The organism is Loktanella sp. R86503, assembly GCF_042466455.1.
GTDB lineage: Bacteria > Pseudomonadota > Alphaproteobacteria > Rhodobacterales > Rhodobacteraceae > Loktanella.
The window spans coordinates 1-57,671 of sequence record NZ_JAXHCI010000005.1; the positions used below are offsets into that span (position 1 = coordinate 1).

The 57,671-nt window shown below is 58.1% G+C and carries 49 protein-coding genes (1 of these 49 running past the window's edge); 23 read left to right on the top strand and 26 right to left on the bottom strand.

What is annotated here, in order from left to right; all coding sequences use genetic code 11:
* From SJY10_RS16465 to SJY10_RS16480, 4 genes are all read left to right on the top strand, one after another.
* The coding region (locus SJY10_RS16465; protein WP_386684945.1) for a glycosyl transferase at window positions 1-1,726 on the top strand (1,726 nt) is incomplete at its 5' end.
* A 24-nt stretch (window positions 1,727-1,750) separates the two neighbouring features.
* On the top strand, window positions 1,751-2,293 hold the full coding sequence (locus SJY10_RS16470) for a hypothetical protein (protein ID WP_386684947.1): 543 nt from the start codon (window positions 1,751-1,753) through the stop codon (window positions 2,291-2,293).
* Window positions 2,290-3,351, top strand: coding sequence for a glycosyltransferase family 2 protein (locus tag SJY10_RS16475; RefSeq protein ID WP_386684949.1), 1,062 nt, complete (start codon window positions 2,290-2,292; stop codon window positions 3,349-3,351). Before SJY10_RS16470 ends, SJY10_RS16475 begins: the two co-directional genes overlap by 4 nt.
* Window positions 3,348-4,994 carry a hypothetical protein gene (locus tag SJY10_RS16480; RefSeq protein WP_386684951.1) on the top strand — a complete coding sequence of 549 codons (1,647 nt, stop codon included), beginning with the start codon at window positions 3,348-3,350 and terminating at the stop codon, window positions 4,992-4,994. Before SJY10_RS16475 ends, SJY10_RS16480 begins: the two co-directional genes overlap by 4 nt.
* Window positions 4,995-4,997: 3 nt before the next feature.
* Here the strand turns inward: SJY10_RS16480 and SJY10_RS16485 are convergent, their stop codons facing one another.
* Together SJY10_RS16485 and SJY10_RS16490 are read right to left on the bottom strand one after the other, a co-directional pair.
* Entirely contained in the window at window positions 4,998-6,359 is a 1,362-nt protein-coding gene (locus SJY10_RS16485; RefSeq protein WP_386684953.1) for a phosphomannomutase, read from the bottom strand.
* Window positions 6,360-6,381: 22 nt separating this feature from the next.
* Window positions 6,382-8,262 (bottom strand): polysaccharide biosynthesis protein, encoded by a 1,881-nt coding sequence (locus SJY10_RS16490; RefSeq protein WP_386684955.1) that lies wholly within the window; start codon window positions 8,260-8,262, stop codon window positions 6,382-6,384.
* Window positions 8,263-8,522: 260 nt separating this feature from the next.
* Between SJY10_RS16490 and SJY10_RS16495 the strand changes: the two genes are divergently transcribed.
* Window positions 8,523-12,023: a calcium-binding protein gene (locus tag SJY10_RS16495; RefSeq protein WP_386684956.1), complete on the top strand. Its 3,501-nt coding sequence runs from the start codon at window positions 8,523-8,525 to the stop codon at window positions 12,021-12,023.
* 3 nt (window positions 12,024-12,026) lie between these two features.
* Here the strand turns inward: SJY10_RS16495 and SJY10_RS16500 are convergent, their stop codons facing one another.
* From SJY10_RS16500 to SJY10_RS16515, 4 genes are all read right to left on the bottom strand, one after another.
* Window positions 12,027-12,644: a sugar transferase gene (locus SJY10_RS16500; RefSeq protein WP_386684958.1), complete on the bottom strand. Its 618-nt coding sequence runs from the start codon at window positions 12,642-12,644 to the stop codon at window positions 12,027-12,029.
* Window positions 12,641-13,435, bottom strand: a complete 795-nt coding sequence (locus SJY10_RS16505) for an NAD-dependent epimerase/dehydratase family protein (protein WP_386684960.1) — start codon at window positions 13,433-13,435, stop codon at window positions 12,641-12,643. The genes SJY10_RS16500 and SJY10_RS16505 overlap by 4 nt, the downstream gene beginning before the upstream one ends.
* 49 nt (window positions 13,436-13,484) lie before the next feature.
* Window positions 13,485-15,008, bottom strand: a complete 1,524-nt coding sequence (locus SJY10_RS16510; protein ID WP_386684962.1) for a CAP domain-containing protein — start codon at window positions 15,006-15,008, stop codon at window positions 13,485-13,487.
* Window positions 15,009-15,242: 234 nt separating this feature from the next.
* Window positions 15,243-16,376, bottom strand: a complete 1,134-nt coding sequence (locus SJY10_RS16515; RefSeq protein WP_386684964.1) for a polysaccharide biosynthesis/export family protein — start codon at window positions 16,374-16,376, stop codon at window positions 15,243-15,245.
* 188 nt (window positions 16,377-16,564) lie between these two features.
* Here SJY10_RS16515 and SJY10_RS16520 point away from each other — a divergent pair, with 188 nt between their 5' ends.
* The 4 genes from SJY10_RS16520 to SJY10_RS16535 are packed head-to-tail and all read left to right on the top strand — an operon-like array spanning window position 16,565 to window position 20,753.
* Window positions 16,565-17,713, top strand: a complete 1,149-nt coding sequence (locus SJY10_RS16520) for a UDP-galactopyranose mutase (RefSeq protein WP_386684966.1) — start codon at window positions 16,565-16,567, stop codon at window positions 17,711-17,713.
* Window positions 17,710-18,705: a glycosyltransferase gene (locus tag SJY10_RS16525; RefSeq protein ID WP_386684968.1), complete on the top strand. Its 996-nt coding sequence runs from the start codon at window positions 17,710-17,712 to the stop codon at window positions 18,703-18,705. Before SJY10_RS16520 ends, SJY10_RS16525 begins: the two co-directional genes overlap by 4 nt.
* Before the next feature lie 27 nt (window positions 18,706-18,732).
* A complete protein-coding gene (locus SJY10_RS16530) occupies window positions 18,733-20,073 on the top strand; it encodes a sugar transporter (RefSeq protein ID WP_386684970.1) in 1,341 nt (446 codons plus the stop codon).
* Window positions 20,074-20,084: 11 nt separating this feature from the next.
* Window positions 20,085-20,753 carry an ABC transporter ATP-binding protein gene (locus SJY10_RS16535; protein WP_386684972.1) on the top strand — a complete coding sequence of 223 codons (669 nt, stop codon included), beginning with the start codon at window positions 20,085-20,087 and terminating at the stop codon, window positions 20,751-20,753.
* 239 nt (window positions 20,754-20,992) lie between these two features.
* On the opposite strand, the gene SJY10_RS16540 is transcribed toward SJY10_RS16535, so the two are convergent.
* Together SJY10_RS16540 and SJY10_RS16545 are read right to left on the bottom strand one after the other, a co-directional pair.
* Window positions 20,993-22,039, bottom strand: coding sequence for a ParB/RepB/Spo0J family partition protein (locus tag SJY10_RS16540; protein ID WP_386684974.1), 1,047 nt, complete (start codon window positions 22,037-22,039; stop codon window positions 20,993-20,995).
* Window positions 22,040-22,198: 159 nt separating this feature from the next.
* Entirely contained in the window at window positions 22,199-23,608 is a 1,410-nt protein-coding gene (locus tag SJY10_RS16545) for an AAA family ATPase (protein WP_386684976.1), read from the bottom strand.
* Between the two features lie 446 nt (window positions 23,609-24,054).
* Between SJY10_RS16545 and SJY10_RS16550 the strand changes: the two genes are divergently transcribed.
* On the top strand, window positions 24,055-25,047 hold the full coding sequence (locus tag SJY10_RS16550) for a replication initiator protein A (protein WP_386684978.1): 993 nt from the start codon (window positions 24,055-24,057) through the stop codon (window positions 25,045-25,047).
* A gap of 73 nt (window positions 25,048-25,120) precedes the next feature.
* Here SJY10_RS16550 and SJY10_RS16555 read toward each other — a convergent pair whose 3' ends face one another.
* A complete protein-coding gene (locus SJY10_RS16555; protein ID WP_386684980.1) occupies window positions 25,121-25,888 on the bottom strand; it encodes a DUF2793 domain-containing protein in 768 nt (255 codons plus the stop codon).
* Between the two features lie 307 nt (window positions 25,889-26,195).
* On the opposite strand from SJY10_RS16555, the gene gmd reads away from it, so the two are divergent.
* From gmd to SJY10_RS16590, 7 genes are all read left to right on the top strand, one after another.
* Window positions 26,196-27,317 carry a GDP-mannose 4,6-dehydratase gene (gmd, locus tag SJY10_RS16560; protein ID WP_386684982.1) on the top strand — a complete coding sequence of 374 codons (1,122 nt, stop codon included), beginning with the start codon at window positions 26,196-26,198 and terminating at the stop codon, window positions 27,315-27,317.
* A 4-nt stretch (window positions 27,318-27,321) separates the two neighbouring features.
* Window positions 27,322-28,302, top strand: a complete 981-nt coding sequence (locus SJY10_RS16565) for a GDP-L-fucose synthase family protein (RefSeq protein WP_386684984.1) — start codon at window positions 27,322-27,324, stop codon at window positions 28,300-28,302.
* Window positions 28,303-29,007: 705 nt separating this feature from the next.
* Window positions 29,008-29,268: a CopG family ribbon-helix-helix protein gene (locus tag SJY10_RS16570; RefSeq protein WP_386684986.1), complete on the top strand. Its 261-nt coding sequence runs from the start codon at window positions 29,008-29,010 to the stop codon at window positions 29,266-29,268.
* Window positions 29,265-29,558, top strand: a complete 294-nt coding sequence (locus tag SJY10_RS16575) for a type II toxin-antitoxin system RelE/ParE family toxin (RefSeq protein WP_386684988.1) — start codon at window positions 29,265-29,267, stop codon at window positions 29,556-29,558. Before SJY10_RS16570 ends, SJY10_RS16575 begins: the two co-directional genes overlap by 4 nt.
* Before the next feature lie 172 nt (window positions 29,559-29,730).
* Window positions 29,731-30,303 carry a hypothetical protein gene (locus SJY10_RS16580; protein ID WP_386684990.1) on the top strand — a complete coding sequence of 191 codons (573 nt, stop codon included), beginning with the start codon at window positions 29,731-29,733 and terminating at the stop codon, window positions 30,301-30,303.
* A 141-nt stretch (window positions 30,304-30,444) separates the two neighbouring features.
* Window positions 30,445-31,047: a hypothetical protein gene (locus SJY10_RS16585; RefSeq protein ID WP_386684992.1), complete on the top strand. Its 603-nt coding sequence runs from the start codon at window positions 30,445-30,447 to the stop codon at window positions 31,045-31,047.
* Between the two features lie 38 nt (window positions 31,048-31,085).
* Complete coding sequence (locus SJY10_RS16590) at window positions 31,086-31,319, top strand: HGGxSTG domain-containing protein (RefSeq protein ID WP_386685137.1); 234 nt, start codon at window positions 31,086-31,088, stop codon at window positions 31,317-31,319.
* Window positions 31,320-31,442: 123 nt separating this feature from the next.
* On the opposite strand, the gene SJY10_RS16595 is transcribed toward SJY10_RS16590, so the two are convergent.
* Both SJY10_RS16595 and SJY10_RS16600 read right to left on the bottom strand, forming a co-directional pair.
* Window positions 31,443-31,799: a VanZ family protein gene (locus SJY10_RS16595; RefSeq protein ID WP_386684994.1), complete on the bottom strand. Its 357-nt coding sequence runs from the start codon at window positions 31,797-31,799 to the stop codon at window positions 31,443-31,445.
* A gap of 11 nt (window positions 31,800-31,810) precedes the next feature.
* Window positions 31,811-32,065 carry a multiprotein-bridging factor 1 family protein gene (locus SJY10_RS16600; RefSeq protein WP_386684996.1) on the bottom strand — a complete coding sequence of 85 codons (255 nt, stop codon included), beginning with the start codon at window positions 32,063-32,065 and terminating at the stop codon, window positions 31,811-31,813.
* 34 nt (window positions 32,066-32,099) lie between these two features.
* Between SJY10_RS16600 and SJY10_RS16605 the strand changes: the two genes are divergently transcribed.
* Window positions 32,100-33,011: a tyrosine-type recombinase/integrase gene (locus SJY10_RS16605; protein ID WP_386684998.1), complete on the top strand. Its 912-nt coding sequence runs from the start codon at window positions 32,100-32,102 to the stop codon at window positions 33,009-33,011.
* Window positions 33,012-33,628: 617 nt separating this feature from the next.
* Here the strand turns inward: SJY10_RS16605 and SJY10_RS16610 are convergent.
* The 8 genes from SJY10_RS16610 to SJY10_RS16645 form a co-directional block, all read right to left on the bottom strand.
* On the bottom strand, window positions 33,629-34,387 hold the full coding sequence (locus SJY10_RS16610; protein ID WP_386685000.1) for a WecB/TagA/CpsF family glycosyltransferase: 759 nt from the start codon (window positions 34,385-34,387) through the stop codon (window positions 33,629-33,631).
* Between the two features lie 11 nt (window positions 34,388-34,398).
* A complete protein-coding gene (locus SJY10_RS16615) occupies window positions 34,399-35,589 on the bottom strand; it encodes a glycosyltransferase family 4 protein (protein WP_386685002.1) in 1,191 nt (396 codons plus the stop codon).
* A complete protein-coding gene (locus tag SJY10_RS16620; RefSeq protein ID WP_386685004.1) occupies window positions 35,586-36,878 on the bottom strand; it encodes a glycosyltransferase family 4 protein in 1,293 nt (430 codons plus the stop codon). Before SJY10_RS16620 ends, SJY10_RS16615 begins: the two co-directional genes overlap by 4 nt.
* Window positions 36,875-38,026 carry a hypothetical protein gene (locus tag SJY10_RS16625; RefSeq protein WP_386685006.1) on the bottom strand — a complete coding sequence of 384 codons (1,152 nt, stop codon included), beginning with the start codon at window positions 38,024-38,026 and terminating at the stop codon, window positions 36,875-36,877. Before SJY10_RS16625 ends, SJY10_RS16620 begins: the two co-directional genes overlap by 4 nt.
* The gene (locus tag SJY10_RS16630; protein WP_386685008.1) at window positions 38,023-39,363 is read right to left on the bottom strand and encodes a hypothetical protein; all 1,341 of its coding nucleotides are present in this window, start codon (window positions 39,361-39,363) and stop codon (window positions 38,023-38,025) included. Before SJY10_RS16630 ends, SJY10_RS16625 begins: the two co-directional genes overlap by 4 nt.
* 48 nt (window positions 39,364-39,411) lie before the next feature.
* Complete coding sequence (locus SJY10_RS16635) at window positions 39,412-40,728, bottom strand: O-antigen ligase family protein (protein WP_386685010.1); 1,317 nt, start codon at window positions 40,726-40,728, stop codon at window positions 39,412-39,414.
* On the bottom strand, window positions 40,721-41,932 hold the full coding sequence (locus SJY10_RS16640; RefSeq protein WP_386685139.1) for a lipopolysaccharide biosynthesis protein: 1,212 nt from the start codon (window positions 41,930-41,932) through the stop codon (window positions 40,721-40,723). The genes SJY10_RS16635 and SJY10_RS16640 overlap by 8 nt, the downstream gene beginning before the upstream one ends.
* A 371-nt stretch (window positions 41,933-42,303) precedes the next feature.
* A complete protein-coding gene (locus SJY10_RS16645) occupies window positions 42,304-42,660 on the bottom strand; it encodes a MarR family EPS-associated transcriptional regulator (RefSeq protein WP_386685012.1) in 357 nt (118 codons plus the stop codon).
* Window positions 42,661-42,849: 189 nt separating this feature from the next.
* On the opposite strand from SJY10_RS16645, the gene SJY10_RS16650 reads away from it, so the two are divergent.
* Both SJY10_RS16650 and SJY10_RS16655 read left to right on the top strand, forming a co-directional pair.
* Window positions 42,850-43,365, top strand: a complete 516-nt coding sequence (locus SJY10_RS16650) for a transcription termination/antitermination protein NusG (protein ID WP_386685014.1) — start codon at window positions 42,850-42,852, stop codon at window positions 43,363-43,365.
* A 217-nt stretch (window positions 43,366-43,582) separates the two neighbouring features.
* Window positions 43,583-45,754 carry a GumC family protein gene (locus SJY10_RS16655; protein WP_386685016.1) on the top strand — a complete coding sequence of 724 codons (2,172 nt, stop codon included), beginning with the start codon at window positions 43,583-43,585 and terminating at the stop codon, window positions 45,752-45,754.
* Between the two features lie 51 nt (window positions 45,755-45,805).
* Here the strand turns inward: SJY10_RS16655 and SJY10_RS16660 are convergent, their stop codons facing one another.
* The 4 genes from SJY10_RS16660 to SJY10_RS16675 form a co-directional block, all read right to left on the bottom strand.
* Complete coding sequence (locus SJY10_RS16660; protein WP_386685018.1) at window positions 45,806-47,191, bottom strand: polysaccharide biosynthesis/export family protein; 1,386 nt, start codon at window positions 47,189-47,191, stop codon at window positions 45,806-45,808.
* A 114-nt stretch (window positions 47,192-47,305) separates the two neighbouring features.
* Complete coding sequence (locus SJY10_RS16665) at window positions 47,306-47,920, bottom strand: YjbF family lipoprotein (RefSeq protein ID WP_386685019.1); 615 nt, start codon at window positions 47,918-47,920, stop codon at window positions 47,306-47,308.
* A complete protein-coding gene (locus tag SJY10_RS16670) occupies window positions 47,917-49,986 on the bottom strand; it encodes a YjbH domain-containing protein (protein WP_386685021.1) in 2,070 nt (689 codons plus the stop codon). Before SJY10_RS16670 ends, SJY10_RS16665 begins: the two co-directional genes overlap by 4 nt.
* A 102-nt stretch (window positions 49,987-50,088) precedes the next feature.
* Complete coding sequence (locus SJY10_RS16675) at window positions 50,089-50,757, bottom strand: sugar transferase (RefSeq protein WP_386685023.1); 669 nt, start codon at window positions 50,755-50,757, stop codon at window positions 50,089-50,091.
* A gap of 244 nt (window positions 50,758-51,001) precedes the next feature.
* On the opposite strand from SJY10_RS16675, the gene SJY10_RS16680 reads away from it, so the two are divergent.
* The gene (locus SJY10_RS16680) at window positions 51,002-51,874 is read left to right on the top strand and encodes a metallophosphoesterase (RefSeq protein ID WP_386685025.1); all 873 of its coding nucleotides are present in this window, start codon (window positions 51,002-51,004) and stop codon (window positions 51,872-51,874) included.
* 3 nt (window positions 51,875-51,877) lie between these two features.
* Here the strand turns inward: SJY10_RS16680 and SJY10_RS16685 are convergent, their stop codons facing one another.
* Genes SJY10_RS16685 through SJY10_RS16695 form a run of 3 tightly spaced genes read right to left on the bottom strand, consistent with a single transcriptional unit; the run spans window position 51,878 to window position 55,197 of the window.
* Window positions 51,878-52,699, bottom strand: a complete 822-nt coding sequence (locus SJY10_RS16685) for a CpsD/CapB family tyrosine-protein kinase (protein WP_386685027.1) — start codon at window positions 52,697-52,699, stop codon at window positions 51,878-51,880.
* Window positions 52,700-52,710: 11 nt separating this feature from the next.
* Window positions 52,711-54,312 (bottom strand): GumC family protein, encoded by a 1,602-nt coding sequence (locus SJY10_RS16690; protein ID WP_386685029.1) that lies wholly within the window; start codon window positions 54,310-54,312, stop codon window positions 52,711-52,713.
* Between the two features lie 3 nt (window positions 54,313-54,315).
* Complete coding sequence (locus SJY10_RS16695) at window positions 54,316-55,197, bottom strand: ExeA family protein (protein ID WP_386685031.1); 882 nt, start codon at window positions 55,195-55,197, stop codon at window positions 54,316-54,318.
* 420 nt (window positions 55,198-55,617) lie between these two features.
* Between SJY10_RS16695 and SJY10_RS16700 the strand changes: the two genes are divergently transcribed.
* Window positions 55,618-56,319, top strand: coding sequence for a sugar transferase (locus tag SJY10_RS16700; protein ID WP_386685033.1), 702 nt, complete (start codon window positions 55,618-55,620; stop codon window positions 56,317-56,319).
* Window positions 56,320-56,339: 20 nt separating this feature from the next.
* Window positions 56,340-57,671: the 5' portion of a tetratricopeptide repeat protein gene (locus SJY10_RS16705; protein ID WP_386685035.1), read on the top strand. The gene runs 1,218 nt beyond the window's last position; only the first 1,332 of its 2,550 coding nucleotides appear in the window; its start codon is at window positions 56,340-56,342; its stop codon lies beyond the right edge, outside the window.

Consider the following 57,671-nt stretch of genomic DNA (forward strand, 5'->3'; position numbering starts at 1 on the left):
TCCGGCACTGCCCCATGACGACCGCGTTTTTATGCGCTTGGCCAAAGGCGCAGCACTGGTCCACGGTACCCTGACGCTACCAACCGGTGCGCAGGCCGCATTTGATACCTATGCCAACTTGTTCAATATCGGCAATTGGTCGGCACATGGCCCCTTGGATGCCCTCGCATTACACCTGACGGGCCAAGGCGATGTGACGCTACACCTTTGGCACATCACACAAAACACCCCTGACCAGACCCTGATCCGGGCGGATGTGACCTTGACCGCGACAGGCACCAGCATCGATCTGCCGGAAAACCTGCGCACTGGTCTGCTGGGCTGGTCCGTAACCGCCCGCAGCGATGCCACCCTGACAAACGCCGCCTTCACCGCCGCGCCACTGGGCAATCCGGTCGATTTGGCCATCGTCATTACGACCTTTCAGCGCGAAGACGCGGTCCGCGCCACCTGCGCCCGCATCACCGCCTTTCTTGATGCGGATGCCGCGCAAGGCGGCACGCTGACCGGTGCCCACCTGTTCATCATTGACAATGGCCAAAGCGTCACGCTTCCGGCTCATCCGCGTCTAACCCTGATCCCCAATCGCAACTTGGGCGGCGCAGGCGGCTTTGCCCGCGGCCTTGCCGCCGCGCGGGACGCAGGCACCTTTACGCATGTCCTGTTTATGGACGATGACGCCGCCTGCCCAATGACCAACCTGACCCGCACTGCCGCCTTTTTGCGCCATGCGGCCGACCCCAAAACGGCACTGGCGGGCGCCATGGTCAGCACCGCACGCCCTTGGCACCTGTGGGAAAACAGTGCCGTCTTTGACCAACTGCCCCGCTCGCAGTTTTCTGGCGTTGATCTGCGTGATGCAGATGCCGTCGCCCGGATGGAACTGGCGACCCCCGCACCGCCGCCCTCCGGTGCTTATGGCGCGTGGTGGTATTTTGCCTTTCCCCTCGCCGCTGTCACCCATGACCCCTATCCGTTTTTTGTGCGCGGCGATGATGTCTGGTTCGGCCTGTCGAATGACTTTCGCATCGCCACCCTGAACGGTGTGATGTCCCTGCAGGATGACTTCGCCGCCAAGGCCAGCCCTCAGACCCTATACCTCGACATGCGCTACCTTTTGGTCGTGAACATGGTCCGTTCCGATGCCCCGCTTGGCCTGCTAGGTTGCCTTGCACTGGCGTGGCGGCAAGTGCTGCACAGCATATCACGCATGCATTACGACACTGCGGCCGCCCAGTTGATGGCTTGGGCGGACGTGTTGACGGGACCCGTGCATTTCACCGCCAACATGACGATGGCCCATCGCCGGGCCAAGATCGCGGCCCTGACCAAGACCGAACAGTGGGGGCCCTGCCCTGCGGATCTGCCCCCTTTGCATAGCACCGCCCAAAGCACAGGTTGGCGGCGGTTGATGTACTTCACACTGAACGGCCACCTTCTTCCGGGCTTTACCCGGCTTGGGCAAAGCGTTTGTGTGCCTTTGCAGGATCGCGGCGGGCTTGAAGCGACCTGCGGGGCGCGGCACGCCGTCTTTGTGGATGGCGATAAGGCTTACGCAGTGCGTCACGACAAACGCCAGGCCGCTACGCTTGGCCTGCGCGGCCTTTGGCTCATCTTGCGCACCGGACTTGCTTGGCCGCGCCTGCGCCGCGCCTATCGCCAAAGCTGCATCGACCTGACCCGTCCTGCCTTTTGGCAAGCACAGTTCAGAGCCTTTCAAGACTAACGCAAAGGACGTATCACCGCCGCTATGCCACATTACGCCAGCCAGCCAGACCTTGCCTTACTCAACGCCCCGCTCACCGCCCTGACCGCGCTGAATGGTGCTGCTGGCACGCTGGCAGATGCCTTACCCGTGGCAGGCCTGCATCTGTCCGTCGATCCAGCAGCCCACACAGAAGTGTCGTGGTCCAGTCCGGCAGGGCGGCTGATCGACCTGACCAGTACTGTCACAACACCGGGGCGGTGGTGCGCCCTGCGCCTGACACTTGATCTGCCTGATCTAGGCAAAATTGCAGGGCTTGGCCTGTGGCTGCGCAGCGCCGCAGACCCCGCGCTTGTCACCCGCGCCTGCCTGCGCTCCGGCACCGATGACGGCCATGTGGATTGCTATTTCGAACGCGAAATCCTGTCCCACGCCGCCACCTCGGATCATCATGCGGTGATAATGATGGACCGCACCCCGGATCTGCCAATCAAGGCCCCATGGCGCGAATTCCTGCTGCTGTTGCCGCCCTATCGGTCCGCCAATCTGGCATTGCATGCCATGCGCCTGTTCACGGTGCCAGCATGAGCCGCCTGCGCCGCTATATTCCCCGCCGCGTTATTCGCACGGTACGCAAACTACAACAGCGCGCTCAAGTCCGCGCCATCCGCCGTGCTCATAAACAGGCAAAACTACCAGCCCCAGCCGCCCTTCTGCCCACAGCGCTGGTCATTCCAGTTCATAACGATGCCGTTCGCCTTGCGCGCCTGATTGAAACTGTAGCCACCATGGGATTTGCCCAGATCATCGTGGTAGACGACGGCTCTGACCTGCCTGTCGTGATCGACGCAGACCGCAAGGATGTAACCCTGATCCGGCACGATACGCCCCGCGGCCCCGGTGCCGCCCGCACCACCGGCACAGCCCATGTCACAGCGCCTTATCTGATCTACCTTGATAGCGACGATCTGCCGACCGCTGATCTGCCCCCGCTGCTGGCGGACCTTGCACGCCAGCCCGCCTTTGACGTTTGTATTTACAAGCATATCGACAGCCATATCGCCAACTCTGGTCACTGGGGACAGCCCCCAGCGGACGAGGCGCATTGGTCCGCCGCCGGCGTCGCCATCGGTGCCCTGCAAGAGGCCCCCCGCGCCGTCTGGCCCGAGCTGGCGCAGATCGCCAATTATCCGTGGAACAAGGTCTATCGAACAGCTTTTTTGCGCGAACATGATATCCGCTGCGCCGACACCCCGGTGCATCAGGACATCACCCTGCATTGGCTGACGTTCCTACACGCGCAGCGTTTGCTGACGTCGGACCGTGCCTGCGTCTGGCACATGATCGCCGATGGTGCGAACCGCCTGACCAACCGCACCGGCCCCGAACGCCTGCGCGTGTTCGAGGCCTTGGCCCCCATCGTCGCCGCAAGCCCGCCGGCCGATATGACTGTGGCCCTGACCCGCTTTGTGCTGACATTGTCAGACTGGATCCGTAGTATAATAGACCCGGTCCACCTGCCTGCATTCGAGGTTGCCTTAACCCACTGGCTGCAGGACACGATCGCAGATTGGCACCCCCAGATCGCAGCAGCTGACCCCGCCCTAATGGCCCAGATAGAAACACAGATCACAGGCCGCCCATGATTGCCTTTATCTGCCTGCTGCGCGGTGCGGACCCGCAGTTGCCACGGGACGTGGCAGCCCAGGCACAGCCAGGCGATCAGGTAATTCTTGTCGATGACAGCGGCGCGCCTGATGCCCTGACCCGCCTGCGCCAGTTCCACTGGCCCGCTGGCGTCAACGTCACCCCCATCGTCACCGGCACCGCCGCCCCCGGCGATGGCGGGATTGCCACCAACCTTGCGCTGGATGTCGTGACCACATCCCATGTGCTGATCCTTGAAGGGCGCACGCGCCTGACCAGCCCCCTGCCCCGGACCCTTGATCAGAGCCTGCTGTGCGGTCCTGATCCCATCTTGGCGCAGGTGATTTTCCCCGCCACGCCCCTGCGCCGCGCAGAGGGCACCGCCCGCAGCGATATCGCGTTCCTGTGGGCTCTGCGGCGGGCCCATGGCGCAATCGAACACCCGGATCGCTGGGCCACCACACCGCCCCGCCCCGGCCCCGCCTTGATAGGTGCCGTCACCGCATTGCTAGACGCAGATCCAACCGCTTCAGACTGGCTACAACGCAGCCTGCCCCACTGGCTGACCGATCCTGCCCCCGGTGCGCGGCGGATATTGAACAGCCAGCAAATCCCCTTTGGCCGCCGCCTGACGCCCCCCGCGCCGCCCCGCATCAACGCGGCCCCCCTGCGCATCGCGCTGCGCGGGCCGCATGCCCGGCGTACGCCCCTCGCCTATCCACATCTGGCCCCGCTCTGGGCCAATCATCTGACCCTGGTGGACGCGGATGCCGACCTGACCGTCTATGGGCACCCCCATGACATTATCGCAGATCACCCAAAAACCGTCCTGCTGTCAGAAGAACCGCTGTGGGACAGCCTTTATTCCCCCGCTCCCGTCGATGACGTCATCGCGCTGCCCATGGGGAGCGTCCACCAGCTGAACCACCACACTTCCGCGATCTTTGCCTACGACCGGATCCCCTACTTCGTCCTGACTGATCCGCGCTATATCAGAGCCTATCAAAGGCTTTTTGCCCGTAACGCCGCCCTGTCCCTGGCCGATTGGCAGGCCCGGTTCGCCGCGCGGCAGGTCGATGCCTTTTTCATGGCCGAATACCGCATGACGGGGGTTTATGACCTGACCATTCCCGAAGCCGACATGACCGGCCTGTGTTCCTGGCGTACGCGGCTGGCCTTGGCGGCAACTGGCAAGGTGCAACGCCAGGGTGCGGGTTGGCCCGGCAGCGGCACGCGGTTTGATCTGACCGACTGGCACGGCGATAAGCTGCGCCAGCTCGACAACCACACGCGCATCCTGTCCGCGGTCGAGAATACCCACCAACCGGCCTACCTGTCAGAGAAGTTCTTTGACGCCTTCGCCGTCGGTGCCCGCCCGCTGTATTACGCCAGCCCCGCCCATAGCGTACACACCCTTGGCCTGCCGCCGGGGTCTTGGGTGAACCTGCATGGCCTCACCTCAGATCAGGCCGCAAGCGCCCTACCCGCTAGCGAAGACGCGGATTTCTGCGCCGCCTACGCCGCGGCCCAGACCCTGCTGCGTGACCTGTTCACCGAAGACACCATTGCGGTTGAACGCGCCCGCCTTGGGCGCGCCGTGATCGCAGACTTGCAGCGCCTTGCCGAAAGTGGTGCGGCCTAGAGCCTATTTCAGCGCCGCCGCCAGCCCCGTCAGCCCCAGCGCAAGCGTATCCTGCGCCGCCGCCATGCTGCTTGCTTCGGCATAGAACCGGCATTCCGGCGCATTGCCTGACGGGCGCAGATGCACGATGCGGCCGTCTTCCAGTGTCATACGCAGCCCGTCGGTGCGGTCCACCCCGGCCTCGATCCCGTCGAACTGCGCCAGAAACGCCGCCCGTTTCGCGGGGTCTGCGTCAAACGCCGCAACCAAGGCCTGCGACTTTTCCGTGGGCACATCCTGCAACCGGTCGGCAGCGGTAAAGCGCGGCGGCTGGCTGGCGACCAGCGCAGCAAGGCCATTCGTCGCCGCCGCCAGCGGCGCCACAAAGGGCAGCACCGCATCGCGGGTCATCAGCGGGGCCAGCGGGCCGGCGGGGGCATCCGCGGCAAAGCCCAAAAGGAAGCCGCCGTTCGCCTCATAGCCGACAACGCGGCCGCCCGCCTCTTGCATGCCGGCGATGACAAAGGGCGATCCGATGCGCGTGCGCACCACGCGGCCGAACAGCGCCTCTGCCCCCGTATTCGACGACACCGGAGTCACGGCGGTATCGGCCTTCAGCGCAGCCCCGGTGATCTGCCCCAGAATATCGCCGACGATCACCTCGCCATGCTCGTCCGTCAGCAGGGGGCGGTCGCCGTCCCCGTCGGTGGACACGATGGCATCAAGGCCATGTTCGCGCGCCCAGACCTTCAGCTGCGTGCGGATTGCAGGATCGACGGCTTCGGTATCGACAGGGATAAAGGTAGCAGAGCGGCCCAGTTCCACGACAGTCGCCCCAAGCCCTGCCACGATATCAAGCAGCAGATCGCGCCCCACGGCGGAATGGCTGTAAACGCCAATGGTCTTGCCCTGCAGTGTACCTGCGTAAGCCGCCACATTGCGCGCGACATAATCCGCGCCAGAAGTGGTGTTTTTAGACACTGTTCCAGACAAACCGGCGCTTTTCCGGCCCAGATTGGCCAGGATCGCCGCCTCGTCCGCCTTGCCGATCTCTCCGCCGGGGACATAGAATTTCAGCCCGTTGCGATCGGCGGGAATGTGGCTGCCGGTCACCATGACCGCCGCCGCCCCCGCGCCCATCGACGCCAGCGCCAGCGCCGGTGTCGGCACGTCGCCGCAATCGGTGACATCCAGCCCTTCGCCCCGCGCCGCCGCGATCACCATATCCGCAATATCAGGCGAGGACGGGCGCAGATCCCGCGCCACGAACAGCCCCGTGCCCACCGGGCAGGCAGCGATAAACGCGCGCACATGGTCCGCGACCAGATCAGCGGTCAGTTCCGTCACAAGGCCGCGCAGGCCAGAAGTGCCAAACTTGGGGGGCATCGAAATTTCCTTTGGAATGTAATCAGGCTTTGGGTTTCGCGTCCTGCGTCGTGAAATGCGCGCCGCCTTCGACCCAGCGGGCAACAACTGCGCGCAAGGCCGGCTCATCCGCCGCCTCGATCGCGCGGCGCAGAGATTTAAGCGCGCTTGCAACCTCGATCTGACTCAGGGCTGCCTCGTTCGCTTGCAAAATCTTGGGATGCGGCGTGGTCAACTGGCCTTCACCGATCAGCAGTTCTTCGTGGATCTTTTCGCCGGGGCGCAGGCCGGTGATCTTGATCTCGATATCGCCGTCGGGGTTGGCATCGTCGCGCACGGCGTAACCTGCGGCGCTGATCATCTGCCGCGCCAAATCATAGATCGGAATGGGATCGCCCATATCCAGCACGAAAACATCACCGCCCGACGCGAATGACCCCGCCACCAGCACCAGCTTAGCCGCCTCTGGAATGGTCATAAAGAACCGCGTGACCTCGCGGTGGGTCAGGGTCACGGGGCCGCCCTTGGCGATCTGGTCCTGGAACAGCGGAATGACCGAACCTGACGATCCCATGACATTACCGAACCGCACCATGGTGAACACGGTCCGCCCCTTGCTGCGGCTGGCCAGATCCTGCACCACCAGTTCCGCCATGCGCTTGGACGCGCCCATCATGTTCTGCGGCCGCACCGCCTTGTCAGAGGAGATGAGGATAAACCGTTCCACCCCCGCCGCATCCGCCGCCATTGCCAGCGTCTGGGTGCCCAGCACATTGTTGGACATGCCCACGATGGGGTTCTTTTCCACCAGCGGCACATGTTTGTAGGCCGCCGCATGCAGCACGACCTGGATCTTGTGCTGCGCCATCACGCGGGCCAGCAGGGCCGCATCCGTTATCGACCCTAATACAGGGATAATCTCGATCTTTTGTTTGCGCAGCAAGGCGCGCAATTCCATGTCGATGGTATAAAGCGCCAGTTCGCTGATTTCGAACAGGACAAGCTTTGCCGGGCCCCGCCCCAGCAACTGGCGGCACAGTTCCGACCCGATGGACCCACCCGCGCCGGTGATCAGGATCCGCCGCCCCGCATAGGTCGTGCCGCTGTCGGGCAAGGCCGCGTCCAGCGCCTCGCGCCCCAGAAACCGCCCGGGCACCACGGGCTGCAACTGGTCCACCAGCGGCATGCGCCCGGTCAGCTGGGCAAAGGATGGCACGGCCTGCACCTCGACCCCCATATCCTCCAGCTTGCGTGACAGCTGCGCCTGACGCGGGCGCGGTGCCGATGGCATCGCCAGCAGAACGCGGTCGATCCCGTGGGTCTTGACCAGCGCCGGGATCGCCATGGGACCATAAACGGTCAGGCCCTGAATGATCGTGCCTTGGGTATTGGTATTGTCGTCGACAAAGGCGATGGGAAACACCGTCTCGTCCGTGCGCAGGGCCGCAGCCAGCTGCCGCCCCGTTGCCCCGGCACCATAGATCAGCACACGGGACTGGTCCTGCCCGCGCCGGTAGATCCCCAGCAGCAGCTGCAGCATCCCCATGCGGGCAGATACGGCCAGCAGGAAATACACCAGTGCAAAGTTGATAAAGCTGGCCAGCGGCGTGCCAAAGCGGGCCATATCATCCAGCACCGCAGCACTAAGCCCCAGCAGTACCGCATGCACACCGGTCAGGGCGATCGCGTGGCTTTCATAGGATTTCAGCTGGATCAGCGGCAGGCCCAGCACGCTAGACAGCAGCCCGCCAATCGCCATCAGCAAGGGCAGCGCCAGCCAGTGCCCCAGGATCGTGCCCACCAGATCGGCGCTGCCCTGCAGCAGCATCGCCCCCAGCAGCGCGACCGGAATCAGCAGCACATCGATGCCCAGCAGCATCGCGCGTTTGTAGCGCCGCGACAAAGAGCTGACCCATCTGTACATTATTGTTCCTGCGGTTACGTCACCCATCGTTTTGCGCGCCATAGCCTTGAATTTCAAGCGCCGCCACATCCAAGAGCGGCTTTTGGCGCCCATTGTGTGACTGCCGCGCGCCCCTTGCCTGCGCAGATGGCCACAACTTGATTGAAACCCGATTAAAACCTGCGGCAAGCGTCACGCCCCTGCCCTGATTGCGCCGCCCCGCAACCACCCCGCCCCGGCACGCCTGCGGTCATGACGCAGCGAATAACAGAGGGCGGATCATGGGCGAATTGACACGCGTGGCAAGCGCCGCCCGCGCGCAGGCGGCGGATGTCTCTCACCTTAGCGATCTGGTGATCGTGGACGGCCAGCTTTACGCCACATCCCGTTATGACGGGGCGCTGGAAAGCTGGACCATCAGCAGCAACGGGCTGTCCCTGCGCGACACGCAGGATCACCGCGGCAGCCTGCGCCCCGGCGACATCGGCTGGATCACCGCGCTGGATTTGAACGGCGGCACGCAGCTGCTGACAGGGGGCGGATTGTCCGGCGGGTTGGTGCTGCGCGATCCGGCCAATACCGGTGCCCTGCCCGGCGGCACCGATCTGCCAGATACGATGAACATCTACGGCACCTTGCAGCACACCAGTACCATCGCGCTCAGCAATGGCAATATTGTCGTCTATGGCGGGCTGACCGGTCAGGACGGGCTGGCGCAGATCACCCTGGACGATGCCGGCCATGTGCTGTCCAAACGCCTGGTGCCGGATTTGAACCGCACCTATGCCGCCGATATCAGCGGCACTGCCACCGCCAGCATCGGCGGCAATACCTATCTTTATACCGCCTCTGCCACAGAAAATGGCATCAGCGTCTGGTCCGTCGCCGGCAATGGCAATCTGGTGGCCCGCCATGACATGGGCAATGCCGACGGGCTCTGGGTTTCCAACCCCACAGCCCTGGTCAGCTGCACGACCGGCGGGCGCAGCTTTCTGGTGCTGGCCAGCGCCGGCACCGACAGCCTGTCGGTCCTGCGGGTAGAGGCGGACGGATCGCTGACCATCGTCGATCACCTGCTCGATACCCGCGACACCCGCTTTGGCAGTGTCACCGCGCTAGAGGTCGTGACCCACAACGGCACCGTCTATGTCATCGCCGGCGGCGGCGATGATGGTATCACAGTCTTGCAAATGCTACCCGACGGCCAGCTTGTGACCCGCGCCACCATCGCCGACACCGCCGATATGACCCTCGACAATGTCAGCGCCATCACCGCCCGCGGCAATGGCAACGTGCTTGATATCTTCGTCACCTCCGCATCAGAAGACGGCATCACACGCCTGCGCTATGACATCGGCCCGGGCGGGACTGTCATCACCGCGCATGCCGCCGGCAGTACCCTGATGGGCACTGCGGGCGGCGATGTGCTGACCGGTCTGGGCGGCAATGACCGCCTTGTCGGCAGTTCTGGCGACGACATCTTGCGCGACGGCGCAGGAGTGGACGTGATGCTGGGCGGCGCAGGTGCGGATGTCTTTTTCCTGTCAAACGACGGCCAGCGCGACGTTATTCAGGATTTCGAACTTGGGGTCGACCGCATCGATCTGTCCGGCTGGGATTTCCTGCGCGCGCGCGATCAGCTGATCATGTCGATCACCGCCACCGGTTTCACCATTTCCTATGGCGAAGAGCTTTTGGTCGTCAATTCCGCCAACGGCCAACCCATCGACCACCGCACCATCCCCACCGAAGACCTGATGGGCGGTGCCCGTATCCCCGTCGTGATCCGCCCCGGCTATCCCGGTCTGGTCATGCCCGGCCCGAACCTGCCCGGATCAGAGACTGACACAACAGGTCTGACCGGCGCAGGCACGGTCAGCATCAGCCCTGGCAGCGGTGCCGAGGCCCCCGTCGCAGGCAGCACGCTGATCGGCGGCATCCGTTTTGTGTCGCACCGCCTTGGGGCGACCAACGGCGTCGTACGAACCGGCAGTACCCGGTCTGACACGATTAAAGGAAACAACGACAATGACAGCCTGTCGGGCAGGAGCGGTAACGATGTGATCAGTGCCTACGCCGGGTCCGACCGCATGTATGGCGGCGACGGCAATGATACTCTTGTCGCCGCTAGCGGTGATGATCTGCTCAAAGGCGGCAACGGCGATGATGCGCTTTATGGCGGTAACGAGCAGGATGCACTGAACGGCGATAGCGGCAATGATCGCCTTTATGGTGGCAACGGTGATGACATGATCTGGGGCGGCGCTGGTTTCGATCTGCTAAGCGGCGGCTATGGCAACGACCGGCTTTACGCAGGCAGGCATCGCAGCACTCTGATGGGGGACGCCGGCGATGACTTGCTTGTCGGCGGCGCGAGCGCGGATCGCCTTTACGGCGGCACTGGCAGCGACATGCTGCAAGGCGGCGGCAGCCATGACCTGCTGATGGGCCATAACGGCCGCGACAGGCTCTATGGCGGAGAGGGTAACGACATCCTATCCGGCCAGAACGATGACGACAGCCTGCATGGTGGCGACGGCATGGACCGGCTTTATGGCGGGGACGGCAATGACACGCTGGTCGGCGTGAACGACAATGACCGGGTGTATGGCGGATCGGGCAACGACCGGCTCTATGGGGGCGCGGGCCATGACCTAGTGGTCGGCGGCACCGATGACGATCGGCTTTATGGCGATAGCGGCTCTGACATCTTGTATGGCGGCGACGGACGCGACCTGATGCTGGGCGGAGACGACAACGACCGGCTTTATGGCAACAATGACGGCGACACGGTCTATGGCGGCAACGGCTTTGACTGGCTGCTGGGCCATGACGGCGCGGACCGTCTGTCCGGCGATGGCGGTACTGATCGCCTTTATGGCGGAGAGGGAGTAGACCGCCTTTTTGGCGGCAATGATAACGACCGGCTTTACGGGGGCGGCGACAACGACACGCTTTACGGCGGGGCGGGCAATGATCTGCTGGTCGGCGGCGCAGGCAACGACGCCATGAGCGGCGACAATGGTAATGACTGGTTCTATGGCGGCGATGGCCTCGATCAGATTACGGGCGGCAACGGCAACGACGTACTCAAGGGCGGCAATGACCGCGATACCCTGCTGGGCGGGGCGGGCAACGACTGGATGATTGGCGAAGACGGCAACGATAACCTTGTTGGCAGCAACGGCAATGACCGGCTCGATGGAAACGACGGCAACGACGATCTGTTCGGCGGCAGCGGGATCGATTTTTTTTATGGCGGCAATGGTGATGACAGCATGGACGGTGCCAGCGGCAACGACCGGCTTGATGGCAGTAGCGGCAATGATCTGATCTACGCCGGCAGTGGCAATGATCGCCTGTATGGCGGAGCTGACAATGATTTCCTTGATGGCGGCAATGATAACGACTGGATCGAAGGCGGCAGTGGCAATGATCGGCTGTATGGCGGTAACGGGGCGGACAAGGTATTCGGCGGGGCGGGCGATGACGTGATAAACGGCGGTGCTGGTAGCAATACTCTGACCGGCGGAACTGGTGCCGATACCTTTATCTTTGATGGCGACATTGATCGGATCATGGATTTTGACCCAGATGTGGACCGTCTCAGCCTTGAGACGATGCTTTGGGGCAACGCGCCATTGGTGCCGGGGGATGTGCTTTTTTTGCATGGGCAAACCAACGGCAGCGACACGATCCTCAGCTTTGACGGCGGCCATAGCCTGACCCTGCACGGCGTTACCGACTGGACCGCCCTCGCCGCCCAGATCGACTATATTTAGACCCTATTTCCCACGCTGGAACGGCTTTGCCGCCGTGCGCCCGATCAGCGCCAGATCCCAGCACAGGCTGCGCTTGCGGGCATAGATCAGATCCAGCCGCGCCTTGGCGGGAATGCAGCGGCGGCGGTACACCGCATCGGTCTCTTCGGCTGTGCTGCAGGCGGCCAGCAGGCGTTCCTCATGACCGTGAAACACTAGGCTCGCCAAGCCAGTAATCCCCGGACGGCTTTGCAGCACGGGACCATAGACCTGCGGGTAATCTTCTACATAGCGGCGCAGGGGCGGGCGCGGGCCGACAAGGCTCATATCGCCCCGGATCACGTTCCACAGCTGGGGAATTTCATCGGCGCGGCTGCGGCGCAGCAAACGGTGCATCCGGCTCATCTTGCGCTGCTTGTCGCCGCCGGTGACGCCGCCGACCTTGTCCGCACCGATCGGCATGGTGCGCAGCTTGATCAGGCCAAAGGCACGGGTCGGGCTGCGCATCCGTTCCGAGACATAGAACAATGGCCGTCCTTCGCTGATCGCCAGCACGGCCAGCAGAACCAGCAGAACCGGCAGCAGCATCAGCCCCAGCAGGATCGACAACACCAAATCCAGCAACCGCTTGCCAAAACTCATTTCAGCCCCCCCTGCGCAGCCATATCTGCCGCATCAGCGGCAGGCAGCGGGCAAATCCCCTGCAATAGACCCACATCCAGCCCAAGTTCCGGCAAGGCATTTGGCGGTGCATCCCGCCAGTCAAACGCCACCCCCGCAGCCATCAGCACATCAGCCATCGCCACCAACCCCGGCCGCGCGACGTTCAGCACCGGCGGCCGCGCAGGCGCCGCAAGCAAACCTTGAATGACATGACACAGATCGCGCGGCCCCAGCATCGCCCGCCGCGGCCCCTGCCCGTCTGCAAAGCGGTCCAGCACCACGCCGCCCCGCGCAATTCCCGCCGCCAGCGCATCGCAGCCCGCGACATTGCCGATCCGCAAACAGGTAACATGGGGCGCGGCCACCGCCGCCTCCATCGCGCGTTTGGCACGGCCATAGTCGCTGGCCGGCATCAGGGGCGCATCTTCGCGCAGCAGCCCCGGCTGGGGGCCATAGACGGCCTGAGTCGAGGCGACCAGCACAGGCACCCCTAGCCGCGCGCCAAGCTCTGCGCCCGCCAGCGCCAGATCCGTATTCAAGGCCAGCTCTGCCGCGCTGCCCGCCGTCACCCCCGCCAGCACCACGATACCGCCGATGTCAGGCAATTCAGGCGCAGGCGCATTCAAAATATCCCAGGCCAGCGTGCCCCCCGCCCCGCCGCGCGTCTGCCAGACCGGCGCAGACCCATCCCAGACCCGCGCCAAAGTACGCCCCAAACGGCCAGAGGCCCCCATGATCAGGGGGCCCGTATGCGTGTCAGATAGGGACATACCACTCCTCTGCCAACGCCCGCCAAAGGTGCGGGGCTGCGGGAGTTGGTTAAATGATAACCATGTCGTTGGCCAGAATGCTGAGGTCACTGATGTTGTCGATGGTCAGGACATGCCCGCCACCAAAGTTGAACACCGCATCCCCGTCCACGATATACCCGGCATCCAGTACATCTGCCACGCTCATATCATCCCCGATCACATCAGCGCGCAGATAGATCGTGTCGACGTTATTTGTAAAATCCGTAATCTCATCCTGCGCGCCAGAGAACACGAACCGGTCGCGGCCCGCATCACCGGTCATCACGTCATTGCCGTTGCCGCCGTCAATCAGATCGCTGCCCGCACCGCCAAAAAGCCGGTCGCTACCGTCACCGCCCAGCATCCGGTCATCCCCATCGCCGCCATACAGCCAGTCGCTACCGCCTTGCCCCAGTACCAGATCATCGCCAGCGTCGCCCCAAACCTTGTCGCTGCCAACGCCGCCCTGCATCACATCATCGCCCGCACCGCCATAGATTTTGTCATAACCGCTATAGCCGATGACCACATCGTCACCATCGCCGCCGTAGATCAGATCGTTGTTATAGCCGCCATCGACTATATCATCGCCGTCACCGCCATAAATGGTGTCTTCGCCGCCTTTGCCTTCAATCAGGTTCTCGCCGATGTTGCCTGTCAGCGTGTCGCTTCGGTTGCTGCCGCGCAGATCAAGATCGCCAGACCCCAACAAGGTCACATCCGTAATACCCGACACAACCTTAGTCGAGCCGGACACTTCCAAGGATTGCGAACCATCTGATTGCGTCACAATATCAAGCTTTACGTTGCCAGTGCTGGTATCCATGTCCAACACGGCCAATCGGGTGTTTCCAGTGCCGACAACCACACGGACTTCGTCCTGTTCGGTAACCCCAACCCCGTAGCCCCCGGCCGCGGCAGAGGTTTCCTTGACGCCGTCCGCACGGACCCAGACACCGCTTTGCCCCTCGCCGATAGAATAGAAATTATCCTTGTCCGTGTCGGTATAAACCACGCCTGTAATGAAAACCGTGTTGCCGCTGCTGGCAAAGTTCTCGGTAAGCATGGATGAATTATAGGTCGTGCCATTATAGGTGAATTGCCCCGTTTCCTGTGCCAAGCCCACCTCTTGGACCTGGCTGGCAAAGGTATTCACCCGGTGGCTTTCGCTTAGGAATAAACCTTTATGGTGTTGTTCAATTGCGTCAGCGAGATCAATCGTGCCAGTTGTCCCCACCCAAGCTAGGTTTTCGCGCCAGCTCCAACTGCCAGTCAGGTTGTAGCCATTGTTCTGTATCCGCGCGCCCGCGTTCGATCCTCCATCGCCAGCATGAGAGAACTGGTTTTCTTCCAGCATCCAATTGCTGTGTTCCGACGCTGCAGCTTCTAGTGATGCGCTGGGGGCCAGCACCTGCAAAGCCTCTGTCCCGATCGTTTCGGCATCCAACCCTTCGTTCAAATCAATTCCGTAGCGTTCTGCCTCTGCAGCAGGATCCAGACGTGCCCGGTTAATCAGTTCTAAAAGGTATTGTTCACCCGCAGTAAGCGTCATGGCAGCCTCTTTCGTCGACAACAGACCCGTCAGGCCACCCCCGTGTCATTCCGGGATCGGCAGGGAATAAAAGTTATCGACAACAAAAGGCTGGAAATAGGTCATCGTAGTGGCGCACGACGGCCCATAAAGTGGCAATTGGCGGTTATTTAAAAGATGCAACGTTGCCAATATCGCAACAATCCGCGCCTGCCGTCAGACAGGCGCGAAATACGATACAATGAAACCCGCAGTTCAGATACGCGCGCGCGCCAGTAGCAGATTGCTGAATATACTGATCACAGAATTTGCCGTTCCCAACGGGCTTTCGGTCACATAGACCAAATCACCGGACTGGATCTGAAATTTGCCTGCGCTGAAAAGACCATCCGCATTGGTCAGATCAATCGTAAAGACAATGCGATCCTGTGGCGGCCCATCAGCACGCGGTGTGGCACCAACCTGTGCAACCGGGCGCACAGCACCAGCCGGATATTCGCGCAGAACCAGAATAGCCTGCGGATTTGCCCGCGCTTCAGCCAAACCGCCAACGATGGACATCGCATCCAGCGCTGTTACCTCGGCTTTGGTAAAGGGATGCAAGGCTTCTGTCGCCGCTGCCCCCAAACTCAGGAAATAGCGCTCGTCTTCGGCAATTACGATACGGTCGCCGCCCTGCACAACCGTATCAAGCATAGGATCCTTGAACAGACGGTCGAGCCCGATGCCATAGGCCTTGGACCCTCGGAACAGGCGAACCTGGGGGTTTTCGACCGTTTCCAAGACACCGCCGCCTTGGCCGATCAATGACAACAGGCTGATATTGCGATCCGACAGCGGGAACATGCCCGGGCTGTTCACGCCCGACACCAGTGTAGCGGTATTCCCGCGGCCCGGCTCTACATTCACCTGCACCTGTGCAGATGGCACTGTATTCAGCAACATGTCCTGAATCCGCTCTCTTGCGGTGGCAGGGGACATACCCGAAACTTTCATGTCGCCGACAAAAGGCAAAAAGATGCGTCCGTCCGTACCGACCTGAACATTCTGCAACTGGGCCACACGCTGCCCCGGACTGGTCAGCAAAGAGTTTTCCTCTGCATCCCAGATGCTGATCTGCAGTGTATCGCCGGGACTAATGATCATGCTGGCAGGCTGATCAACATGTTTGATCCAGCTATAGGTTTCGGCCCCGAATGTCGGCCAGCCACTGATCAGGGGCAGACTGTTGCGCGTGACAGAAAACACTGCGAAATCCGCCACAGCTTCATTAGCGGGATTACGCGCCGCCAGTACTTCGCTGCGAAACCCTGCTCCGCGCGGTGCGTTGCAGGCAGACAGGGCAAGGCATAACCCTATCATCGCAATATGGCGAAACGTAAACTGCATCAAAGCCCCCCCGGGATTTGCATCATCGTAAGCGTTACCATGACTGTGTTTCGCATACCCTTTGTGCCCCCCTTGGCGCAAGTGACAACACTTAGCTGTTCCAGCTTTCATCTGTATACCAGCGGCCCTTTGCCCCCAAAGACAATATCCGTTAAGTCACCCGCAACACCGCAAGAAGGATACGCGCCATGAAGGCTAGGCTGATGATGGTAGGCGCAGGGCTGTCCGGGGCCGTTCTGGCGCGGCAATGTGCGCAGGCAGGCTATGATGTCACCGTTGTTGACGCCCGGCCCCATGTGGCGGGCAATTGCCACACCGCCCGCGATGCGGATACCGGCGTCATGGTCCACACCTACGGGCCGCATATCTTTCACACTGACGATGACGGCGTGTGGGACTATGTGCAGCGCTTTGCGACCTTCATGCCGTATAAGAACCAGGTTAAAACCACCGTCGCAGGTAAGGTCTATTCCCTGCCCGTGAACCTGCACACGATCAACCAGTTCTTTGGCACCGCCATGCGCCCGGATGAAGCCCGCGATTTCGTCACGGCGCAGACCGCCGATATCCCCGATCCGCAAACGTTTGAGGATCAGGCCCTCGCCTTTGTCGGCCCCGACCTCTACGTCGCCTTCTTCAAGGGCTATACGGAAAAGCAGTGGGGCACCGCGCCCGCCAATCTGCCCGCGTCGATCCTGAAACGCCTGCCGCTGCGGTTCAACTACGACGACAACTACTTCTTTCACCGCCACCAAGGTATGCCGCGCGACGGCTATACCGCGCTGGTCGCGAAAATCCTCGATCACCCTGGCATCACCGTTAAATTAGAGACTGTTTTCGACCCCGCAGAGGCGGACGAGTGGGATCATGTCTTCTGGTCCGGCCCGCTGGATGGTTTCTTTGACTACAAGCTTGGCCGCCTTGGCTATCGTACGCTGGATTTCGAACTTTTCCGCGCGGATGGCGACTGGCAGGGCTGTGCGGTGATGAACCATCCAGACGCAGATGTCACCCATACGCGCATCAGCGAACACAAGCACTTTGCGCCTTGGGAAAGTCACGAAAAATCAGTGCTTTACCGCGAATTTCCCCGCGCCTGCGGCCCCGATGACATTCCCTATTACCCGATCCGTCTTGCGACCGAAAAATCACTGCTTGCCGATTACGTCACCCTTGCGCAAACCGCGCCCAACGTCACCTTTGTCGGCCGCCTCGGCACCTATCGCTACCTTGATATGGATGTGACGATCCGCGAGGCGCTGGATCTGGCTGACACCTTCCTTGCCGCCCGCGCAAACGGCACCCCTGCCCCGCGCTTTTCCAAGGCCCCCCTATGACCCAGACGCTGTGCGCCATAGTTGTCACCTTCAACCGCCTGCACCAGTTGCAGATCACCCTGCCTGCCCTGCTGGCCGAAGACGTGGATCACATCGTTGTCGTCGATAACGCCAGCACCGATGACACCGGCACATGGCTTGCCGCGCAGGCCAGTGACCGGGTGCGCATCGTGTCCCTTGATACCAATACCGGCGGCGCCGGCGGGTTCGAGGCGGGGATGGATTACGCAAAATCCACATTAGACCCTGACTGGGTCGTCCTGATGGACGACGACGCCCGCCCCCAGCCCGGCGCGCTGGCAAGGTTTCGCAGCGAAACACCCAAGCTCGCGGCGAATTTTCCGAACCTCGGCATTGTCGTTGCCGCGGTTTTTTATCCCAATGGCACCCTGTGCGAAATGAACCGCCCCTCGCGCAATCCGTTCTGGAACCTTAGCCTGTTTGCCAGAACCCTTGTCAAAGGCACTCGTTCCGGCTTTCACCTCAATGACGGCCAATTCGCCCCAGACGCCCCGGCGATCCCGATCGATGTGGCATCCTTTGTCGGCTATTTCGTCCACCGCCGCGCGTGGGAAAAATCCGGCCTGCCCGAAGGCGGCCTTTTCATCTATGGCGACGATGTCCTGTATTCCCTGCGCCTGCGCCGCGCCGGGTTCGCCATGGCCTTTGCCCCGATGATCCGCTTCACCCACGACTGCGGCACCATGGGTGACGGCTTTGTCTACCGCCCGATCTGGAAGATTTTCTACCACTGCCGCAACGGCGTCAGTATCGCCCGCCAAGCCGCCGGTCCGCTGATCTTTCCCCTCGCCCTAGCCTATTACACCATGATCTGGTGGCGCCGCGGGCAAAAGTGTAACGGCACCGAACGCCGGCTTTACTACAAAATGATGCGCATGGGCCTGATCGACGGGCTACTGCGCCGCCGCGGCCGCAAGGCAGCGGTTCACGATCTGGCGCAAGGGCTGGCCCCGGCCCCTGCAAAACAGTAGATTGCGGCAACCTCGACAGGACTGAATATGTCACAAGACGCAGCGACCCCAACCGATGCCGACACCCCGGACGCCGACACCGCGCAGGGCCGCAGTCTGACAGAGCGACAGTTGGAATTCGCCAGGAAAGCCGCGCAAGAAGCACGGTTCGAGACGCGGCGCATCCAGCTGCAGCTGGACGAGGCAAACGCGGCACTGGCAAAGGCTGGCGAAGGTACGGTACGTCCTGTTGCGAACCCTGCCCATATGCGCACACGGCATTATGGCCTGATCGCCAGCTTTGTAATTTGCGTGATGGCCCCTGTCGGTCTCGCTGCGGGATATCTTTACACAAAAGCTGCTGATCAATACGGCTCGACCATGGCCTTTACTGTGCGCAGCGAAGATATCTCTTCCAGCGCCGCTGACCTGCTTGGCGGTATTGCCGGCGGTCTGGCCGGTGCTTCTGGCGGCGCGACCGGCACGGACTCGGATATTCTGTATAAATTCATGCACAGCCCAGACATCGTACGCCGCATCGACGAACGGCTCGACCTGCGTACAATGTTTAGCCAGTACCATGACAGCGACCCCGTCTTTGCATTCGATCCAAGTGGCACCATTGAAGATTTGACAAAATACTGGAGCCGCATGGTCCGCGTTGACTATGAGACGACTTCGCATCTGATGCAGGTGAATGTGCTGGCATTTGCTCCGGCGGATGCCCGTGCCATCGCCGAAAGTATTTTTTCCGAAAGCAGCCGAACGATTAACGAGTTGTCCGACATCGCACGCGTCGACAGTACGCGCTACGCACAAGAAGATCTTGATACCGCTCTCGAACGGCTCAAGCGTGCCCGAGAGGCTGTCACGCAGTTTCGCCTAGAGAACCAGATCGTCGACGTTCAGGCCGATATTCAAAGTCAGATGGGTGTTCTGGCAAGCCTGCAAGGTCAGCAGACCGAAGCCTTGATCGAACTTGACCTATTGAGTGACAGCGCGCGCGGTAACGATCCGCGGTTGGAACAGGCACAAAAACGTTTGGCTGTGATTGAATCCCGCATCGCAGAGGAACGTCGCAAATTCGGCGTCGGCATTCCCGGCGAGTCTGGCACCAGCTACGCCAACACAGTGTCCGAGTATGAACGCATTGCCGTTGACCGGGAATTTGCAGAGCGGGCCTATGTCAGCGCCCTGTCTGCCTTCGATACAGCCAAAGCAGAGGCGAGCCGTCAAAGTCGCTATCTGGCGGCCTATATCACCCCGACGCTGGCGCAAAAGGCGGAATACCCACGGCGCGAAATGATGATTGCAGGCGTGGCCCTGTTCAGCCTGCTGATTTGGATTATCGGCAGCCTGATCTTCTACGCCCTGCGTGAACGCCGCTAAGGTCTGCTACGATGATCGAGCTGATTAACGTTACCAAGTCGTTTCGCGCCGGGACAAATGTCAAATACACCGCTCGCGGCATCAACATGGTTTTCCCCACCGGTGCCGTTGTTGGATTACTCGGCCGGAATGGTGCCGGAAAATCCACTATGATGAACATGATTGGCGGCAGCACCAAACCGGACAGCGGCCAGATCAGAATTACCGGAACCGTGTCTTGGCCCGTGGGGTTCGCTGGCAGCTTTCACCGTGACATGACGGGGGCTCAGAACGTCCGTTTCATTGCACGCATCTACGGCGTTGATACCGAAGACTTGCTTGATTTCGTCGCTGACTTTGCCGAACTGGGTCACCATCTTAACGAGCCGGTGCGCCATTATTCGTCAGGCATGCGTTCGCGTTTGGCCTTTGGCGTGTCCATCGGTATTCCGTTCGATACCTATCTTGTGGACGAAGTCACTTCTGTTGGCGATGCAAACTTTCGTCGCAAGAGCCGGATGGTTTTTCAAAACCGGATGGAGCGAGCAGGAGCCGTCATGGTCAGCCATTCCATGACCCAGGTGCGCCAGATGTGCAGCGCGGGGGCAGTCCTAGAAGGCGGCTATCTGACCTATTACGAAGACATCGAAGAAGCGATCGATGCACACCATCGCAACATGGGCACCGGCGAAGAGGATTAAATCCTTTCGCTGCGGGAAGCCATCGCCCAGGCTAATCCACCACCCCCAAAAAAATACATTTCAAAAAGTAAATGTTTCGCATGCGATACATATTATGTAAAATAGCGCAGGGCAGGGGACGCTTATTCAGGCTCTAATTAAAGGCATTTTTGCACAAACAAAAGCGCGCGGCAGGATCACCTGCCGCGCGCTTTTGCTTGTGGTGCAGGCTCTAAACCGTGGTTTAGAGCCTTATGTATTCAAACCTTATCCAGATCCCGCAGCGCCTTCACCATGCGGCTGACAAAGAACCTGTTTTCCAGTGCGGGGCCGGTCAGGCGATAGGCACCGTCCTTTTCGATCCGCAGAACCAGACCCTCGCACAGGCTTTCAGGCTCTGAATGCTTGCGCGGTCGCTCTCCTGTGATCATGGGAGAGGCGGGTGTTTCGCTGCGCGACAGGGTGCGGGTGATGATTGCGCCTTCTTCTTCTGCACTGCGTTTGGGGGCCGCGTTCAGGGCGTTTATCAATCTGTGCGCAAGGCCTTCGTCCGCCTCTAGTGCCTGAACCAGCGCAAGGCCGCTGCGTTCGGTAATGTCGGTCGGGTGTTTCAGACCCTGATCCAGCTGCCGCACAAGGGTGACGAACTGGCCAATCTTGGACCGTTTGGACCGGGACACGGCGGCGAACAGTTGGGCCAGCGCGACGCGGTCACTGCGGAACACGCCGCGATCAACGGACCGGGCCACGATGCGGGCGCGTTCGTAATAGGACAGCCCGACACGGATCTCGTTTTCCTCGACCATGGCGACATAGGATTCAGCGGCATCGGCGGGATTGCGGATCAAGGCTAGAACAGTCTCGAACGCGGGCTCTTTCGTCTCTGACAGCAAATCCCGCAGCGCACCAAGGCGGCGCCAGCCAGAGATCAGGCCATAGCGGCCATCCTCCAGCGCCACGACCTCGATCGCGGTTTGCTGGCCGCGCTGGCGGATACTGTCTTTTAGCACGTCCATTTCTTCTGCGTCGGCGGCGATCCGGTCCCGAACAAGGTGTTCCGCATCGATCAGGTGCAGCGGCAACCGCTGGATCAGGCGCCCTTCGTTGCGGGCATCGGTCAGGGTTTGCACCACCTCTGCCAGCGCATTGGTGCTGGCGGCATCATGGGCCACATCAGCGATCGGTGGTCGAGGCGACCCTAGCCCCCGGGTTAGGGTCGCAGTGCTTTTGACTTCGGGGGCCGCAGCGGGATGAGGCAAGGTGCCCGTCAGTCCCATGGTCGGTGTCAGGCGTTTACGTTTGGCCACGGTGTGATCCTTTCGCAAAAAGGGCAGGGTGGTGCGGGGCGGTTAAGACCCCGTGACCGTGCCGTGCGGTGGCCCATGCGTGGACCTGAAAAAGGGGCGCGAAAATACATTTCAAAAAGTAAATGTTTCGCATGCGATACATATTATGTAAAATAGCCATCAGCTGGCCGCCGGGGCGGCGGCCACTTTTTCCGCCGCCTGCATGGCAAGTTCGTCCTTGCGCCAGGCCCCCAGCAGCAGGGTTTTGAAAGCGGCATAGGTTGCGTCGAACGTCTCTCGGCCCCGAGCATAGGTTTCGCGGTTGAAGTCGCGGTAGTCGGCCTCATAGATGCCCTGCACCTGTTCGCCCGCCTGACCAATCAGCGCAGTGAAGTCCTGACGGTGCGGCGACAGCGTTTTGCCCAGATAGGCCTGCATCAGCCCCGCCAGTTCCGCCTGCTGGTTGCCGTCATAGCGCGTGACGACGGCGCGGACCGCGTCCCACTGGAACGCCATCTCTGGCCGGCCAAGGGCACGGGCGGCAAGGTTCTCTCCATCCTCGATCGACTGAAAGGTGGTGTGGAGCATGTCAAAGAAACGGCCCGTCGAGTCGAATTCAAGGAACGAGGCACCGACAGGCACCAGCAGGATATCGGCTGCGGCAAGCCCGTTGATGGTCAGGTAGCCAAGGGCAGGGGGGGTATCGATAAAGACGACGTCATAGTCGTCCAGCACGCCGTCCGCCTCCAGCGTATCGGTCAGCGCGTCCCACAGCTTCCAGCCGCGCCCTTGCATGCGCCAGACGGGAACCTGAAATTCCGCCCAATACAGATTCAGCTGGGCGCCGATCAGGTCGATATTGGGCCAGTGGGTTTTCTGGATCAGGCTTTGGGCCGTGACGTCCAGCGCCTCTGTCAGCGTCTCGTCCAGTGCGATCGGATTGTCGCCCCGGTCCATCCGCCGCTGGTTATCCGACTGCAGGTGTTTCGCATAGTGACGGGCCAGCAGGGGAAAGACCGTCTGCCATTCATCCGCGACGCTACCGCCAAAGACCGAGGTCATCGAGGCCTGGCTGTCCAGATCGATCACCAAGACGCGGTAGCCGTCCAGCGCCGCCGACATCGCAAGATGCGCCGCGGTCGATGTCTTGCCAACGCCGCCCTTGAAGTTGGCGACAGCGACCATTTTCGCCGGCAGCCCCTTGGGACGGTAGGGCTGGTATTCCTTCGCCTTGGACCCCTCCTTGCCGAAGTGGGCGCGCAGCGTCAGGACCTCGTCCAGAGTGAACCACTTGGCGCCGGCCTCTGTCTCGCTCCGCCCCTGCGGCCAGTCGGGATGCTGCTTGAGCACGCGGCGGAAATGGGCCTGCGCCACGGGGATCAGATAGCGGGTGATTTCCCAGGTTGAGAAAAGGCGCAGATGCCGCTTGCCATCCTCTGCCAATCCGCGCCCCGCCAGATCATCACGCCCGGCGCGTGCAGCGCCCGCGATGGCGGCAAAGCCGCCGGTGGTGACAGGATCATCCAGATCCCCCATCGCCTGATCGGGGTTGATGCGGAAATAGGGGGGGAGTGTCGTGCTGCTGCTCATTGCCATTTCGCCCTTATGTGCGGCCTTTTAAGCAAGATACCATAAAACGCCGCACATGAAACAAAAGGTTGCACATGTACTGCATTTTCTTAGCAAATCATGGGGTTTTGTTGCACGCAGCCGCTTGCTGGGGAGCAGGACTAAAAAAATTACGGTGTTAATATCCGTTAGGTGATAGTTACGGTGTTCTGCCTTTTGTGCAAAGCCCTGAATCTATGCGGGGAAATGTGCATCTGAAACGACGTTGCGACTCTGATACCCCGAAGCGGCGACTCTGAAACCCCGACCCAGCGACTCTGATACCCCGATCACATACGGTTTACAGACGGTTGTGGATAACTCTAGGGTGTCACTGAAACCACGAAGATACTTCGGGTGATTCCGGCAACGTCCGGAAGAGCAGTAAAGCCCCACAATAACCGGGGCGCAAAAGGCAGGCACGCGGCATGACAGCTTTAGCACACGGGCAGGGGGGACCTGCGGATTTTTTCGTATGCGATATTTTCGATGCTGCCCCAAAGACGGATATGGGCGGGATGGAGCATCCGATGTTCTCGCTCTCGACCCGGCCCGACCGGACGATCCGCCAGTATGCCCGCGGCGATACCACCATCACGGTGACACCTTCCGTGCGCGGCCGCGCCACGATCCATGACAAGGATATCCTGATCTATTGCATCAGCCAGCTGATGGCGGCGCTGAACGCAGGCCGCAGCATCGCGCGCAAGCTGACGCTGACAGCGCATGATCTGCTGATCGCCACGCGGCGCGATACGGGGGGCGACAGCTATGCGCGCCTGTGCGAAGCCTTCGAGCGGCTGGCGGGCACCCGCATCACCACCAACATCACCACGGGCGATCAGGAAACCACCTCCGGCTTCGGCCTGATCGAGGCCTGGGAGATTGTGCGCAAATCCCGCGGCGGGCGCATGGTCAGCGTCAGTGTAACCCTGTCCGAATGGCTGTTCCGCGCTGTGCAATCCAAATCCGTGCTGACCCTGTCACGCGACTACTTCACCCTGCGCAAACCGCTGGAGCGGCGCATCTACGAAATCGCGCGCAAGCACTGTGGCCAGCAGCGGACCTGGCGCGCATCGGTGGCGACCCTGCACGACAAGGCCGGATCGGACGCGCCCCTGCGGGTGTTCCGTGCTGCGATCCGTAAAATGATCGTTGCCAACGGCCTACCCGATTACGCACTGGAAGAAGAAGCCGGCGACATCATCTGCATCACCCGCAAGGGCATGAGCGCTGATCAAGCCGGCCTCGCCCCGCTGAAGCCCGAAACACTGGACGCCGCCCGCACGGCGGCACCGGGCTGGGATGTCTATGCGCTGGAATCCGAATGGCGCAGCTTCTGGGCCACCTCCGGCCGCCCGGCGCTGCGCAGCGCCGACGCGGCTTTCTTGGGCTGGCTCAAGGGGCGTGTGACGCGCTGATCCGCATCATCTGGCCAGAAATACTCCGGGGGACGGCGTAGCCGGGGGGCAGCGCCCCCTCTTGGCCCGCCGCTTAGAACAAGTCCCGCCACACCGCCCCGTCAAAGCAGCGCAGCACATTGCCTGCATCGTCATAATAGACCGTTCCGCGCACCGGCGCGGCGGGTGCCGTGCCCGGCACCAACTGGGCGAAGTGATGCAACTGCACACCCCCCGTCGCAGCCATTGCCGTCAGTGCCGTACGCCAGGTTCCGCCAGTGGCACTGACCTTGATTGAGAAATCATCATTCCCCGCCAGCCCCATCTCGGCCCGGCCGGAAAAGCCGGTCTGATACAGCAGGCTCGCCGTATCCCCGGCGCTGGCCTTGTTCACCTTTACCTGATGCCCGCCGCCCGCGTGGTTCAGCAACGTCGCAGGGGCAGAGACCGTCAGACGGTTTGCCGGATCAGACGCGGCACCGATACCGACACCGGGCAGGTTGTTCAGATCGTTGGTATCTAGTCCGACAGGATTCCATGCGGCACCGCTCCAGACCTTCAGCGCGCCCTCGGCCAGACCCCAGGCGCGCCAGCCGGGACCGGGCGTAATGAAATACCAACCGTCGCCGACATAGCTGGCGATCTGCCCGCCATGTCCGGCCCAGACGCCGGTAGGCGTGGCGCCAAGCGCCCAGGATTGGCCGTTGACCGGACTGGCGGCGGGGACGGTTGCTTCGAACTGCTGCACCCGCAGCTGCACCATGATGTCGAGACGCTCTAGCGCCTCATTGTGGGTGACGTGTTTTTGCGCCTGTGCGGCTTCGATGAAGGGCAGATCAAGGCGGGGAGTATAGGTTGTCATGGGCTGGCTCCTGCAACTGGACGGGGATGCAGGACTTTTGTCGCGCTGTGGTGAATGAACCTTGCCGGGTGCGGCCGGGCAGGGGCGGCGCGGCGCAACAGGTTGCGGGGGAAGCGTGGGTTGATCAATCTGGCGAAGGCTTGCGTAAGCATCCGCAGATTCCGGGAAAATACCCCGTATTTACCGCGTAATAGCCGCGACGGAGCCAACGTAGTTGCCAGATCACCGATTTTCCGACAAAGAACGGTGCAACAGGGCGGGCCTGAATTAGGGCACTGCTTGCAACGCATTAACCAGAGAGACTTTTATGACCAAGCGCGCACTTATTACCGGGGTGACCGGCCAAGATGGATCCTATCTGGCAGAGTTTCTGCTGGAAAAAGGCTATGAGGTGCACGGTATCAAGCGCCGCGCATCGTCGCTGAATACCCAGCGCGTGGATCATATCTATGAAGATCCGCACACCGACAATGCGCGTTTTAAGCTGCATTACGGCGATCTGGCGGACAGCTCCAACCTGACGCGGATTATCTCTGAGGTGCAGCCGGACGAGGTTTACAACCTTGGTGCTCAGTCGCATGTCGCCGTCAGCTTCGAGGCACCGGAATATACCGCCGATGTCGATGCCATGGGCACCCTGCGTCTGCTGGAGGCGATCCGCTTTCTGGGGCTGGAAAAGAAGACGCGCTTCTATCAGGCCTCGACCTCTGAACTTTATGGCCTTGTGCAGGAAACGCCCCAGACGGAAACCACGCCTTTCCACCCGCGCAGCCCCTATGCGGTGGCCAAGATGTATGCCTACTGGATCGCCGTGAACTACCGCGAGGCTTACGGCATGTATGCTTGCAACGGCATCTTGTTTAACCACGAATCCCCGCGCCGCGGCGAAACCTTCGTGACGCGCAAGATCACCCGCGGTCTCGCGAACATCGCGATGGGCCTCGAGGATTGCCTTTATATGGGCAACATCGATTCACTGCGCGACTGGGGCCACGCCAAGGACTATGTTCGCATGCAGTGGATGATGCTGCAGCAGGATACGCCAGAGGATTACGTCATTGCCACCGGCGTGCAGTATTCCGTGCGCGAGTTCATCATCTGGTCGGCGGCAGAGCTGGGCATCAGCCTGGAATTCACCGGCACCGATGTCAGCGAGATTGCGACCGTGACCAAAGTGGAAGGCGACAAGGCCCCCCACGTCAAGGTCGGCGATGTGGTGATGCGCATCGATCCGCGCTACTTCCGCCCGGCCGAGGTTGAAACCCTGCTGGGCAATCCCGCCAAGGCCAAAAAGAACCTTGGCTGGGTGCCAGAGATCACAGCCCAGGAAATGTGCGCTGAAATGGTCGCCAGCGATCTGACCTCTGCCAAGCGCCATGCCCTGCTCAAAGAGCACGGGCTTCAGATGCCGGTCAGCCTGGAAGGGTAAAATCATGCGCATCTATATCGCAGGCCATCGCGGCATGGTGGGCGGCGCGATCCTGCGCCAGTTGCAGGCGCGCCGCGATGCGGGCGAGGATCTGACGCTGATCACCCGCACCAGCGCGGAACTTGATCTGACCGATCAGGTGGCGGTGCGGGACTTCATGGCGGCCCAAAAGCCGGACGCCGTGATCCTGGCCGCGGCCAAGGTGGGCGGGATCATCGCCAACAACACCTATCCGGCGCAGTTCATCTATGAAAACCTGATGATGGAATGCAACGTCATCCATCAGGCCCATGCGGCGGGCGTTCAGCGTCTGTTGCAGCTGGGATCAAGCTGCATTTACCCGCGCGAGGCGCCCCAGCCCATGGCAGAGGATGCCCTGCTGACCGGCACGCTGGAGCCCACGAACGAGCCCTATGCGATCGCCAAGATCGCGGGCATCAAGCTGTGCGAAAGCTATAACCGTCAGTATGGCCGCGATTACCGGTCCGTGATGCCGACGAACCTTTATGGCCCCGGCGATAACTTCCACCCCGAAAACTCTCATGTCATGCCCGCCATGATCCAGCGGTTTCATAACGCCGCCAAGGTAGGCGACGCAGAGGTCGTGATCTGGGGATCCGGCAAACCGATGCGCGAGTTCCTGCACGTTGACGACATGGCTGCCGCATCGCTGTTCGTAATGGATCTGGACCGCGCCACCTATGAGGCCGAAACCGATCCGATGCTGTCTCATATCAATGTTGGGACCGGGCAGGATGTAACCATCTTGGAACTGGCGCAGCTGGTGGCACAGGTCACAGGCTTTCAGGGCAAGATTACCACAGACCCCAGCAAACCCGACGGCGCGCCGCGCAAACTGATGGACGTCAGCCGCCTGGCCCGCATGGGGTGGACGGCGGATATTGCCTTGGCGGACGGCGTCGCCCAGACCTATGCGTGGTATCTGGACCAGCTAGGTAAGGGCGCTGCGGTGCGGGCGAAGTAAAATATAAATTCTTGTAGGGTTTATTATACTTGGGCCGAGGCTGCCGTTTAAAAAATTACTTTTTGTGAGGCGTCGGGAAGTAATAATATTCTAGATGCATTTAATATTTATAGTAAAAATCTATTTTTATAAAATGTCCGACAATTGAAAGTTACTGGTGCAAACGCAAATTCTTATTTACGGAAACAAGAAAAATATCGACAAATTGGGGATTTATAGCTCTCTTTTCGACATAAATTTGAAAATTCAACGAATTATTAAAAGGTAGATTTAATAAATAAAGCATAAGTTTCAGTTTTATCAGGCCTTCGAGTCGGACGGGGTAGGGGGCTTAAACAAAAAATCTGAATTCAACCCCATGCACAGTAGAAAATACGACGCGCTGTCTCATCCGTGACGACGTGTCATAGCAGCTTAATCTCTGGCAGGTACTGGCACGACGGCAATGATGTCGCCGTCGTGGATTGGCCAGTACTTATTGGCACACACGGCTCAAGGACGTGAATGTCTTGCACGCACCCGGACACAGCCCCGTCGATCACGTCCAGCCTGATCGATCAATTGATGCACCCCAATCGGGACAGGATCCCAAATAGGGGCGTAAACGTCGTTCCATGTTGCGGGCTTCCCTTGAGACTGTGAGCCTTCTGCAGACACGCGAAACAATGTATGTGTTCATATGTACACATGCAGAGAGATGATGCGATGACCGGTAGTACGACGATGACGATCCGGCTTGATCCGCAGCTGAAAGAAAAGCTGGGCAGACTTGCGGAAGGCACGCAGCGCAGCCGGTCCTTTCTGGCGGCAGTGGCGGTCGAGACCTATGTGGACCGGGAGCTGGCGATCATCGAAGGTATCGAGCGCGGAACGGCAGACGTTGAGGCCGGCCGCACGGTCAGTCATGACGAGGCAATGGCATCCATACGGCGCAGGATCGACGCGGCAGTTGGCGGGGCGGTGTGAGGCGACCTGTCCGCTGGTCCAGCGATGCTCTTGCCCACTTGACCGATCAACTGGCCTATATCGCGTCCGAGAACCCCTCAGCGGCGCGCCGTGTCGCTGACGCTTTGGACCGCACTGCACTGGCCCTTGGCGACATGCCGACCGGATGCGCCGGGCGGGTGACGGGCACCTACGAGAGGTCGGTGACGGGCCTGCCCTACGTCATCGCCTACGCGCTGATGCTGCAGGGCGGTGTGGAGGCGGTTGCAATTGTGCGCGTGATCCACACTCTCCCAGCTTGGCCCGATTAGGGGTGGCGGGTTCCAAACGCACAATCGCCCCATCCGAACGGATCTCTCATAAAGCACTTGAAGAGTGCAATCTGATATTGGGTTCTTATCTCGCCCTGTCTTAGCCCCCGTGAAAATTGACCCACGTCATGGACGTTTAAGCACTACCAATCCAATCCCGGAGCCTTCTGGTATGAATTATCATAACGATCTGACGGTTAGTCATGACGCCAAAGCCATCCCGTATCGTGCAGGTGTGCCGCGCAAAGATGGTGAACGGAACTTCGGGTTCGTCAACCTGAAGGCCAATCCCGAGGCAATGCTGGAGGTGGCGGAACTTAAAGGTGACGAGGCCTTGCGGCACCTCATCGAGGCCATCAACGCCCCCGAAACAGGTCTTATGACGATTGGCTGTTCAAGCGGCTTTGTGACAGAGGCATCTAGCTGCCGAAAGACAGGCTACGTCGAAGTTTCGTTTGCAACCGATCAGATGGTCGAAGACGCTCAGAATTATTTTCCGCTTTTTTATCATTTCAGCCGCGCCCTGTCCGACGCGCACTTCGACGCGCACGTACATTTCAGCTGGGACTTGATGCCAGCACGGTTCGTGGAAAGCGAAGTTGATGGGTTCACCATCGCAATCAATTTGAACACAGGGTTTTGCGAGACGCCTCAGGACGCGGTGGACATCTGGGACGTCGCAACTCAGTTTCTCGCGACGTTCTTAAATTCAGTACCACTGATGGATGGCGAGCCGCTTCTCTGATCGGCAGCGGCGCTTGGGCACTTCCACAGACCAATGAACCCGCCGCATATACGGTTTAAAAGCGCAACTGGCTGACCATCGACTGGCGGAAATTCCGTGGTAGTTTGATCCTAAATGGTACAATGCGAGCGAGGCGAACCCGTGGCTAATAAAGCAGGCAAGAACGTTCCAAAGAAGTCGCAGAATGACCCAACACAATTGCTGGCGACTGGCACACGCGTTGCTGCCAGCAATGATGGCATCCGCGGACAACGCCTGAGAGAAGTGGTGGACATGGTGTTCCACTTATCTAACGCATCTGAAGAAGACATGTTGGCCAAGATAGCCCGCGCCATCGAACTCTATGAAGATCTCCGACCTGTCGATGGGCTGGAGGGCATGCTGGCGATTCAGATGGTCGGGACTCATGAGGCAGCCGCCGAATGCCTGCGCCGGGCTGCGCTTCAAAATCAGACGTTTGAGGGCCGAGATCTGGCCCTGAAGCATGCGGCTAAACTTATGACGCTCTACCTCAAGCAGGTTGCCGCCCTCGACAAGCATCGCGGCAAGGGCCAGCAAAAGGTCACTGTGGAGCATGTTCACGTCGCCGCTGGAGGTCAGGCTATCGTTGGAAATGTTGAAGCTGGCAGCCGCGCCCTGTCTTCTACGGGCGACGCGGCCGCCATCGGGCATCAGGCGGAAGTTCCCCTCGATGTCAGTGGCCAGAAAGTGCCACGTCGGCGGCGTAAGCCGAAGGCGGAATAAGGCTGATGGCCAACCACCATTCGCGGAATACTGACCCAATGATCAACAGCCCCCGATGCGGGGCCAAAACCCGCCAGGGAACACCGTGCCGAGCGCCAGCTGTTGCGGGCAAGCTTCGGTGCCGCATGCACGGCGGTGCCGCCGGCTCAGGTGCCCCCAAAGGTAACAGCAATGCACTGAAGCATGGGCTCTATACGGCGGACGCCAAAGAGATGCGGCGACACATCCGTGAGCTCAGTCAAAAGACCAAAGACATCATAGACGATATCTGAGGGCACCGATTGACGATAGGTGAGGGTTCCAACTTACCATAAACCTTATGCTGCTGCGCGCGTTCTCAGCGGCAGGTGTTTCCCAAGGTCTGCCAGCGGCGTCAGCGTTGGCTGAATAACAGATCAACGCTTGAAAAATATCCGCCGCGCCGCCAAGCCGAGAAAAATGCCAATCGTGACGCCAAGTCCATCAGCCAAAAAATCGAACATGTCGGCAGATCTTCCAAACACAGGCTGAATGGCTTCGATGATCCCGCCGTATAGGGTTGCGAGACATCCAAAGCGCAGGCAGCCCTTTGGGCGCAACAGTGCCGTGGGAAAGATAAGCGCGGCGAAGGCTATCATATGATAGAGCTTGTCGACGCCTTGCGGGCCAACGGACATCGAGGCCTGCGGTATCAACGTCAGTGTGGCAATGGTCGCAGCAAAGCCAAGGGACAGGAGGAGCCAAACGGTGGTCCGGCTTTGAATGAATGTCATTGTAATAGTGTTTATTTGCTCTCGTCAGGCTTTGGTAGGTGGATACGGATGCCGGGGGCGTCGTCAGGCGCTCCGATAAACTCAATGCCGGCTTGTTCAATAGCGTTCCGAATTGCCTCAACTGTGGCGTTCCTGCCTTGAGGATTTTCTGTTCGAGCCTCTATCATTTTGATTGTACGAACCGAAATGCCGGACGCATCTGATAGATCTTTGATAGACCATCGCAAGGCGGCGCGAGCAGCCCTAATTTGCTGAACTGTCAGCATTGAAAGAAGCTTAAATTGCACTTAAGGTGCAAATATGAATGAAGGATTCTCAGCATTACTTCCTGACTGGCGCTTACAGTTTAGGCGCCTTGAAGGCGCTTATGCGCCTGCTACAATGCGAAGTTATTATTCTGATGTCGAGGCCTTCGAAACCTGGTGTCATCAACAGGCGCTGACGCCGTTTCCCGCCACAGTCGAAACCGTCTGCGCCTTTTTGGAAGCTCAGGGTCAGGTTGTCGCTCCAAGCACCGTGAAGCGGCGGCTTTATGGCATCCGAAAAGTACACCGTCTGCTTGATCTGCCGGACCCCACTTTGCATGAAGACGTCAACCTTGCGCTGCGTAAGGTGCGCCGCCTGCGGCCCAATCGCCCCAAGCAGGCGAAAGGCATGACGCGCGACTACCTTGAAAGATTTCTCGAGGTGCAGCCCGATAGTCCCTGGGGTCTTCGCAACAAAGCCATGCTGTCGCTCGGCTATGATCTGCTCACGCGGCGGTCCGAGCTTGTTGCTCTGCGGACAGAAGATATCGCCTGGCGGCGGGACGGGACACTTCAAGTCCTCATCCGACGCAGCAAGACCGATCAATATGGGGATGGCCGCATTGCGTTCACATCACGCAGGTCGGCTAAGCTACTCGAGGAGTGGCTGGAGTATCGAGGTATGCACATCGCGCCACTGTTCTGCCCCATATACCACGGCAAGGCGATCAATCGGGAATTAACAGATATGGTCGTGCGTCGCCTGATCAGAGAATCTGCTAAAAAGGCCGGTTTCGACCACTCCATCGCTCTAGCTTTCAGTGGGCATTCGATGCGGGTGGGCGCTGCACAAGACCTGCTCTCCGCTGGCCATGATACGGCAGCCATCATGCGCGCAGGAGGGTGGAAGAGCGTGGATGTCCTAACGCGCTATCTCGAGTACGCCGAGTTTAATGTCTGGGCGTGAGTGCGCAGAACGACACAATGCTATCTTCGCACCGTATATAAATATATCGATATCACACCTACTGCCAAGTGGCATAGATCCGCATAGTCTTGGTTTGAGCGCAAGCGTATTTCTGAACCAACAAAAGAAAAAACCAATCGGAAAAGTTATGTCAATTCTTATAATTTGCATTAACGCGCGAGATTCGTTTCGATCACATCACCCAAACAACCAGACCCGCGATCAATCCGTAGCTCACTAAAAAACTAGCAGACCAAGTAGTAAGAATGAGCCAATTCATAAAATCGCCCTCAATTGCTAATAAATCCAATTTTTGGGGGGGGAGGTAACAGGGAGACGACATTTTTGCGAATTTTTTATAACTATAGATTTATCCGTCTAGGTATTAAATCTAGACGTCTGATGGAACTAATTTAAGGTGACTCTGTATGGTTAAGATGTCCCGGTTTTGCAAATGCATTCGCAGGGCGTGAGGTAAATGTACGTCCTGAAACGTTGTACCGTCAAAGCAGCCCGCATCCTTCACGCCCGTGAAATGTAGTAATTATTGGCCAATAACAGTTATGTGTCACTCATCACATTCGTACTAATGGAAATATGAAATATTCAGCATATCTTTATCTCTTAGCATAAGAAAACCGTTCTAAAATTACATCCCAGACAAAGATAGGTGCAGAAATACCCATACGTCGCCACAATCGCCGGGGCTGTTTGATGAGGCGAGGTAGCCACTCCAGCCCAAGTTTTCGGAAAATTGGAGATGACCGTTTGACTTGGCCGGTGTAGAAGTCAAAGACTGCTCCAACGGCCCCTACAAAAGTAACGGGTAATCGGTCTATATTTTGGTAGATCCACTTTTCCTGCTTTGGAGCTGTCAAACCGACCCAAAGCACGTCGGGATTTGCATCGACAATCTTCGAAATCATTAGATCGATATCAGTTTTATCAAACTCAGATTTAAACGGCGGAGAATACAATCCCACTAATTCTACGTTGGGATAATCTTTGACCAACTGGCCTGAAATCATCCCTAAGGTCTTTTCGGTGCTGCCAAGAAAAAATACACGGCCATTGGTTTTATCTAGGTGACGCATAATTCCGTGAAAAACATCAAACCCAGTAATCCGCTCCGTCACCGGCCTTCTCAAAAACTTACTAGCCAAAACAATACCAACTCCATCGGGAACGAGCCAATCAGCATGCTTTAGAGCTTCCGAAAATAAAGGATCAGATTTTGCAACTACGTACGAATGCGGGTTGATACAAGCCATCCATTTGCTGGCCTTCTGGGCATTATTAATTGAACTTACTATATTTAAATTACATTCAGAGACGGATTCATCTTCTATCTCATATCCAAGAAGTCGTTGCGACATAAGTCTAACCTTTAGTTGACACGGGCAGATTCTATGGCTTTCCTATATATAGAAATCAGTTTTTCATAGTTTACAGATTCAGAGTACAGTCGTTCGAAAGCTGCTTCACAATTTTTTGAAATTTTAGCCAGCTGAGCAGGGTTTTCCCAAATTATTTTAACAAAAGAAATCAGAGCTCGGGCGTCGCCGGGAGGAAAAACGATCCCTCCGACATCGCTTGCGATTTGCGGCAAAGGCCCAATGTCAGAAACGCCGATAGGGACGCCAAGGGCAATCGCCTCGCGGATCACCATAGGGAAGCCTTCAAACCACCGAGATGGTACCAATAAGAGACGGGCCTTTGATATTTCAATTTCGGTGTCAGAGCTGGAAAGCGCTCCGCAAAAGACAATATTTTCAGCCTGAGCCGCTCGAGCCTGCAAAATTTCTCGCAAGGGCCCGTCCCCAATAATTCGTAGTTCAGGCGCACCTTTTCCCCACAACATCCATGCTTCAACCAGATCATCGACCCCCTTCTCCCCACTAATACGTCCGGCAAAAACAATACGCTGGGGGCGCTGATAATAGGGTACCCGGTTTGGTGTTCCAGGATAAAAGTTCGGCTTAATACAAATTCGTTGTTCCGGTAAACCTGCGCCGACAAAGATATCCTTCTGAAACTGACTAAGCGTGATGAATGCATCAACTTGTTTTGTCCAAGTCCCGAGCATACGATGCAGCGCTACGTTGAGCGCAAGCGGAACGGTTGCCACTCGGCTTTCACGATAACATCCATGCCGTAACGAAGGGATAACACTTTTCTGGTCGATACATTTGGTGCACGTCTTATTGTCACGCATGGGAATCGCTGCGGGGCAAACAAGTCGGTAATTATGTAATGTCAAAACACGGGGCCAGCCACGCATTGCGAAAAAAATTGCAGGCGATATCATTGGGAATGTATTATGAGCATGGATAACGTCTGGATTAAAATTTAATGCCAAAGCTCGCAATTCGCGCGCTGCTATTGGATTCCAAGGTGTCATAGCCGCGCCTTTCAGCTTCCCAACGACACCCATTTTACGCAAGTCGTCACTATGACGTTCAAAGACCTCGACCTCATGCCCATGCTGGCGTAGCATATCGCGCTCAAGCTCAAAAACGCGATTTTCCCCAGATGGGGCCGCCGATCCGTAATGGTTATGAACAAGAAGGATTTTCACAAAGTCCCTTTAACTAATTCGGTTTCTGCAAATCGCTCGGAATATACTTTCATAAGCTCGTCGCCTTTTCGAGACCAGTCATAGAAAGGCGCACGCCGCAATGCGCCTTGACCAAGCCGATATCGAAATTTCTCATTGGTCGCCAGTGTCAACACAGCTTGGGTAATTGCAGTTGTCATTGCTGAAAAACTGTTGACAGGGACGAGAATCCCACAGTCTTGTGTGACGGCATCAACAAACCCGCAGTGGGAGGGTGCAATTACAGGAAGTCCCAACTCCAAAGCCTCAACCGTGACAGTAGAGGTCAAATCACGCAAGCTAGTGATTAAAGCTACATGACCATTCGCAGCAATTTTCAATGCTTCGTCACGTGGTATCCAGCCATGAAAGCTACATCGTTGAGCGATACCTAAGCGTTTAGCTTGATATTTCCAACGCTTAGATAGAGCCCCTTTGCCTAGAATATGTAACTCCCAGTTGACATGTTCAGGCAGCTTTGCAAGTGCATAAAGACCGATATTAAGGGCTTTTCTATGCGTGTGCTGGCCTGTCCATATAATTTTTAGCGGTTCATCTGGGGCGCGCGATGATGGGGCGGTACGTGGCAGGCTATTTAGCCCGACTTCTGCAAGAATACGTGCGTTCACGTCCCAGTGCAAACGGGCTGCATCTCGGTTTTCACTGGTTGCTACAATGAGTCCTTTACTTGCTTTTTTTGCAGCCAAGCGGGGTCGTAATAGTAACCGCATTTGGAGCGAATTGATCAAATTATAACCAATATAGCGGACGGCACCTCGCCAGCCCATCACTGGCAGGAAACGCCACGGGAATAATCCGGCACCCCCAATTGGCCCCCAGACGAAAGGAATATCAAGTTTCCACAAATATCCTGGCTCCCGGAAACCTACCATTGTTAGTTGATGAGCAAGATCGAAAGGTCTTACCTGATGTAGATCACGGGCCAACACCATAGCATCCTTATGCCATTTTTTGTAATACCAGTAGTAAGACGGGGGCCAGATTTTTCGCAGCAACCTGTTACGTTTTTTAGCAATAAAATGAAAATTTACCTGTGAGGCGGGATCGTCTTGGTTTTCGAAAATCCATCGTTCAATGTCGTCTTTGAACTTCTCTTCTTCTACGACTACATCCAAATCGAAGTGCTTTGCTAATTGTTGGACAAATCCCCAACCGACACCCGGTTCTGACCCCTGAAAGGGACTACAAGCGTAAGCTGAAATAAATATGCGCCGTCGGGCCACTTGCAAAGGGCTTTCAGCGCCTTTCATATCAAGGTTCCCTTTTCGGCCTGCAACAATGCATCGGCACGTTGGCTTGGCTTCTCTATAACGCGATTTTCCAACCATCGACGCCAAAGCGGGCGTATGTTCTTTGGATCTATGCCTTGCAGACGACCAATCTTCGACGCAAAGCCCAGTGCGTGTTCAACAAGACTGTCGAGATTCATTTCCTTACCTAAATGAAAATACTGAGCTGTCGCAAAATGGAATGCATCTGTTAAGGCCGGTGCCCATTCTAGGCTGTCTTCCCAGTCGAAAACAAAAAACCCGTTGGTCGTATTCATCATATTCCAAGGCGCAAAATCGCCATGGCAACGGTGACCAAAAATTCCGTCGCGTGTCTCGGCGCCTATCTCGGATAGGTCTTTTAGAAATTTTACGACGTTCTGTTCATACTCTTTCCTGTCGCTTGGCATTGGATCGCGGTATTCTTGGGTAAGTACTGCAAATTGGGATTCTCGGCTAAAATTGATCAACTGAGGAACTTGACCTGCCAAGTTGGTTTTTCCCATAAATGATAAAGCATCGGCTTCTCGACTAAGCGATGCAATGGGTAATGCTCCGATGCCATGTTTTAATAATCGGTTATCGTCCGGCGGTAAAATCGTAGTTTTACGATTATTGTCGGCAGTCCCCAAATATAAAATAGAGTCTGCTATAGCAGTCGGAAGTTTACGATTGTTTGCGATATCTATCCATAGCACACGTCTCGTCAGTGGCCAGACCATGCCCAGCCGTACAGATAACGTCAAAAGCCAGACAGCCATCCGAGCAACCTTGCGCCCTGGACGATGCATTTTAAGTCCGCGCAAAAGCTGTTTTTGATTACCCAACGGAAGAACAAGTCGGGGATCAGACGGTGGAATTAACGCATAGGCTTTCGCCGTCGGCACCCTTGCAGCGCCTTGCCCCACAGCCACCCAGCCTCCCTGTCCGGGATCCACGGGAGGCGAATGGTTCCAATACACTCGAAGATCTGCTTCCCTTGCTGTGGTCACAATCCTTTCATCCCGCATGTCTGCCCAGACTGACCCGGCGTCCAGCGGGAGCCCATCTAAATAAACAGTCTGACCATCGCACGGCGGGATCAGAAGGTTCCATCCCAGCAGACGCTCAAGTTGCGCGCGAGTCGTCATGAACGCCTCGCCGCAGTTGTCACAATCGCGGACAACACCGCATCTCGTGCCGCTTCGATGGAGCCACTGGTAGAAACTAGGACTGCTTCTGGTCGTTTTTCTGCCCAAGCCTTCAATTCCTCAATCTGCCTTGCCACTTCTTCAAGAGGAAGTTCCGGCTTCCGAGCATGAATAGCCTCTGGCTCCGCATAGAGCGCAATGGTGACATCTGGACGTGGCACCAGAAGGGGGACGCGTCGGGCAAGGCCCTTGAATACCCCAAGTCTGAACCTGTGCGGATCCAAGGCTAGATCATCGGCGTAGCGATCGAATATGAAAACGACCGGGGCTCTGGAAATCCGCGGGCGGACAATCAGCCAGTATCCAAGAATATAGTCAGCCCAAAGCCACAACAAACGAACTATAGAGCCGACCCGACCTGAAGGTCGGGAAGCATGCGGATCCGTTACCGGACCTATGTTAGGAGAACTATCGCCTAACTTGAGCCTGCTCAGTGGCGGCAAGAAATTGGGCCGCAGATGGCGGACCTGCAAGCTAGTATGCGTTGCCTCCTCAAGTACCGGCCGTATGGCTTCAATTATAGTAGATTTTCCGGCACCGTCGGTACCCAAAACAGACACGACGATGCCTGGAGAATGAAATATCCGGTTCAATTTTGAACCAAAGAAACCGATTCTTCCAAGGATGTAATGAAGTGGGTTATCGTATAGTCCATGACGCAATATTAATCGACGCAGGGTACGGATTTCACAAACTGCGACCGCTGGGCTTAGTGTTGCACCCTGTAGGCATAACTGCAAAAATCGTTCGTAAGTAGATTTATCCATTGGGGCAAAAACGGATTCCAGTTCTTCTTTGTTCCCCTGTATTAGTTGTATTGCCCCTGTCAGATAGCGTTGGGGCAAATCCTCGTGGTTTAATACGTGCTTCAATAATCCCATCAAATCAGCCCAATTGGGCGGTAATACAGAGATGTCATTGTGCTTTATGGCGACATTAAGCAAGTCGTCGTCTGACACCAGCCGCACCGAACCTAGAAATCTGAAACCGAAGCTAAGATCAAGCCTAATACCCCACCACGCACCTCCCTTGTCATTGTCCCTACCCATCACAACAATTTTGCGAAACCCCGTCGTACGGGCATCTCCAAGGATAAAGCCACCAACATAGGCCAAAGCATTGCGCAGGGCTACATCGCAGCTTGCCTCATCCCCCTCACCAAGGAAAATATCAATGTCACTGCCATTTGCCGACTGTGGAAGAGAATCATAGTTACGCATGACGGCATAAGGAGAAAGATTACTACAGAAATTGATAAGAAACCGTTCGAGGCTCATAGTGCTATACTCATATATAAGTAGAAAACTTAGCTGTTTTACGTCTCACTATTCGTGCACCCATTTTTTCCTCGGGGCTCCACATGCAGCAAAACAAAGGGCAAAAAGCAAATTGACATGAAGGACTTGAAAGGATGGGCCAGTAAGTGACCTGATAAACATCATCAAAATAAATGAGCTTGCAATAAACCACCAAAAACTCTCGTCCGATACTCGCCTGCTGGCGGACTTTAAAACTTGATAGACTTTTAAAAGATTAGTAAAGACTAATAACAATAACATTGCTGTTCCAATTAGCCCTACGTTCACTAACGTCTCCAGGTAAGTCGAATCTAGAGAAGAGAATTCCATGCCTATCGAAATATCAAGTGACTTATGTCCCGAATAAAAACCATGGCCTAAAAAAGGCCGCTCCAAAAATGCCTCCCAACCGATAGCCCACATATATGTTCTACCCGACATTGAGATAATGACATCTGTGCTCTGGCCTCTGGCAATGAACTCAAAGATCACCGGTATAAGCAGTAACCCCAGGCAAAAAATTGTCAATATCATCGGCAATGATCTTTTTGTTCCTTTAAAAAAGGAAATCAGAAAAATTATTGCAATTACTGCTATGGCAGATGTTCTTGAGTGAGCCATAATCAACCCATAGAAGCCAATTCCAAAAGCAGAAATATACCCCCACTCAATTTTGCCAAAAGAAATCATGCAAATATACGAAAATAGGATTATCATGGCTGAATACTGCGATAGTGAGTTTGGGTTTACCTGTGGAAAAATTCCACCCATCGATTGATCTGCTATCTCTACAATATTATCCGATAAAGAATAGGCTGCGGCTGGAAAAATAACGGCGCCGATCATCGCATTTACTACCGCGATCATACAAAATACCAAGAAAATTGAGACTACATTGTGAATTCCTAATAATCCGACTTGAAACAATCGACGTATTCGCATCGCAAAAAGAAGTAAAACAAGCAGTTCGAATGACTTCCAGATCGTCTCGAACATCGAAGGCGCGTAGAAGCTCGATATAAAACAAATCAAAACATAGCCGCTGAATCCAATCAGAGCCGTCTCATGTCGTGACGGTAGCGGTGGATTTTTCAACGCCAGATAAGAAAAAATTACTAAAAATGCAAAAACTCGTACAATGCGTGCCAGACCAAGCGCATCACCCTGACCAAAGGCTTCGCGCACGCCGGTCGGCCATGTCAAAAGCATGAAAATCACTGCAGTGATTATGGAAAACTCTTTATTTTCGAATGCGTACCTAGCGTATTTTTTTAACCCAGGCAGCATGAATACTAATGCATTCAAAAAAGATCCGATAACTCCAACGATTAGAGCATCATTCATATTTTTTTGCCCTTGCAAGTATCAAAGCTAGTAATGCTGCAACAATCAGTTCACCAGAAATAGCTCCGTATACGGCTCCATATACGGAAAACTCTTTGGTTAGTGAAAAAACAAGAACCAAAGTGACCACAGCCCCAACAGTATATACTTTAGTTTGTTGTTTAAATAACCTCATCGCTTGACTACTCCACTCCATTCCACTCCGTAATCCAAGTGTAATTGCGTAGATACACCACAAAGTTACCAATCCTCGACTGTTTGCATATTCATCTCCCAGAATAATGGAGGCTACGAATGGCCAAGTAGCGATCAAAATTACGCTATAAGCAAATGCAACGGCGGAAATAAAAAGAATTGTATTTCGAGCATATTGCATCAGTGCAGGTACGCCATCTTTGACCATGATGCGCGAAAATCGCGGCAAGGCGAGGTTTGAGAGTGTCGGAATAAGCAATGTCGCCGGAGTGACTAGGACTCGTGTCGCATTAATTTGGGCCACATCTGTGGTCCCAAGCATAGCAGCCACAATAATGGTATGTGCGTTCGCGCGCAGGGAATAAATGACAGATGACAGTGCTGCCCACATTCCACCAGAAGCAACATCACTAAACGTTGCTATTATTAGAGATATTTTAAAGTTTCCAACTTTAATGTCGGAAAGAGCATATCCGACGGCACTAGCAACGATATGTGCCGCGCCGTATAGAAAAATGCTACCCACAAGGCCCAGATTATTGTTAAATATGGCTGCTCCGAGAAAGAGAACGGACACAAGCGCACCATGAATAAATAGAACTTGATATTTATGAGTTTCACGCATGAAGGCATAGCGAACAAAAAATTCTTTAACCAAAAATGCTCCGGTTGATACGGCAAGGACAAGCGAAAAATTGCCCAACCCGTATATCGGTGCTACCGTTACCGAAATTACGGTAAAAACTATTGCCAATCCTATCCAAAATAGAAGCACTAAGCCAAGAATATTGGTTGGGAACATTTCATGTTCGGTGGTATCCTTAGTGTGATAATTAACAACCATCTGGATTAGGAAAAGGCCTTGGGTGAAACTTCCAATCGCTAAAGTTATGGCAAACCCAATCGAGTACAAACCAAAATCACTTGGCTCCAAAATTCTGATCAGAAATAGAGAAAATATAAAATTTCCAAGACTGCTGATAGCTTGATTAAATATTGAGATTAAAATTTGTTAGATCCACTATTTTTGTTGTATGGATTGATTATTAATTCGCGTCTTCACGTGCTCATGCTTTGGAAGGTAATCAATTATCTCGGATTTGACCCAATTAATAGGAATATCTAAGAATCGCTTAACTTTGATGCAAACCGGCACGTTCGCCGCTATATCTAACAAGCTAGGGCAGTAATATATTTAGATGCGGTGGTTACATCAGCTACGCTTGCGTAGGTATGCGTTCCGAAGATTTCTAATGGCTTAAATGTGCAAGCTTTGGGCATCTTGGGTCTCATTCAGGTGGCTCTTGTGGTTTCTAGAACTTGTTCCAAGTCTCAATATTTCTGGACACCGCTTGTTCGCCAAATGCCCGATAACCCAAACTACCCCGCATCCGTCCCGCGTGTCTTTCCCGGCGCAAGCTCTGCTTCCAGACTTTCGATTTCAGCCTTCAGAACTTCGTATTCTGCCATCTTGCGCGCCAGAAAGGCCCCCGTCAGGCGCGATTTTTCGCGGACGCCGCGGGGGGTCAGGATATAGGCGTAGCGGATCTTGCTGCTTGATGACTGAAAGTTCCGCACCTTGACCTGACCTTTTTCAATCAGGGCGCGCAGGCAGTAGTTGACGGCACCAAGGCTGACGCCTAGGGCGCTGGCAATCTGGCGTTGTGACAGGTCGGGGCTGTCTTGCAGAACGCGCAGAACGCGAAACCTGACATCTTCTGGTACGATTTTTGTCACGGGCGGCAATAGCTACCGCATGACAGGTGGCGGGGCACCTGTGGGCATCAAGGTTAAGGAAACATTAGCGTTCACGCGTGAACGTCTATCCGTTATGCAAGTGCTGCGAAACACCCTATTGGTGTGAAATCGCATTTTTTGAGCAGGGCGCGATTCAGGCGTCTGCGCTATTGTTGGTTGGTAAAGAGTATGCAGGTCACAGACGGTTTTCAGTGGTTCGTCGCACAATTGCGACCGCAGGGCCTGGCCCGTGCGCAAGAGCATTTGCAGCGGCAGGGATTCAGAACCTTTTCTCCGGAAATTCACACGGCGGTATTGCGATCGGGGGTGTCCCGCCGCGTCCGCAAACCGCTTTTTCCGGGCTACCTTTTCGTCAGCTTTGATCCGGCAAATTCGGAATGGATTGCAATCAATAGCACGCGCGGGATTGCCCGCCTGATCTCGACTGATCCGCGTCATCCCAGCCCGCTGCCTGCGGCGTTGATGTCGGCAATCAGGGCGCGCTGTGATGCCAGCGGGCTGCTTTTGCCACAGGCGGATTTTCAGGTCGGCGACCGTATCCGTGTCTTAGCAGGGCCTTTCGCCCATGTTGTGACAACAATCGAGGCTTTACCCGGCCCTGCGCGCATTGGCGTGTTAATGGAGCTTATGGGGGGCAAGGTCCGCACAAGCATACCGGTGACGCAAATCCAGAAGCTTGCCTAAGCGGTATTGCCCCGGATGTCTGCCGGTCACCGTTTGCCGAAAATACGCGCGCGACATATCCGCCCTATTTTACACCCCGCACCGAAAGAAGTTTTGTAAGTTGTAATCCTGTGGGTAGTGCGGCCGGATTTGATACTATAAAGCATCCGGAAACGCGCTATAGAGCCTTCATTTTCCGAAGGTTTCCTGATCTATTTTATAATGAGTGATCGCATAAATGAGCCAGATAACCGCACCCTTTGACAGGCCTGGATATAATCAGGCGGCCGAAGATGACGACTCTATTGATCTGATGGCGCTTTTCGGCACGCTGTGGCGTGGCAAGTGGATCATTCTGGGGTTGAGCGCGCTGGGTGTCTTGCTGGCCGGATACTATGCCTTTGTTGCGGCCACGCCGACATACCGGGCGACGACGCAGATGGCCCTGGTTCTGGACCAGTCGCCAATCATTGATATCGAAAGCGTCATGACGGGTGTGTCGTCGGATACATCCAGCCTGAACACAGAGATGGAAATCATCCGGTCACGCGAATTGGTGTCGCGGCTGGTGGATGAATTGGACCTGACACAGGATCCGGAGTTCAATCCAGCGCTGCGCCCTGCGACGGGGTTCTCGCTTGGCAAGCTCATTGGCGGGATCAAAAACCTGGTCGCTGCGCCGGAGCTTGAAGAGGAGCTATCTCCTGCGGAAATTCGCAACGGTGTCGTTGACCGTGTGCGTGCAGTCATCTCCACGTCAATCGAACGGCAGTCCTATATCTTTTCAATCTCTGCGGTGACAGGCAGCCCGGTCAAATCGGCGCTGATGACGAATACGCTCGCGCAGATCTATCAGGACGATCAGATTGCGATTAAGGTCGAGGGCACCCAGACAGCTGCCGTGTGGTTGTCTGCCCGCGTATCCGAATTGCGCACCGAACTGGAAGAAGGCCAGAACGAGATTAACGATCTGCGCTCGCGCAATGCGATGGTCAGCCCAGAGGCAATGATTGCCCTGAATACCCAGTCGGTTGAACTGGCCAGTCAGCAACAGGCTGCCGAACTGGAACTGGAACGCGCACAAGAGGCCCTGGCCGACATCGAAGCTGTCAGGGCAGAAGACATCGCCGCCAGGGCGCTGGCCGTGAACGATGCGCAACTGCGCAGTATCGCCGCCACCGCCGCTGCTGGCGATGCGGCAGCCATCGCCCGATTTGACCGGCGCTTTCAACAGCTGTTGCAGCAGGCCGCCGGCACACGCGACCAGCTTGCCTTGCGGGTCAGTGATCTGCAGTCGCAAATTGACCGGCTGTCTGCGCAATTCGATCTGCAAGGCGAGGATTTAATCAAGATCCAGCAGCTGGAGCGTGAGACCGAAGCAACGCGGGTGCTTTACGAGACGTTTCTGAACCGGTTGCGCGAAACCAGTGTGCAGATTGGTATCCAGCAGGCGGATAGCCGTGTGCTGTCAGAAGCGATCAAAGGCAACTACGTTGCCCCGCGCAAAGGCGTCATTCTGGTCATGGGCCTGATGCTGGGCGCGATGCTGGCTGCTGCGATCGTGCTGGGGCGAGAGATGTTGCAAAACACCTTCCGCACCGCAGAGGATCTGGAAAACACCACGCGGACATCCGTTATCGGGCAGATCCCGAAAATTCCCGCCAAGGGGCGCATCCCGACCATCGCCTATCTGGCCAACAAACCGACATCGGCCGCCGCAGAGGCGGTGCGCAACCTGCGCACCTCGGTGTTGATGTCGAATATCGACAGCCCGCCGCAGGTCATCATGATGACCTCGTCCCTGTCGGCAGAAGGCAAGACGACGACGGCCATCGCGCTGTCGCAAAACCTTGCCGGCTTGGGTAAGCGGGTTCTGCTGATCGAAGGCGATATCCGGCGCCGGACCTTCAGCGCCTATTTCCCGGAGGCTTTGAAGCGGCCAGGCGTTCTGTCGGTGATTGCCCAGTTCGGCAAGGAAGATGACCGCAGCAAGGCGGCGACGCTTGATCAGGCAGTCTTTAGCCCAAGCGATTTGCATATTGACGTTCTGATGGGCGAAAAGTCGTCTATCAACGCAGCCGATGTTTTTGCGTCATCCGCCTTCAGCGATTTCATGAAAGCCGCCCGTGCGGAATACGACTATATCATCATCGATACACCGCCTGTGCTGCTGGTTTCCGATGCGCGTGTGATCGGGCCCCATGCGGATGCGATCATCTATGTCGTGAACTGGGACAAGACCACAAAGACCCAAGTGAACGAGGGGCTGCGCCAGCTTGCTGCGGTGAACCTTAAGGTTACGGGGCTTGCCCTGACCCAGATCGATCCAAAGGGCATGCAGCGCTACGGCTATGGCAAGGGTTATGGCTATGGCTATGGTGGCGGGGCTGCCGGTTACTACGACAATTGATACGAAAAAGGCGGGCCATGCAGCCCGCCTTTTTGTTTCTGGCACCTTTGATCAGTTGACGGCGGCTGCGGCGGTTGTGATCAGGGACGGAATGGATTGCTGCAGCGTGCGGTTCCACTTCGTGATCGGCTGCTCTTCGATAAAGATGATGTCGTTGGGGCGCATCTGGAATGTCGGCGCGATGGTGAACGCAACGGCGTTGCGGGCATCAAGGTGCCAGGCGGTGACCGCGCCGAATGCCGCCGGATCAGTCGAGGCACGCAGGACATAGATATGTGACGGATTACCCGTCATCGTATCAAACCCGCCTTGTTCGAAAAGCACATCAGCCAGGCTGGCCTGCTGGCCAAAGGGCAGCGGGAAGCGGCTTTGGTTGCTGACTTCACCGGACAGATAGACGTAGTCGCGCTGTTCAGCCCCCAGTGCGACCCGGCTTTCAAACACATCGCGGGCTTCGCCCAAGGCACTGCGGCGCAGGCCGATTTCGGCCTCCAGCTCGGACAGGGCGGCTGTCCGGCTTGCCCGTTCCAGGCTGATGACGTTGATCTGGCTTTCATAAAACGCCTGCGCCCGGTCCAGATCGTAGGTGGTGTCCACATAGATCGCATCGCCGGAAACGACGGGGATGTTCTGGTACTGGGTGCCGCTGCGGAAATCGGTCAGGGGAATTTGATAAAGCGTGCCATCGCGGTAAATCCGGATTGACGCAAACTCGGGGTCTTGCAACTGCACCCCCCCCGCAGCCGTCAAGGCTTCACCCAAGGTCAGATCACTGAGGGTAATCGGTACAATCGCAGGCGATCCGACCGCGCCGCCGACAGAGGCGCGTCGTGACTTGAACTGCGCGACTTCCAGACTGAACTGCGGGTCGATCCCCGCATCGATCAGGCGGGAAAAGATGGCCGCTTCGGCGTCTTCGACGGTCATATCGGTGATCATGACCGAACCGACCACAGGGATCGAAATCGTGCCGTCATCGCGCACGGTCAATTCCTGCGCGGTCGTCGGCGCGGTCAGGGCCGCGCCGGTAATGGGATCGACTTCGGCCGAACGGGCAATCGTCAGGCGCACGGTATCGCCTGTCCCCAAACGGTAGGGGCCAGGGACCACGGCGGGCGGGGGGCGCAGCTGCAGTTGACCCGGTGTCAGATTGGGTAGGGCAGGGGCCTGCGGAAGTGCACCGGCACCGCGCAGATTGCCGCCGCCGGCGACCTGATAAAACTCTGCCGGCAGACTGCGCGGGCTATAGGGCGTGCGGTTTGCCAAAAGCGCCATTTCAGGCGTCATTGGAATGACACGCACATCCATATCCGTGCCGCGATCACCGACCGAACTGCTGACATAGGCAACACCGCAGCCGGACAGTGCAAAACCGGTGCCAAGCAGGGCAGAGCCGAGCAGCAAAGCCCGCAAGGTTTGCCGTGGAAAATTAGTCATGTCGTTTCTCCGCATCGTGCCTGTCAGGCCGGTCATGTCGTAGGTGGATATATCGGCGGTCTTGTCGCACGTCCCTGGTTGCGGGTCACGCTGCGATACACGCGCCGGGCGATACTATTGAATGATGGTTCGGGACAGTTGTTCGGTTTCAAGATAGCCGACATCCGGGCTGACCCATTGAAGCGACCGGCGAATGCCGCCGCCGGGGGCAAGCCAGTAGCGGTTGTCGATCTGCAGGCCGGGGCTGTAGCAGGTTTCTTGCATCAAGGTTGCGGGGAACACGGTGCCAAAGCTTGTGACTGCTTCTGGCCCTGCGTTGCGCATCACGCAGCGAAAGGCGCGGAACCGGGTTTCATCGTCTGCGCCAAGGTAGCTCGCAAAGCGTGGATAATCCTGCACCGGCCCGCCCGTCAGCGCCGCGTGGGTGCCGGACACATCCGCGCTCATCACGTCATCGCCAAGCCCGCGGGTCGCCGTCAGCAGCCCGTCCCGGTAGGAAAAATTCACAAAATCGGCCGTGCGCCATGTCACGATACCATCGCGGCGACCTGCCACGATCATGGTGCCGCCGCCGATGCCGTCGATCCTGCTCAGCAGCAATGGCTGGGACGACGCGCGGATCTGTGCTGCTGTCAGCAGATCGCGCGGATCGGGCGGCGCGTCTTTGGGCGTGCAGGCGGTCAAGGCTGCAATCAGGGCAACGGCACGGAAAATCGGGGTTTTTATCATTTCCAGAACCGTCCCCAGCTGTTGACGATTTCGGCACCATTCGCCTCGTGGACCGTGTCATAAAGCCTGTTTGGCACCGCAAGGCGCGCGCCGCCATCACGGGTGATGGACCGGATGGTCAGATCACTGGTGTCGCGGCCAGGTTTGCCGCCGACAAAGCCAAGAGGGATCGTGATCTGGATACCCTTGTCAAAAGAGCCTTCACCGAAGTCGGAAAAGGGCACGTCAGTCAAGGTTGCAAAGGCCCCGATGCTCCAGCCGTTTTCAAAGGTGCGGTCCAAGGCGATTGTGGCCCCGTAATCGCCCGCAAGATAGCGGCCCACATCAAGCTGGCCTTTATAGCCGCCGCCGAAATCGTAATAGGCGGATACATGACCGGTCGTGACCTGGTAATCCTGAAACCCCAGTTTGATGTCGAAATCACGTTGCCGGACCTGCGCAATTTCTGCGCCCAGTGCCAGATGGCTGCGGGCCGGATACCACAGCACCTCTGTCGCGATACCGCCAAACATCCGTTCCAGATAGCCCGCGGTCACCTTGGCATAAAGGTCCGCGCCCGGGCGAAAGGCATAGGCGGCGGTCAGGGTGCTAAGGGCGGTGCCTTCTTTGTCATAGATATTGGCGTCAGAACGCACCCGCGGCAGCACCGAGTTGGAGGTTCGGGTGGATTCGTCCAGATTGCCCAGGATCCTTTGGCGGATACTGCCTTCAAACGTCAGGCCGGGGGCTGGCTGGTAGAAACCTGTCAGGGCCAGACCGATATCGGCCCGCACCGGCGAGTCCGGATCAAACAGCGAAGGTTGCAGATAGGGGTCAATGGAAACCCCCTGGCGTGGGTAAAGCCCGGGCAGCGGCGTCCGGCCCGGTCCTGCATCTGCCAAGCGTGTCTGCGTTTGCGCGCCCCAGGCCCCATCAAGGGCGAATTCCTGCGTTTCCAGCGTTTGCCGTGTGATGCGGCTTGTCGTGACGGGTAGGCCGCCTTCGATCAGCACGATATCAAAGGTCGTGATATCGGACGGCAGACTGTTGGACAGGGTACGCGCCGTGCGCCCCAAGGCCTGCGCTGCTGCCATATAGCGATCGTTTTCGACTTCGACCCGGGCGGTGTCGCCGGTGATGGTCAAACCGGCCAGGATGATGCCTTCGCGCGCAAGCGCGACATCGGTCTGCCCGCGACTGCCCGGCGGAAGGCCGCGCCCCACCAGTGGCGGTGCGGTTTCGCGCGTGGCGCGGCGCGGCGGATCAAGCGGATTTGTCGCAAAGCTGGCCTGCACGCCGATTTCGCTGCCGTAAAGATACTGCGCGCCAAGGGTGACGTTGTCGGTCAGCTTGTAGCGAAGGCCAAAGTTGAACGGAGAATTGCGGGTGAAGGCAGAGGGGGCTTCGCGTTCGTAGGCATCCGACGAATATTCAGCAAGGATCGTCCAGCGGTCATCGGGGGCATAGGTCAGACCCGCAAAGGCAGCGGCCGGCCCGGTAAACCAGCGATCATACTCAACTTTGCCGCCTTGCTCGAAACTATCTGAATTGCGGTTTTCAAATCGATCACCAAGAAAATTCAATGGATTTTCAAAGCTGCCGAACCCAGCAAGACGCCCCCAGCCAAGGCCCGCTGTCGCGGTCAGTGCCTCACCGATTTTCTTGGTCGCGACGACGTATTCGCCTGCATAGATGCCGGTGCCAAGGAAATCGTTCAGCCCGGCAGAAACGGCAGGCATATACTGCCCTTCACGCAGAATCTGGTAGCGGAGCGAAAAGCTGCGATCGAAGATATAATCGTAAACCTTTCCCGAATTTGCGTTTGGCAGAAGATTGTAAAGTAGGGAATATTCAAAGCTCCCCATCAGCCGCGGTGCGATCTGAAAGGCAAAGGTGTGGCGTGTATTGCTGGTGAAATGACTACTGGTTAAAACGATTTCGCCGTCGGGATAGACATAGGCTGACGGCATATCGATGAGCCCGGGCTGACCATAGGTATTGGCCGTGACCGTCTGGGCACGAACCGGCACGGCAACAATGCAGCCAAGCAGGGCGACGGATGCGGCAAGAATATGTGTTCTAAACATTGTCAGCTTCTATGACGCACCATGGGGATACTGATAGCAAAAACCGCCCATCCTGCGGGATGGACGGTACAAAATCGAAAGAAGGTGCAGCACCCCGCTGCCTCACATGCCCTGGCGACCAAGGACGACTTTGATCGTGGCCCAGGCAATCTTCATATCCACCCAGGTCGAGGCTTTCGCAATATACTGCAGGTCAGCCGTGACCTTGGCACGGACGCCTTCGATCCCTTCGATATAGCCGTGGCGGACCTGGGCATAGCCGCTGATGCCGGGCCGTATGCTGTGACGTTCGCGGTAACCATGCACAGCATCAAGATAGACGATGGCGTGATCGTAAAAGTCGGGGCGCGGTCCGATCAGGCTCATGTCGCCGCGCAGGATGTTCAAGGTTTGCGGCAGCTCATCCAGACGCGTTTTGCGCAAAAGACGGCCAAAAGGTGTGATGCGATCATGTTCCAGCGCGTCAAAGGCGCCGCGGGCGATCGTATCCGCGCAGATCATGGTGCGAAACTTGAGAGCCTGAAAAGGAACGCAATCCTTACCCATGCGGGTCTGGCTGTAAAACAGCGGGCCAGGGTTCAGTTTGCGGTTGGCAATCATCACCACAATGGCAACGCCAAGCATCACGGGAAGCAATGCAATCGCACCGGCCAAATCAAAAATACGTTTTCGCGCGTGATAGGAGGATCTATGCCGAAAGCGTGCCTGCTCTTTAAGCAATACATCTGAACACGCAGTACCATTGGAAAACAAATCAGAAGAATCAAACATAACAAAAACTCAAATTAATATTTAGACGTCTAGGATGTATTCGCCTGCCGGTAAAGCAGAGTCTGCCACCACAAGAGGAACGCAAAGCAAAAAAACAACCAAAACCAATCCTGTATTTGTTGTGCGCTGGCTTGGCCTATCTTGGGAATGGCGTACAAATTGCCTGTAACAGTTATATGTGCCGCCTGTTCGAAGCCTGTGGTCACAGCCACAATTTGTGTTTTTTCGACACAGCAGCACACCCATGGCAGTTGCCTTATTTTTAGGCGCAAGCCTGCAGTATATGCATCAGGTCTGCAGCGCCGCGCCCAGCCTTGCCCGCCCCCGCAGCAAACGCCTATATGCGACCCACCTGATGCCAACCGTGGAAATCCACCGCCTCATGCGTTTTTTGTCCCGCCTGTTCCAACGCCCGCCGCCGCCCTTTACGGCAGCGCTTAAGGTGGCAGAGCCTGTTGCCCTGATCGGCGATATCCACGGCTGCGACCGCTTGTTGGACCGGCTGCTGGGTAAACTGGATAGCCTGCCAAACCCGCTGCGGATCGTCTGTGTCGGCGATTATATCGACCGTGGCGACGGGTCGGCGGCCGTGATCGACACGTTGATGCAGCGGCCCGATATCGTGTGCCTCAAGGGCAACCACGAGGCGATGTGCCTTGGCTTTCTGGACGATCCCGAAAAATACGGTCGCCGCTGGCTACGCTATGGCGGGCTGCAGACCCTTGCCGGTTACGGTGTCGCAGGTCCGGTTCAGGGGGGCGATCGGGGGCTGCAAAGGGTGCGGGACGATCTGGCGCTGGCCATGGGGGATGCGCGGATCGACTGGCTGCGCGGTTTGCCTCTGACATGGCAGACCGGCAATCTGCTGGTGACCCATGCGGGGGGCAACCCGGCGCAGGCGGCGGGCGATCAAAGGTCGCGTGATCTGCTGTGGGGGCATCCCGACTTTATGACTCTGCCCCGGATGGACGGGATCTGGGTTGCCTATGGGCATGTCATTCAGGACAAGCCCGTCATGGCGCAGGGGCGTATTGCGCTGGATACAGGGGCCTATGCGACCGGCGTGTTGACGGCGGCGGTGCTGGGGGACGGGCCGCCGCGGTTTGTAACGGCCTAGGGCTTAGGCGTCATACTCGTATTCATACCCCGCATCGGCCCCCATATAGCGGCATTCGTTCAAAACCACGCCCATGACATTGGTCTGGCGGGCCAGGTCCTGTTCGCAGATGTCGATCTGCTGCGTTGTCGTGCGTTCGGCGGCGGCGATGATCAGGACGCAATCGACCTGCGTAGCAAAGGCCATCATGTCGTCGGCGGCCAGCATCGGGGGCATGTCGAAAATGGTGATGTCGGGGCGGTAGGCAGCATCAAGCTGCGCCAGTGTATCGCTGATGCCGGCGCTGCTTAGCAGCTCTGACGCATTGCGGGTCTTGGTGCTGTTCAGGCCGACCGCAAGGTTGCCGTCATAGCAGGCGGCGTTTTGGGCAAAATCGGTATTGCCACGCAGCACATCGGTGAAATCCACCGGGCGCGGGTTGATGCCCAGCATCCGCGCCAGCGACGGGCGACGCAGGTCAAGTTCCAGCAGCATGCTGCGCAGATCGGGCTGGCGCGACAGGCTGATGGCTAGGTTCAGCGCCACCGTGGACTTGCCGCAGCCCGCGGTGGGCGAGGTGATGGCAAGTCTGCGCCAGTTGTTGTCATGCATCTGCTGCAGGATCCGGGTGCGCATCATGTCGATGCCGGCGGATTCGGGGCTGCGCGCATAGGATACGATCCGGTTCTTGCGCATCAGGGTCGCATTGAACCGCTCCACCGGCAGGGCGGCCCAATTGGCGCTGATCGCATCCACCGGCAAGGGCTTTGCGCCGCGGGGGCGGGGGGTGCCAAGCGTGTCCCGGTCGGCGCGGGCCTTGGAAATGGCGGCTCTGATCTTGTCCATATGCGGCGTCCTTAGGCGAATGCGGTGGCTTGCGCGGGGATCAAACTGGCAAATCCGATGCGGCGTCCCAGCCCGTCGATGATCAGATCAAGCGGCATGTAATAGGCATCAAGGGCCCAGATTCCGACGGGAATCCCCACCAAAAGCGCGCCCAGCACACCATAGATGATGACGCGGCGGCGCCATTTTTCCTCGGTCGTGCGGAAATAGGGCAGGGTAGCGAAGGGGGTGATGCCAAGGGCGTTGTTCAGGTCCACCGGGCGGCGGATGCCCTTGTTCAAAAGCTCCAGCAGGATGACCATGGCAAGGCCCATGAACAGCCCGCCGCCGACGCCGCCGGCGGCGATCATCTTGCGGTTGGGCCGGTCGGGGCTTGCGGGCACGACGGCCTGTTCGATGACGGAAATGCGCTGCCCCTTGGCCAGGGTTTCGATCACATCGCCGGTTTCCGCGCGGGCGCGGCTGGCAACAGCCTGATCATACTGGGCGCGGATATTGGCATAGTCGCGCTGCAGGGTGTCCAGGGTGATGGCATTGCCGGGCGTTGCCTCGATCGTGGTCTGCAGATGGGCCAACTCGTCCTGCACCTGCAGCCGCTGTTCTTCCAGAAACGCCACTTGGGCGTCGATTTCGGCCAGCTGCGCGACAAAGGCACCGCCCATCACGCCGTTGCGGGCGACGCCGCGCTGTTCTGACTGGGCAGCAACGACGGCGGCCAGCGCATCCACTTGCGTCTGCAGCAGTTTGCGGCGGGGGTTTTCCGGCGACAGGATCGCATCGGCGCGGGCCAGATCGTCGCGCAGGGTCTGCAGCTGGCGCTGTTCCTGTGTGCGGTCGACCGCGCCCACGGCGGTGTCGGCTTCCTCGGCGGCGGCCTGCTGGGCCAGCACGCTGCGGCGGCGTTCGGCCAGCATCGCCTTGTCGCGATCCATCTGCACCAGACGTTCCTGACCTGCGGTCTGCTGGGCGCGGCGGAATTCAAGGCTGTCGGGCAGCGTGTCCTGGTTTGCCTCCTGAAAGGCCAGAATGGCACCGCCGCGGGTGGTCAGTTCCGCATCAAGGCGGCTGACCTCTTGTTCAAAGAATTCCAGCGTCTGGCGGGCCGATCCGGTGCGCATGGCAACGTCTTCGCGCAGGATGCGGGTGACAAGCTCGTTGGTGACGGCCGCCGCCAGATCGCCCGTCGGGGCCTCGAAGCTGACAGAGACGAGGGTGGCGCGCACCGGGCCGCGCGATCCGCTGCTGCCACCTGTCGTGGTGATGGCGATGCGTTTGCGCATGTCATTCACGATCGTATCGGCAGGGGTGGACCGGGGCGACATATGGGGCGCACCAGCATAGACATCCAGCCGGTTGGCCAGATCCAGCAGGGTGTCGCGGGTCAGGATGCGCTGCTGGATGATCTCCATCTGCTCTGTCGCTTCGGTCTGCACGGTGGATGCGGCCAGATCACCGGGGATCTGTTCGGATTCCATCAGCAGTCGCGCCTTGGCGACATAGACAGGCGGCAGCACCTTTGCCAGCGTCAGACCAAGGGCCGATCCGATGATCAAAAACAGCAAGAACCAATGCAGGCGCCGCAAAAACAGCGAAAGATAAAAGCGGATATCCATAGGTCAGGCAGTTCCCGTGCGCGGCGTCGAAGGCACCGCCGCTATTACAGGTCTGCGCGCGGGAAAGAAGACACCATCGGACAAGACCACCTCGACCGTCAGGGCGTTGACGTGGGGAATTTCGGCGGTGAAGGCATAGACCAGGCACAGATCGGCCAGCTGGTTCACCAGACGCGGCACGCCGCCGGTGACGTCAAAGATCGCATCGCAAGCCTCTGCGTTAAAGACCTCGTGCTGGGCACCGGCCACATGCATGCGGTGCGCGATATAGGCCGCGACCGTGCGCCGGTCCATCGCCGCCAGATGAAAGGCGGATGACACGCGCTGCGCGAATTGCAGCAGATCGGGGCGGTTGATCACGTCCCGCAGCTCTGGCTGGCCGACCAGCACGATCTGCAGCAGCTCGTCCTTGTTGGCGTTGATGTTGGTGAACATCCGCAGCTCTTCCAGTGCGTCGCGCGACAGGTTCTGCGCCTCGTCAAAGATCAGCACGACCCGCCCGCCAGCGGCATATTCGTCGATCAAAAGCTGCTGAAAGCGGGAAAACAGATCGACATAGGTTTCAGTCGCGGCAGCCGGTTCGCCCAGCGATTGCAAGATCCAGCGTAGCAATTCGCCGCGCCCGCCGCTGGCATTGGCGATCAGGGCGACGCGCGTGTCTTCTTCCATTGTGCGGATCAGATGATGCACCAGCGTGGTCTTGCCTGCGCCGACCTCGCCGGTGATCAGCGTGATCGGGGCACGGGTGACGATGCCGTATTCAAGCATGGTAAAGGCCCAGCTGTGCGCCTCTGACCAGAACAGAAAGTCAGGATCGGGCACGAGCGAGAAGGGGCGTTCGCTCAGACCGAAGAAATCGGTGTAGATGTTCAAGCTGCTGTTCATGGCGTTCCTGCGGATCTGACGCGTTAACGAATGTCAGGGAAAACGGGCGCAAATATGACTTTTTCCGTTAACCTTTGGCACATTCTGTGGCCCGCCGCGCCTTGGCTGCCCGCCTGCTGCAAAGGCCCCGCCGCCCTTTGCTGCCTGGTTTTGCGCCCTGTCATGATAGCAACCATGCTGTTTTGCCCCCGAGCCCTGCCGAATTTCAATTTTTCCAGTCCGATTAAGGACTTCGTAACTATAATTTAATGATTTTGTTAAAAATCTCTCTACAGGACACAAAAAAGCTCAAAATTGTATGCAGTCTGACGACAGAGACAAATCTGAAGGTGCCGCAGCAGAACCGCTGCCTTTGCCATGCCTTGCGCAATATGCGTGCGGGGCCGGCAACACCGGACGAGGATTTAGGATAGTCGAAGCATGATGTATTATCATAACCTGATGCAGGACGCAGCCGATGCGGTGACGATGCCCAGCACGCGGCGCGGCGCTGTGCGGATGGCCATGCCTGTGCGCGGAGTCTATCGCAACGGCGGTAAACGCATCGTTGATATTGCCCTCGTGCTGCTGGCGCTGCCCTTTATCACTGTGATCATCGCGCTTCTGGCGCTGGCCGTGGCCAGTCAGGGGGGGCGTCCCTTTTATACCCAGGACCGGGTTGGCCGCGGCGGGCGTCTTTACAAGATCTGGAAGCTGCGCACGATGATCCCGGACGCCGATGCGGCGCTGGCGCGTCATCTGGCCGCCGATCCTGCGGCCCGCGCGGAATGGGATGCCACGCAAAAGCTGAAAAACGATCCGCGCATCACCCGCGTCGGTCTGCTGCTGCGCAAGACATCCCTGGACGAGCTGCCCCAGCTGTGGAACGTGCTGCGCGGCGACATGAGCCTGATCGGCCCGCGCCCCATGCTGCCGTCCCAGACCGGCATGTATCCGGGCAGCGCCTATTACCAGCTGCGCCCCGGGATCAGCGGCAGCTGGCAGGTATCGGCGCGTAACGAAACCCATTTTGCCGACCGTGCCAGCTATGACACCGCCTATTACAGCAAGATCACCCTTGGCGTTGACGCCGGTATCTTGGCTGCGACGGTGCGTGTCGTGATGCGCGCCACAGGCCACTGACCCCTAGATAGGAGCCGCCCGTGCCCCTGCCGATCCGCCACCTTTCCCGTCCATATCCCGCTGCCACACGGCGCCCGCGCCTGCTGTGGGCGGCGCTGATGATGACGGGGGTCGTCACGCTGGCCGGCTGCAAGACATCGCAAGAGCGGGCGGATGACTACTATCACTCTGCCCAGACCCTGCTGGAGGCAGGGGATCAGGAACGGGCGATGCTGGAATTCCGCAATGTCTTTGAAAACAACGGTTTTCACAAGGAAGCGCGGCTGGCCTATGCGGATCTGCTGCAGACCCGCGGCGATATCACCGAATCCTATGCCCAGTATCTGCGGGTGGTCGAACAATACCCGGATGCGCTGGAAGCCCGCCTGCCGCTGGCGCAGATCGCCATTGATCGCGGTGACTGGAACGAGGCCCGCCGCCATACGGGCGCCGCGCTGACCGCCGCGCCCGCCGATCCGGCGGCGCAAAGCCTTGATCTGGTGCTGCAGTATCAGCAGGCCGTCACCGACGACAACGCGGATGCCATCGAAGACGCCGCCAGCGATGCCCGCGCAAGGCTAGCCCGCGCGCCTGCCGACCTGCCGGGCCGCGCCCGGCTGGTGCGCATCGATCTGGACGAACGGATGCGCCTGAACGATCTGGCCGGGGCGCTGGTGGCCGTGGACGCCGCCCTCATCCCAGAGCCGGAGGCGCTGGACCTGCATCTGATCCGGGCGCAGCTGCTGGTGCAGACCGGTGATCTGCCCGCGATCGGTCCCCAGCTGGAACGGATGTCGCAGCTGTTTCCGGACAACACCGATGTGCGCCAGAACCTGCTGCGCTGGTATGTCAGCCAGAATGATACGGATGGCGCTGCCGCCTATCTGCGCCGGCTGGCCGGACCTGTCACCAATACGGACGTTGGCGCGCATCTGACGGTTGTCAGCTTTCTGCGCGGTGCCCGCGGTGTGGATGCGGCAAGGGCGGAACTGGTCGCCCTGCAAAAGGCCAATGCAGACACGCCGCAGGGGCGGCTTTATGCCGGCACACTGGCGGCGCTGGAATTCGAAACCGGCACGCCCGAGGACGGCATCGCCCAGATGCGCGCGGTGCTGGCGCAAGACGCAGGCAGCGCGCCGTCGGATGACACCCGCAAGCTGCAGATCATGCTGGCGCAGATGTTGTCCCAGTCGAATGACCGCGCCGGCGCGCAGGACATCACCGACGCCGTGCTGGCGCAGGACCCCGGCCATGTGGAGGCGCTGAAGCTGCAGGCCGGCTGGCTGATTGCGGATGACCGCATCGGCGCGGCTATCGTCGCCCTGCGCACCGCACTGGCGCAAAATCCCCAGGACAGCGGCACCCTGACCCTG

What these genes read in the sequence shown, in the direction of transcription:
- SJY10_RS16470 (WP_386684947.1), top strand. Translation starts at nt 1,751, where the DNA reads ATGCCACATTACGCCAGCCAGCCAGACCTTGCCTTACTCAACGCCCCG.
- SJY10_RS16475 (WP_386684949.1), top strand. Translation starts at nt 2,290, where the DNA reads ATGAGCCGCCTGCGCCGCTATATTCCCCGCCGCGTTATTCGCACGGTA.
- SJY10_RS16480 (WP_386684951.1), top strand. Translation starts at nt 3,348, where the DNA reads ATGATTGCCTTTATCTGCCTGCTGCGCGGTGCGGACCCGCAGTTGCCA.
- SJY10_RS16485 (WP_386684953.1), bottom strand. Translation starts at nt 6,359, where the DNA reads ATGCCCCCCAAGTTTGGCACTTCTGGCCTGCGCGGCCTTGTGACGGAA.
- SJY10_RS16490 (WP_386684955.1), bottom strand. Translation starts at nt 8,262, where the DNA reads ATGTACAGATGGGTCAGCTCTTTGTCGCGGCGCTACAAACGCGCGATG.
- SJY10_RS16495 (WP_386684956.1), top strand. Translation starts at nt 8,523, where the DNA reads ATGGGCGAATTGACACGCGTGGCAAGCGCCGCCCGCGCGCAGGCGGCG.
- SJY10_RS16500 (WP_386684958.1), bottom strand. Translation starts at nt 12,644, where the DNA reads ATGAGTTTTGGCAAGCGGTTGCTGGATTTGGTGTTGTCGATCCTGCTG.
- SJY10_RS16505 (WP_386684960.1), bottom strand. Translation starts at nt 13,435, where the DNA reads ATGTCCCTATCTGACACGCATACGGGCCCCCTGATCATGGGGGCCTCT.
- SJY10_RS16510 (WP_386684962.1), bottom strand. Translation starts at nt 15,008, where the DNA reads ATGACGCTTACTGCGGGTGAACAATACCTTTTAGAACTGATTAACCGG.
- SJY10_RS16515 (WP_386684964.1), bottom strand. Translation starts at nt 16,376, where the DNA reads ATGCAGTTTACGTTTCGCCATATTGCGATGATAGGGTTATGCCTTGCC.
- SJY10_RS16520 (WP_386684966.1), top strand. Translation starts at nt 16,565, where the DNA reads ATGAAGGCTAGGCTGATGATGGTAGGCGCAGGGCTGTCCGGGGCCGTT.
- SJY10_RS16525 (WP_386684968.1), top strand. Translation starts at nt 17,710, where the DNA reads ATGACCCAGACGCTGTGCGCCATAGTTGTCACCTTCAACCGCCTGCAC.
- SJY10_RS16530 (WP_386684970.1), top strand. Translation starts at nt 18,733, where the DNA reads ATGTCACAAGACGCAGCGACCCCAACCGATGCCGACACCCCGGACGCC.
- SJY10_RS16535 (WP_386684972.1), top strand. Translation starts at nt 20,085, where the DNA reads ATGATCGAGCTGATTAACGTTACCAAGTCGTTTCGCGCCGGGACAAAT.
- SJY10_RS16545 (WP_386684976.1), bottom strand. Translation starts at nt 23,608, where the DNA reads ATGAGCAGCAGCACGACACTCCCCCCCTATTTCCGCATCAACCCCGAT.
- SJY10_RS16550 (WP_386684978.1), top strand. Translation starts at nt 24,055, where the DNA reads ATGACAGCTTTAGCACACGGGCAGGGGGGACCTGCGGATTTTTTCGTA.
- SJY10_RS16555 (WP_386684980.1), bottom strand. Translation starts at nt 25,888, where the DNA reads ATGACAACCTATACTCCCCGCCTTGATCTGCCCTTCATCGAAGCCGCA.
- gmd (WP_386684982.1), top strand. Translation starts at nt 26,196, where the DNA reads ATGACCAAGCGCGCACTTATTACCGGGGTGACCGGCCAAGATGGATCC.
- SJY10_RS16565 (WP_386684984.1), top strand. Translation starts at nt 27,322, where the DNA reads ATGCGCATCTATATCGCAGGCCATCGCGGCATGGTGGGCGGCGCGATC.
- SJY10_RS16570 (WP_386684986.1), top strand. Translation starts at nt 29,008, where the DNA reads ATGACCGGTAGTACGACGATGACGATCCGGCTTGATCCGCAGCTGAAA.
- SJY10_RS16580 (WP_386684990.1), top strand. Translation starts at nt 29,731, where the DNA reads ATGAATTATCATAACGATCTGACGGTTAGTCATGACGCCAAAGCCATC.
- SJY10_RS16590 (WP_386685137.1), top strand. Translation starts at nt 31,086, where the DNA reads ATGATCAACAGCCCCCGATGCGGGGCCAAAACCCGCCAGGGAACACCG.
- SJY10_RS16595 (WP_386684994.1), bottom strand. Translation starts at nt 31,799, where the DNA reads ATGACATTCATTCAAAGCCGGACCACCGTTTGGCTCCTCCTGTCCCTT.
- SJY10_RS16600 (WP_386684996.1), bottom strand. Translation starts at nt 32,065, where the DNA reads ATGCTGACAGTTCAGCAAATTAGGGCTGCTCGCGCCGCCTTGCGATGG.
- SJY10_RS16605 (WP_386684998.1), top strand. Translation starts at nt 32,100, where the DNA reads ATGAATGAAGGATTCTCAGCATTACTTCCTGACTGGCGCTTACAGTTT.
- SJY10_RS16610 (WP_386685000.1), bottom strand. Translation starts at nt 34,387, where the DNA reads ATGTCGCAACGACTTCTTGGATATGAGATAGAAGATGAATCCGTCTCT.
- SJY10_RS16620 (WP_386685004.1), bottom strand. Translation starts at nt 36,878, where the DNA reads ATGAAAGGCGCTGAAAGCCCTTTGCAAGTGGCCCGACGGCGCATATTT.
- SJY10_RS16625 (WP_386685006.1), bottom strand. Translation starts at nt 38,026, where the DNA reads ATGACGACTCGCGCGCAACTTGAGCGTCTGCTGGGATGGAACCTTCTG.
- SJY10_RS16630 (WP_386685008.1), bottom strand. Translation starts at nt 39,363, where the DNA reads ATGAGCCTCGAACGGTTTCTTATCAATTTCTGTAGTAATCTTTCTCCT.
- SJY10_RS16635 (WP_386685010.1), bottom strand. Translation starts at nt 40,728, where the DNA reads ATGAATGATGCTCTAATCGTTGGAGTTATCGGATCTTTTTTGAATGCA.
- SJY10_RS16650 (WP_386685014.1), top strand. Translation starts at nt 42,850, where the DNA reads ATGCAGGTCACAGACGGTTTTCAGTGGTTCGTCGCACAATTGCGACCG.
- SJY10_RS16655 (WP_386685016.1), top strand. Translation starts at nt 43,583, where the DNA reads ATGAGCCAGATAACCGCACCCTTTGACAGGCCTGGATATAATCAGGCG.
- SJY10_RS16660 (WP_386685018.1), bottom strand. Translation starts at nt 47,191, where the DNA reads ATGACTAATTTTCCACGGCAAACCTTGCGGGCTTTGCTGCTCGGCTCT.
- SJY10_RS16665 (WP_386685019.1), bottom strand. Translation starts at nt 47,920, where the DNA reads ATGATAAAAACCCCGATTTTCCGTGCCGTTGCCCTGATTGCAGCCTTG.
- SJY10_RS16670 (WP_386685021.1), bottom strand. Translation starts at nt 49,986, where the DNA reads ATGTTTAGAACACATATTCTTGCCGCATCCGTCGCCCTGCTTGGCTGC.
- SJY10_RS16675 (WP_386685023.1), bottom strand. Translation starts at nt 50,757, where the DNA reads ATGTTTGATTCTTCTGATTTGTTTTCCAATGGTACTGCGTGTTCAGAT.
- SJY10_RS16680 (WP_386685025.1), top strand. Translation starts at nt 51,002, where the DNA reads ATGGCAGTTGCCTTATTTTTAGGCGCAAGCCTGCAGTATATGCATCAG.
- SJY10_RS16685 (WP_386685027.1), bottom strand. Translation starts at nt 52,699, where the DNA reads ATGGACAAGATCAGAGCCGCCATTTCCAAGGCCCGCGCCGACCGGGAC.
- SJY10_RS16690 (WP_386685029.1), bottom strand. Translation starts at nt 54,312, where the DNA reads ATGGATATCCGCTTTTATCTTTCGCTGTTTTTGCGGCGCCTGCATTGG.
- SJY10_RS16695 (WP_386685031.1), bottom strand. Translation starts at nt 55,197, where the DNA reads ATGAACAGCAGCTTGAACATCTACACCGATTTCTTCGGTCTGAGCGAA.
- SJY10_RS16700 (WP_386685033.1), top strand. Translation starts at nt 55,618, where the DNA reads ATGATGTATTATCATAACCTGATGCAGGACGCAGCCGATGCGGTGACG.